This is a genomic window from Flavobacterium piscis, from assembly GCF_001686925.1.
Lineage (GTDB): Bacteria > Bacteroidota > Bacteroidia > Flavobacteriales > Flavobacteriaceae > Flavobacterium > Flavobacterium piscis.
In genome coordinates this window covers 173,015-230,685 of record NZ_LVEN01000044.1, presented here as the reverse complement: position 1 = coordinate 230,685, position 57,671 = coordinate 173,015, and the positions used below count along the sequence as shown (strand labels likewise).

Genomic DNA, 57,671 nt, shown 5'->3' with positions numbered 1-57,671 from the left:
TGTGGATTTATCAAGGAAATGAACATTAAAAAGCAGTATTCAGTGTTCAGAGTTTTTAGTATTCAGTCACAGTTTTCAGTCGCAGAATTAACTTGAAACCTGAAACCTGAAACAAAAACTTAGAACCTTAGTATCTCAGAATCTTAGCAACTTAAAAAAAAAATGAAAACTATATTAAATAAATTAATCAACCACGAAGTGCTTTCTAAAGAAGAAGCCAAAGACGTATTGATTAATATCTCAAGTGGAAATTATAATTCAAGTCAGATTTCGGCATTTTTGACCGTATTTATGATGCGCAGTATTACTATTGATGAGCTTTCAGGCTTTCGCGAAGCATTATTAGAATTATGCATTCGTGTTGATTTATCAGCTTACAATACTATCGATTTATGCGGAACGGGTGGCGATGGAAAAGATACTTTCAACATCTCAACTTTAGCTTCTTTTATATCAGCAGGAGCTGGAATTAAAGTTGCCAAACACGGAAATTACGGCGTATCCTCTATTTCAGGATCAAGCAACGTGATGGAAAAAATGGGAATTAAATTCAGCAATGACGCTTCGTTTTTAGAAAAATGCATCGACAAAGCCGGAATTTGCGTTTTACATGCTCCCCTATTTCACCCGGCAATGAAAAATGTTGGGCCAATCAGAAAAGAACTGGCAGTAAAAACGTTCTTCAATATGTTGGGACCAATGGTAAATCCGTCGTTTCCACAGAATCAATTAGTTGGTGTTTTCAATTTGGAATTAGCCAGAATGTATGCTTATTTATATCAAAATACGGATATCAATTTTACCATTTTACATTCCCTTGATGGATATGACGAAATTTCCTTAACAGGTCCAACCAAAACAATAACATCACACATGGAAGGAATGTTGAAACCAGAAGATTTTGGAGTTAGGCTTTTATCTCAAACCGAAATTGAAGGTGGAAAAACGATTGAAGAATCAGCAGAAATGTTCACTAACATTATTTCAGGAAAAGGAACAGAAGCACAGAATAATGTCGTTATGGCCAACGCTGCAATGGCAATTGCAACCGTTACAAAATGTTCTCCGTTAGAAGGATTTGAATTGGCAAAAGAAAGTCTTTTTTCAGGAAAAGGCTTAAAGGCACTACAAACATTACAGGAATTAAGTAAGTAATTTAGTTTCAAGTTTTCTTTGTTTCAGGTTTCAAGTTGTTGGGATCTGAAACTTGAAACCTGAAACCTGAAACAAAGAAATATGAATATTTTAGATAGAATCATAGTTGACAAACAAAGGGAAGTCGTTCTTAAGAAATCAATCATTCCGGTTTCACAATTGGAAAGTTCAGTGTTTTTTGAAAGGGAAACGATTTCATTGAGTCAGAAATTGAGAACAAGTTCAACAGGAATAATTGCAGAACACAAACGCCGTTCTCCTTCAAAATCAGTGATCAATCATAGTTTTACGGTTGAAGAAGTGGTGAAAGGATATGAAACTGCAGGTGCTTGCGGAATTTCGGTTTTAACTGACGGGAAATATTTCGGAGGTTCTTTAGACGATTTACTTTTGGCAAGAGCGAGTGTGAATATTCCGCTTTTGCGAAAAGAATTTATTGTTGATGAATACCAAATCCTAGAAGCCAAAGCTTTTGGAGCCGATTTAATTTTATTAATCGCCGCGGTTTTAACTCGTGAAGAAATCAAATCATTATCTCAATTTGCAAAGAAATTAGGTTTAGAAGTTTTATTGGAAGTTCACAATCAGGAAGAATTAGAAAAATCGATTATGCCGAGTTTAGACATGATTGGCGTGAACAACAGAAACCTAAAAACTTTTGAAGTAAGTTTAGATTTCAGCAAACAGCTGGCATCGCAAATTCCAGATGAATTCGTCAAAGTTTCAGAAAGCGGCATCTCATCAATCGAAGCCATTTCAGAATTAAGACCTTACGGCTACAGCGGATTCTTAATTGGAGAAAACTTCATGAAAACCGATAACGCAGGCGAGGCCGCAACAGAATTTATTAAAAATTTGAGCGTATAAAAAAATAGCCACGAATTCACGAATTTATTTATTATCATTCGTGAATTGCATCGCCTGTTCACTATCGTTCGGGTCGTGGCGAAAAAACTTTGCGCCATTGAACCTTCGTGGCAAAAAACAAAAAAACTTAGTGTCTTAGCGCCTTCGTGGCAAAAACAACAACAAAATGAAACTCAAAATATGCGGAATGAAATATCCTGAAAACATACTCGAAGTAGGCGCACTCCTACCCGATTATATGGGATTTATTTTCTGGGAAAAATCCGCAAGATACTTTAACGGAGAAATTCCGGAACTGATAGCAACTGTCAAAAAAGTGGGCGTTTTTGTAAATCAGTCTCAGGAAGAAATTCTGGAGAAAGTGGCAAAATATAATTTACAAGCCGTTCAATTACACGGAAATGAATCTGTTGAATTTTTATCAGAATTAAAAAAAGAATTACCAAAGAAAGTCCAAATCATAAAAGCATTTTCTGCAGATAATGATTTTGATTTTGAAACCATAAAACCTTTCGAAGCAGTTTCCGATTTTTTCCTTTTTGATACAAAAGGAAAACTGCCAGGCGGCAACGGAACCACATTTGACTGGACGATATTAAAAAAATACAAGTCTGAAAAACCATTCTTTTTGAGTGGCGGCATCGGAATAAACGAATTAAAAGCCATTGAAGAGATATCAAAAACCAATTTACCTATTTATGCTATCGATGTAAATAGTAAATTTGAAATCGAACCGGGGCTGAAAAACAAAAATCTATTTAGCAATTTCAAACGAAAATTTGATGTTGCCAACTTTTAAACATAAACGAAATGAACTTTAACGTTAACGAAAAAGGATATTATGGAGAATTTGGAGGCGCTTTCATTCCCGAAATGCTGTATCCGAATGTAGAAGAATTGCGTCAGAATTATTTAAAAATAACGAGCGAACCCGATTTTAAAGCGGAGTTTGACCAGTTATTAAAGGATTACGTTGGACGCCCTAGTCCACTTTATTTTGCTAAGCGTTTATCTGAAAAATACAATACCAAAGTCTATCTAAAAAGAGAAGACTTAAATCATACCGGCGCACATAAAGTCAACAATACAATCGGGCAAATATTAGTTGCAAAAAAATTAGGCAAAAAAAGAATTATTGCTGAAACCGGAGCTGGACAACACGGAGTTGCAACGGCCACAGTTTGCGCTTTAATGGGAATGGAATGTATCGTTTATATGGGCGAGATCGACATTGCACGTCAGGCTCCAAATGTTGCCCGTATGAAAATGTTAGGAGCTGAAGTTCGTCCGGCACTTTCAGGTTCAAAAACGTTGAAGGATGCTACCAACGAAGCAATTCGCGACTGGATCAATAATCCGGTTGACACCCATTATATTATTGGATCAGCTATTGGACCACATCCTTACCCGGATATGGTGACACGTTTTCAAAGTGTAATTTCCGAAGAAATAAAATGGCAGCTAAAAGAAAAAGAAGGGCGTGAAAATCCCGATTATGTTGTAGCTTGCATCGGTGGTGGAAGTAACGCTGCCGGAACTTATTATCACTTTTTGCATGAGCCAGAAGTTGGAATTATAGCAGTCGAAGCAGCCGGAAGAGGTGTCGACAGCGGTCATAGTGCGGCAACAAGCAAATTAGGAAAAGTAGGCGTTATTCACGGTTGTAAAACCCTTTTGATGCAGACGCCAGACGGACAGATTACAGAACCGTATTCGATTTCTGCAGGTTTAGATTATCCGGGAGTTGGCCCAATGCACGCGCATTTGGCACAAACAGGACGCGGGGAATTTTTCTCTGTTACTGATGATGATGCGATGAATGCAGGCTTACAATTAACAAAATTAGAAGGAATTATTCCGGCGATCGAAAGTGCGCATGCTTTTGCCGTTTTAGATCAAAAGAAATTTAAACCGACAGATGTTGTAGTTATAAGTCTTTCAGGGCGTGGCGATAAAGATTTAGACAATTATATTGAATATTTTAAGTTGTAAAATAAAACGAGAAAATCATAATTATGACAAAGTTATTCTCATACGGAACATTAAGATCGAAACAAATTCAGATGCAGCTTTTTAATAAAGTTTTAAATGGCACTAAAGATCAGCTTTTGGGCCACAAACTGAAAAGTCTTCAGATAGAAGAAGAATTTGGAATGGCGGATTATGTCGTGGCCGTACCAACAGAAGATGCTTCAGATCCTATTCATGGTGTTGCTTTTAATATTTCGGCTTCGGATTTAGCGAAAGTTGACATATTCGAATCTAATGCTTACAAAAGAGTTCAGGTCACGTTGAAGTCCGGAACAGCTGCCTGGGTTTATATAGAAAATAAATAAAATTCGATATGATTTTAGCAGCAGCACAAACAAAACCAACACGAGGAGATATCGGAGCTAATTTATTAGATCACTATCGTCTTATCGATTTGGTTGTGCAAAACGGAGCGCAATTAATCGCATTTCCTGAATTATCAATTACAGGTTATGAAAGAGAACATGCTCAAAAACTGGCTTTCAAAAAAGACGATTCCCGATTGGATCATTTGCAACAACTGGCTGTTGAAAATAATATTATTATTGTTGCCGGCGCGCCAATTAAGGTAGAATCTCAATTATTTATAGGAGAATTTGTTATTTCTCCGGACAATTCGGTTGCAGTTTATACGAAGCAGTTTTTGCACGAAGGTGAGGATGAGTTCTTTCAATCTTCTTTCGATTATAATCCGATGATTACAATTGAGAATCAAAAGATTTCATTTGCCATTTGTGCTGATATTGATAATCCGCTGCATCCTGAAAACGCTTGTAAGAGAGCAACTGATATTTACATTGCCAGTATTTTCTTTACACCAAACGGAATTCCAAATGCATATCGAGATTTGCAAAGCTATGCTGAGAAACATAAAATGAATGTTTTGATGTCTAATTTTAGTGGAGAATCCTGGGGTTATCCATCGGCAGGACAAAGTGCTTTTTGGAATAAAAAAGGTGAATTGGCTGGACAAATGAATGACTCGGATTCAGGAATTTTATTAGCAGAGAATAATAATGATAATTGGACAACTCGAGTTGTGACGATTTAGATATAATGCCACAGATTGCACAGATTAACGATTTTATTTCACGCAGATTTGGCAGATTAGAGCAGATTTAAAAAAGATCTGCGCAAATCAGCTTAAATCTATTTAAAATCTGCGTGAAATAAATTTCCAGCAATCAGTGAGAATCTTTTATCCCGATAGCTATCGGGAGTGGCAAAAAAATAACTTAATAAATACCTACAAGGTTTTGAAACCTTGCAGGAGAAAAACATATAAGAAATGAACAGAATAACTCAAAAATTACAAGAAGATAAAAAGATACTTTCTATTTACTTTTCTGCCGGATATCCTAACTTAAATGACACCGTTCAGATTATTCAGGATTTAGAAAAAAATGGCGTTGACTTAATCGAAATTGGTTTGCCTTTTAGTGATCCTTTGGCTGATGGACCAACGATTCAGGCGAGTTCTACAACCGCGCTTCATAACGGAATGACGACTCAAATTCTTTTCGATCAGCTGAAGAACATCCGCGAAAGCGTGAAAATTCCGTTGATTATTATGGGTTATTTTAATCCTATGCTACAATATGGCGTTGAAGCATTCTGTAAAAAATGTTCGGAAATAGGCATTGACGGATTAATTATTCCGGATTTACCGGTTGATGTTTATGCGGATGAATACAAAGCGATTTTCGAAAAATACGGCTTAATCAATGTGTTTTTAATTACGCCTCAAACATCTGACGAACGTATTCGTTTTATCGACAGCGTTTCAAACGGATTTATTTATATGGTAAGTTCTGCAAGTGTAACAGGATCTCAATCTGGTTTTGGAAACGTTCAGGAAGATTATTTCGAAAGAATTTCAAATATGAACCTTAAAAACCCACAAATTATTGGTTTCGGAATTTCGAATAAAGAAACGTTTACTCAGGCAACGAAATATGCAAAAGGCGCTATTATTGGAAGTGCTTTTATTAAGCATTTGAGTGAAAGTGGTAGTGGAAAGATTAATGAATTTGTTGGCGAGATTCGATAAAAATCCCTTTTCTTAAAACAATCCGTGACATAGTTTGTCATTTCGACAGATGAGAAATCTCCGCGAGAAACTCGACAATGATTGGATTATCTTTACGGAGTTACTTACGAAGATTCCTCCTCCGTCGGAATGACAAGATTGTATAAAACACGTAGCTGAAATAATATCCTTTATAATATTATTTCAGCTTTTTTTGTAAATAAACACTAGCTTTAAAGCATAATATTAGCCTAAAATCACTACAAGGTTTTCTGTTAATATTATGTTAAAATAAAATTAAACGACTGTTTAATTTAAACGCTTGTTTAATTTTGTACCCGATTTAGAAACAATACCATGTCACACATCGAATTAAACGATAAAAAAATTCAAATTCTTGAGGTTGCTGAGAAGTTATTCTCTGAAAAAGGATTCGAAGGGACTTCTATACGAGACATCTCAAAACATGCAAAAATAAATATTGCGATGGTTTCGTATTATTTTGGTTCTAAAGAAAGACTGCTTGAAGCTTTAATTATCTACAAAACTTCTGATTTAAAATTACAACTCGAAAATTTATTACAGGAAAATCTCGAACCTATCGAAAAAGTCAATAAATTAATCGAAATTTACATTAACAGAATAAGTTGTAACAAAGGGATTTTCAGAGTGTTGCATTTTGAAATCAACGCAAAAAAAAGAGAAAAAAGTTTTATTGCTTTTACAGAATTAAAAAAAGGAAATCTAAAATCTGTTGAGAGTATTATTGCTCAGGGTCAGGCTAAAGGAGTTTTCAGGAAAGATGTTATTATCCCGCTTATCACTCCAACAATTATTGGAACCTTTTTTCACTTTCATATGAATAAACCTTTCTTCGAAGATTTACTCAATTTAAAAACAGAGGAAATGTATAATGATTACATTAAAACCAGTCTTACAAAGCACATTCAACAAACTATAAAAGCGCTACTTGTTTATGAAAATTAATCCATTATTGCTCTTTGGTGTTTTCTTCATCGGAATCTCATCAATAGAAGCACAAGAAAAAACAAGTTTAACCTTAGACGAAGCCGTGAAGTTGGCTTGGGAAAAAAGTAACGAAGTTACGCTTGCCAGTACTAAGGTAAACACAAAAAAGTACGAATTACAAGAGGTTAAAAACAATCAGTATCCTGATATTAAAGTTTCCGGTCAATACCAACGCCTTACAAAAGCGTCGATAGATATGCCAAATCAGGGCGAAAGTGCCTCTTTGGCCTCTCCTGACAGAGCAATGATTGGAATGGCAAATTTAAGCTTGCCTCTTTTTGCAGGATTTAAAATTCAAAATAGCATTAACGCATATGATAATTTATATGAAGCTGAAAATGCAAATGCTGCTAAAACAAAAGAAGATGTTGCGTTAAGAGTGATTACTTACTATACAGCGCTATACAAAGCTCAAAAAACCCTGGATGTTTTAAATGAAAATCAAAAAAGCGCTAAACAGCGTGTTACTGATTTTACAGAATTAGAGAAAAACGGAATCATCCCGAGAAATGATTTATTAAAGTCACAATTATTAGTTTCAAAAACGCAATTATCGATTGATGAAGCTACTAACAACCTTAATAACATCAACTTTTATCTTACTACTTTACTTAAGTTAGATCCTGCTACAAAACTTCAGGTTAATGAAGCTGATTTCTTTAATTTAAAAACGAGTAATGCACCAACATCTGACGTTTTAGCACTAGAAAACAGAAAAGATTTAGAAGCTATTCGTTTTCAGCAAAAAGCTTCGGAAGCCAATATTAAAGTAGCAAGAGCAGCATACTATCCTACATTAGCATTACTTGGTGGTTACACTGCCTTAGATCTAAAAGATATTATTACTGTAAAATATGCAATGAACTTTGGTTTGGGTTTAACGTACGACATCTCTGGAATTTACAAAAACAGTGCTCATGTAAGAGAAGCTGAAAGCAGAGCCATGGAAGTTAAAAACACAGAAGCTGTAATGACAGACCGTATTAAAGTTGAAGTTCAAAAATCTATTGAAGATTATGACCTGGCTATTAATCAAAGTGTAGTTTATGACGAAGCGCTTCAACAGGCATCTGAAAATTACAGACTTGTAAAAGATAAGTTCGACAATGGTTTAGCAGATACCAATGATTTGGTTGAAGCCGATGTTGAACAATTAAGCGCTAAGATCAATACAGCTGTATCTAAAGCAACAATTATTCAAAAATATTACGAATTACTTTCAGTATCAGGACAATTATCACAATCATTCAATCTTTCTAAAATATAATCGATAGCTCTCATGGAAAAGAAAAAAACAAATACTAAATTCATCATTATACTAACCGTGTTGGTTTTAGTGGGCGGAACTTACGGAATAACAAAATACATGCACTCCTTAGCCCACGAAGAAACTGATGATGCTCAGATCGAGAAAAAAATGAATCCAATTATTCCTAGAGTATCTGGATATATTAGTAAAGTGTATGTAAAAGATAATGACTTTGTAAAAAAAGGAGATACTTTATTTACTATTGACAAAAGAGATTACCAATTAAAAATCGATGAAGCAAATGCTGCATTATTAGGTGCTGAAGGTCAATACGAAGCTGCAAAAGCAGATATTGGAAGTGCTAATGCAAATATTTCAGTTTCTGATGCTCAAATGAGATCTGCAACTGGTTCTATCGAAAGTGCTAAAATTAGATTGAGACAAATTACTAACGATTATAACCGTTACAATAATTTATACAAAACGCACACGATTACAAAACAACAATATGAGCAAGCGTTATCTGCAAAAGATGAAGCTGAAAATCAGGTTCGTGTTTTAGAGCAACAACAAAGAGCAAGTTCTTACCAAAAATCAGTAATTCAGTCAAAGTCTAAAGTTTCTGACAAACAAACTGAAGTTGCTGCTGCAAATATAAAAAGAGCTAAAACAATGTTGGATGTTGCTCATTTAAACTTAACGTATACTGTTGTAACTGCAGCAATTGACGGTCAGGTTTCTAAAGTAGATATTCAGCCAGGACAATTGGTTCAACCGGGACAATCTTTATTTTATATCATCAATAATAATGAAGCTTGGGTTGTAGCAAACTTTAAAGAAACACAATTAAACAAAATGGTTGTGGGACAAAAAGTAAGCTTAAAAGTAGATGCTTATCCTAACTACGAATTCAAAGGTACCTTAACTTCATTTTCTCCTGCAACAGGATCACGTTTTTCATTATTACCTCCTGATAACGCAACAGGTAACTTCGTAAAAACAATTCAGAGATTACCGGTAAAAATTAATTTGGATGCATCAAACGATCCTGAAAAAGTAAAATTACTAAGACCGGGAATGAATGTTGACGTAGATGTACATTTAAAATAAAATAATGACAGCAGTACAAGGAGACGACGATTTAGTAGAATACGGTTACAGACGTGTAATTATTACGATTACTGCAGTACTTTGTGCACTGCTGGAAATTGTAGATACCACGATTGTAAACGTAGCACTAACAGACATGCGAGGTAGCCTTGGTGCTACTTTGACTGATGTGGCTTGGGTAATTACAGCATACGCAATTGCGAATGTTATTGTAATTCCGATGACGAGTTGGCTTTCGCAGCAATTTGGAAGACGTAACTATTTTGTGGCTTCTATCATAATATTTACAGTCTGCTCCTTTTTGTGCGGTAATGCCAGTAATATTTGGGAACTTGTAGCTTTTAGGTTTGTACAAGGTATGGGTGGTGGTGCCTTACTGGTAACAGCCCAAACCATTATAACCGAAAGTTACCCCGTAGCAAAACGTGGTATGGCGCAAGCTATTTACGGTATGGGTGTAATTGTTGGTCCAACTTTAGGTCCGCCTTTAGGAGGATATTTAGTAGATAATTATTCCTGGCCTTATATATTTTATATCAATATTCCGTTGGGTATTATTGCTACTATTCTGGCGATTACTTTCGTAAGAAGTCCAAAATACGGAGAGAAATTAAAAGCAAATCAGGTTGACTGGTGGGGAATTATATTATTAGCCGCTTTTATTGGTTCATTACAATTCGTTCTGGAACACGGACAACAAGATGATTGGTTTAATGATTCGCTAATTGTAACTTTAAGTGTGGTTACTGTTCTTGGATTGGTATTGTTTATCTGGAGAGAGCTTACTTATAAACATCCAATTGTAAATTTAAGTGTTTTAAAAGATGGAAATTTAAGAATTGGAACCGTAATGTGTTTTATTCTTGGCTTCGGTTTATACGGATCTACTTTGATCATCCCGATTTATACGCAATCTATTTTAGGATGGACCGCAACTGATGCCGGATTATTATTGATTCCGGGTTCGATTACAACAGCGATCATGATGCCATTTGTTGGTAATATGATTCAAAAAGGTGTTCCGCAAGGATATATGGTGGGAGTAGGATTTTTAATTTTCTTCTTTTTTACCTTTATGATGCGCAACCGTCTTACACCTGATACAGGAGTTGAACATATGTACTGGCCTTTGATTTTAAGAGGAGTTGGTTTAGGATTACTTTTTGTACCTATTACAACACTTTCCCTTTCTACATTAAAAGGAAAACATATTGGTGAAGGAGCTGCTTTTACCGGAATGATGAGACAATTAGGAGGTTCATTTGGTATTGCAATCATTACTACTTTTATCACTCGTTTAAGCCAGGAACACAGGGTTAATTTATTAACAAATTTAGATCCTGCCAATTACCAAGTTCAACAACGTATAATAGGAATGCAGAGAGCTTTTGAAGCAAAAGGTTATAGTGCGGATGTTGCTCTTAAAAAAGCCTATCAGGCAATAGATTACGCCGTTTTAAAACAAAGCACAGTAATGTCGTACATGGATATATTCATGTATTTGGGAATCATGTTCTTATTCTGTATACCAATTATTCTTTTCATTAAAAAAGGAAAAAACAAAATTAATCCTGCTGATGCAATGCATTAATAATAATTGATTTATAATACGAAAAAGCCGGGCTACTTATTTAGTCCGGCTTTTTTTATTTAATAATAACAATGGCATAATCCAAAGGGATTAAAATCCCTCCCTACAATATAGCTCGAGTCTCCGACTCTCTACTAAAAATCTTAGAACCTCAGCATCTTAGAATCTTAGAACCTCCTCAAAAAAACCTACCTTGTAAACACCAAATGATTTCCATCAGAAAGATTGGCATCAAAACCATATCCATCATAATCGAAACCTTTAAGATCATCAATAGTTTCGGCATTCGTATCGATAATATAACGTACCATCATACCTCTCGCCTTTTTTGCGAAAAAGCTGATGATTTTTAATTTTCCATCCTTATAATCTTTAAAATCCGGAGTAATTACAGGAACTTTTAAAGCCTTAACATCAACTGCAGAGAAATATTCGTTACTCGCTAAATTCACAAACAATTCTCCTTTTTCTAATTCTTTGTTTAAAGCTTTTGTAACAGTTGGTTTCCAGAATTCATGCAGATTTTTATATTCACCAATTGGTAATTTTGTCCCCATTTCTAAACGGTACGCCTGCATTAAATCTAATGGTTTTAAAACGCCATAAAGACCGGATAAAATTCTAAGCTTATTTTGTAAAACCTCTATTTTCTCTAACGGAATTGTATAAGCATCCAATCCCGTATATACATCTCCATCAAAAGTATAAATGGCCGGACGTGCGTTTTCAGGTGTAAAAGGAGTTTTCCAATCCTGATTTCTTTTCCAGTTTAAATCTGATAATTTATCTGAAATCGACATTAAGTCTGATAATTCAGCTGGCTTTTTTTCTTTTAAAACTTTATGAACCTGACGCGCTTCCTTTAAAAAAGCAGGTTCTGTATATTGAGGAGTTGGTAATTCTTTTTCGAAATTTAATGACTTCGCCGGCGATATAACAATTTTCATGTGTGCATTTTTATAGGATTCAAAAATACAAATTGAAATTTTAAAAATATGTTATTACAATTGATTTGTTTGATAGGTATATAAATCAACCAGACGGATGTTTTTTTTTCGCCACGAATTCACGAATTTCTTTTTTTATTGATTATGATTCGTGAAATTCAGCGTGAAGTCTTTTGTTTTAATAAAATTTGATACCTGAAACTATGAATTTGTTCAAAAAAGTAAACGATAGATTGTAATAGGCATTTTCTATGTTGTAAATTTGCGGCTATAAAATTCCAAATAACATTTCAATATAAAATTGAAAGTTGCATTCTAAATATTAGCCACGAATTCACGAATTAACTTTTTAATCATTAATTTAAAAAAATTCGTGAATTCGTGGCGAAAAAAAAATTAGAGTATGACAAAAATATTATATCAACTGGAAAGTTATCAGATAATGGGAATTTTATTTGATGTTCATAGAAATTTAGGTGGAGGTTTTTCTGAAATCGTTTATAAAGATGCTTTAGAATATGAATTTAGAAAAGCAAACATTCCATTTGAAAGAGAAAAAGAATATTTAGTAAATTATAAAGACACAATATTGAATCATAGATTCTATGCTGATTTTGTTTTGTTTGATAAAATTATACTTGAAATAAAATCAAGTGATTTTTTACATCCCAAACATATTTCGCAATGTCTAAATTATTTAAAGGTTTCAAAAACCCATTTGGCAATTTTAGCAAACTTTAATTCTGTCTCACTTGAACACAAACGTATTATTTTATAAAAAATTAGTGAATTCGTGGCTATACAAACAAACTATAAAACAGCTTTACAAAATAAAATCTTCGAAATAATTTCGAAAGCATCCCAGGAACTTAATGTCGACAGTTATGTAATTGGCGGCTTTGTTAGGGATTTGCTTTTAAATCGGGGTTCAAAAAAAGACATTGATGTGGTTGCTGTTGGCAGTGGTATCGAATTGGCTTTGAGGGTTTCTGAATTACTTCCAAAAAAACCAAAAGTACAGGTTTTTAAAACTTACGGAACCGCAATGTTGCGTTTTGAAGATACTGATATTGAATTTGTTGGTGCCCGAAAAGAATCTTACAATTTTGACAGCAGAAATCCAATTGTCGAGAACGGAACGCTTGAAGACGATCAAAACCGTCGTGATTTTACCATAAATGCATTGGCTTTATCACTAAACGAAAAAACATTTGGTGAGCTTTCTGATCCTTTTAATGGTTTGGCTGATTTAGAAAACAAAACGATAAAAACGCCTTTAAACCCTGATATAACTTATTCTGATGATCCGTTGAGAATGTTGCGTGCGATTCGTTTTGCAACGCAATTGAATTTCGAAATCGAAGAAAACTCACTAAATGCTATCACTAAAAATGCAGATCGTATTAAAATTATCTCCGGTGAAAGAATTGTAGACGAATTAAACAAAATTCTATCTACTCCAAAACCTTCAACAGGATTTTTACTTTTATACAAAACCGGACTTTTAGATATTATTTTACCTGAGTTAACAGCTTTAAATCAAGTAGAGGAAATTGAAGGTCATACGCATAAAAACAACTTTTATCACACACTTGAAGTTGTAGATAATATTTGCCCTAATACAGATGATGTTTGGTTACGTTGGTCGGCTTTGTTGCATGATATTGGAAAAGCGCCAACAAAGCGTTTTAATAAAAAACAAGGATGGACTTTTCATGGTCATGAATTTTTAGGTGGAAAAATGGCCAAGAAAATATTCGAACGTTTGCATATGCCATTAAACCATAAAATGAAATTTGTGCAGAAAATGGTTATTATGAGTTCGCGTCCAATTGTTTTGGCGCAGGATATTGTAACCGACAGCGCAGTCCGCCGTTTGGTTTTTGATGCCGGTGAAGATGTTGAGGATTTAATGACATTGTGCGAAGCGGATATTACAACCAAGAATCCGTCGAAGTTTAAGAAATACCACAAAAACTTTGAAATCGTTCGCAAGAAAATTGTCGAAGTAGAAGAACGCGATCATGTTCGTAATTTTCAACCTCCAATTTCAGGTGAAGAAATTATGGAAATATTTGATTTAAAACCTTCGCGCGAAATTGGAGTTTTGAAAGAAGCGGTGAAAGAAGCTATTTTGGAAGGTGATATCCCGAATGAATATCAGGCTGCATATGATTTTATAATTAAAAGAGCTGTAAAATTAAATTTAACGCCTAAGAAATAATGGATGCTTTAGGTGCTGTCTTTCTTGTTTTACTTTTATTGGTATTCATAATATCAAATATTATGTTTTCAAAAAAACTAAAAGACACAAACACTAACCATTTTAAACTTAAAATTATATTTTTCTTTAGCTGCATAATTGCAATTGCAATAGTTTTTATTGCATTCTTTATTTTTGAATCCTCTATTCTTATAGATGTTTTAAAATTAGAAATCAATGATACGTATGCCGAGAGAATTGGGAAGCTTTCGATAATACTTCCATTAAATATTATTGCAAATTATTTTTTGGCAAAATTTTACTTAAAGAAAAAACGAACAAACGAAATAGAATTAATTGGAAAAGAATGAAAAAAGAGAATAAATCAGTAATCATTTGGTTACTATCAGGATGTGTTTTATTGTTTTTAATGGTTGTTGTTGGCGGAATTACCCGTCTGACAAATTCAGGTTTATCCATGACCGACTGGCATTTGGTAACTGATACCTTCCCGCCTCTTACGGATGCAAAATGGAATGAAGCTTTCGAGCAATACAAGAAATTTCCTGAGTATCAAAAAATCAATATTCACAACGATTTTCAATTAGCTGATTATAAATTTATTTACTTCTGGGAATGGTTTCACCGCTTTATTGGTCGAATCATCGGGCTAGTTTTCTTTGTTCCTTTTGTTTATTTTTTAATGAAAAAGAAACTGGATCGTTCTACTATCAAAAAATGTATCGTTCTTTTGGCAATGGGAGGTTTTCAAGGTTTCCTTGGATGGTTTATGGTTCGCAGCGGATTAATCGACAATCCTGATGTAAGCCATTTTAGACTTTCTTTACACCTTACTTTTGCTTTCATCACTTTCGCTTACACTTTATGGGTAGCATTAGATTTAATTTATCCTGAAAGAACGATTACTAAAGTAATTCCGCTTCGCAATATTGCGCGATTTGCTTTGGTGGCGCTATTAATTCAAATTATTTATGGCGGTTTTGTGGCAGGATTAAATGCAGGATTAATACACAATCACTGGCCATTAATGAGTGATGGAGAATTTATACACGATTCTGTTTTTATTGAACAACCAACTTTGGTCAAAAATTTAATCGAAGGTAAAAGCGGTGTACAGTTTGTACACAGAACTTTTGCTTATGTTGTAGTGGCTCTTATTTTGTTTTTATACTATAAAAGCACTCAATTTTCGCTTTCAAGAACGCAGGTAAATAGCATTAAAACTTTAGTAGCTTTTGTATTTATTCAATTTGCATTGGGTGTATTTACGCTATTATATAGTGTTCCATTGGCTTTAGGATTAATTCACCAAATTATGGCATTCTTCCTTTTGAGTGCAATGACTTTTACCTTGCATCGATTGAGCAAATAGACAAACATAAAAACAAAAAAGATCCTTCGTTTTAAGGATCTTTTTTGTTTTTTATCTATTTTGAACTAAACCGCATTGAACCTAAACCAGATTAAAATCCGGCCCTACAAAATTGATCGAGCCGATGGCTCTTTAATTTCGGGTTGAATTCTGCTTGGAATAAATTTATCCCAGCCATGCTTTAAAATCCTGTACTTTTTCGCGGCTTACAATTACTTCGTCTTCTTTATAAGACGGTAAAATTACTTTTAAGCGAGAATTGGTATACACCTGAATTTCTTTTATTGCTGTAAGCGGAACAATAAATTTTCTGCTTACGCGAAAGAAATCCTTCATGTCTAATTCCTGTTCCAAAATTTCTAAAGTAGAATCGATCAGATAGTTTCTATTTTCGAAAGTATGAATATAAGTTCCTTTGTTTTCACTAAAAAAACATTCGATTTCATCAGTCGTAATTACTTTTAAATATTGGCCTATTTTTACGGTGAATCGTTTTTTGTAACTCTTCTCGAAAGGATTGGACAACATTTGGCGAATTTGCTCAAAATCAAGCTGAAGATTTTGATTTCCTGAATCTGCTTTTGGAATTCGGTTTTTAAATTTTGTGACAGCAATTTCTAAATCATCCTCGTCAATAGGTTTCAAAAGATAATCGATACTATTTAATTTGAATGCCTTTAAAGCATATTCATCATAAGCCGTAGTAAAAATAATCGCGCTTTGAATGTTTACTTTTTCGAAGATTTCAAACGACAAACCATCTGATAACTGAATATCAAGAAAAATTAAATCAGGATGTTGATTATTAGTAAACCAATGAACTGATTCTTCTACAGAGTGCAGCATGGTTTCTACTGCAATATCTAACTTTTCGAGCTTACGCTGCAATAATCTTGCTGCAGGCTTTTCGTCTTCTATAATTAATGTGGTCATTTAGTACAATGCAAAAATTGAAAAATTCAGTTTAAAATTACTCCCATTTATTTTTATTCTGAGCATCTTTATCAATATATTTTTGAATTTTCTTTTGCTCCCAGTCTTTGCTAAAAAAAACGTCCGGTCCAAATACCGTAAAGGCATGAATTAAAATAGCAATGCCCCAAAATACAGCAGTTGAATACGTATGCCATTCAAATAAACCACTTTCATTAAACGCTTTCCCAAAAAAATCTCTGTTTAGACTCGAGAAAATAATGATCAAATTAACGATTATATACACTTTTAAATGCGAATAGAATCCTTTAATTTTTTTGACTTTTTTATATGCTGCCTTATAATTTTCGTCCCCGCTGTGTTTTCCATAATGCTTTTGGTATTCTTCACCTAATTCATCATAAAATTGTCTTCTAAAACTTCCCATTTTATTATAACTTTAAAATTATTGCCATTTGTTTTTATTCTCTTTTTCCTTGTCCATAAATTCTTTGATTTTTCTTTCTTCCCAGCCTTTTCCTAAAACCGGAAATACTTCAAAAACTTTTAACCCATGAAAAACAACTCCAAATCCCCACCACATCAAAGGCCAGTAAAACCATAAATGATTGGGTGATGTATACAAATTAATAAAAATCAAAACTGCGTTTACTAGTAAAAAAGAAGTCAGGTTTCCGTAAAATGCTTTAATGTTTTCTACTTTCTTTCTAGCTGCGAAATATTTATCCTCTTCATTATAATTTACTTCCATGATTACTCCCATTTTTGTTTTTTTGTTTTTTTCTCTAAGATACTTTTCACTTTACGCTCTTCCCATTCTTCGCCAAAAATTTTAAAAGAAGCAAATATGTCAATTGCAGAAACTACGAAGAAAACCGTCCAGATTCCCATTACAAAAAGATTGATATGTTTTAAAGGGAAAAAATTAAACGGAACTCCGAAATATTCCTTCAAAATAAAAAAGATCACTCCTATAACGTAGACAAACATGTGCGAATAAAAAGCTTTCAATTTTACTACTTTTTTATTTGCCATTTTTTGAAGTTCGAATTCTTCCTGATCATTATTAAGATGATTTTCCATAATTATTTCCAGGTTGGTTTATTTTCTTTCTCTAAAATTTCCTGAATCTTTCTTTCTTCCCATTCTTTATTGAAAAACGGTGAAAATTCGAAAGCTTTCAATCCGTGCGCAATCAATCCTATTCCCCATCCCATCACGCACCAAATAAACCATAAATATCCTGGCGATGTCATAAGATTTACCACTATTACAATTGGGTTACAAAGAATATAAACCATTAAGTGCTCGTAAAATCCTCTTATTTCTTTTACTTTTTTCTGAGCTTCATAATAGCGCTCTGCTTCGTTATAATTTGGTTTCATTATTTCCAGGTTTGTTTGTTATTTTCTTTCTCTAATATCTGCCTGATTTTTCGTTCTTCCCAATCTGAACTGTAACCAAAAACTTTAAAAGCATGCATTACAACTCCAAATCCCCAGCCCAAAGCCGAAAACCAAAACCACTGAAATCCAGGAGAATACCTCAAATTTATAAAAATCAAGAATGGAATCACACAAACATATGAAATAACATTCCCGTAAAAACCTTTCAATTCTTCTACTCTTTTTTTAGCTCTGAAATAAGCCTTATTTTCATCGCTATATTCTGCACTTGTTTCCATAACTGTAATTTGTTTGGTCAAAATTGGAATTTTGACTGTAAAATTTTTCTCATTTTGTTCAATCAATACTTTTCTGTTGGTTACAATTCCGTATCGATTTACGATATTCTGCAACCCCACTCCTTGCCTGTCCTGCAAAACTTCTTTCTTTTGAAAATCATTCTGAATGGCTAAATATTCTCCATCAACAAAAATTCTGATATGGAGTGGTTTTTGCTCACTCACTACATTGTGTTTTACTGTATTTTCCAGCAAAAGCTGCAACGATAACGGAACTACTTTTGCATCCGGATTGATATTTGTTGCAGGCAATTCGTAAAACAAACTATTTTCGAAACGCATTTTGAGCAAATTCATATACGTTTTTGCGAATGACAATTCATCCTCGACCGATACCAGTTCTTTGTCTTTTTGCTCTAAAACGTAACGGTAAATTTTAGATAATGAAGTGGTAAAACGTTGCGCATTATCCGGATTTTCTTCAATTAATGAACTTAAAACATTTAAACTATTAAAAAGAAAGTGCGGGTCGATCTGATTTTTTAAACTTTCGAATTTAGCATTTGCCGTTCCTGCGATAATTTTTTGCTGCGTTATCTCGAACTTTGATGCCTGTTTCCATTTTACCATAAAGCTTCTCGCCTGCATGAAAATAGAAACTCCAAGAGATAAAACGATATAAAAAAAGTGGTTCCAAATCATTCTGTCGCTAAAAAACTTCTCTACAGGAAGATTTTGAACTAATACATAAATGATATAATTAATTCCTAAAACGGCTGGAACAGTGTATAAAACCGTAACCAAAATTCCGTAATACACTCTTAAATTAGTCTGTTCCAGCCAATCCCATTTTCTATCCAGGAGAACACTTAAAAAACCATTTCCAAAACCCAATCCAAAAGAATAAAGAGAGCTTAAAAGAAATGTTAGCAATACGTTTTGAATGGTGAGATCAGCGCCTAAAAAAGCAGAGAATATTACTGTAAAGACCATAGAAATCTTGAAACAAATGATTGTTCCACTTTTTAAATCAGCAAATGAACTTCTATAGTCTTTCATTATAATATCAACTTAAATTTATTTTATTTTTTGCAATTTTTTTGAGCTTCTAAAGCTCTTTCTAATCCCCATTTTGGCGAAAAAGAAGTTTCTGGTTTAAATGTAGCAAAAAGTTCAACAGCTTTATCAACTTGTACACAAAGTGGTTTTGTGTCAACTCCTGTCCATTTTGCGCCGCCTAACTGATAATCAGCTTCTCCAAAAACAATTCTGGGATTGTTAGGATCGATTGCTTTTCCTTTTGCGTAAGCTTCCATTACCTTGGCTGAATATTTCATTCCGTTTGTCATTGGGTCTGCTACTACCCAAGCCGTATAAATCAAAGCCTGCAGGGCATATAATTCGGCATTGTTTTGATCTTTTATCAATTCAACATCCAATGCATCTTGAGCTTTTGTCAATAACAAATCTATTTTTGTTTTATCTTTTTCAGAAAATGCAGTTGTAGTGTTGATTAGAGCAACATAATAATTAGGCAAATAACTTGTTTTTTCTGCTGCAGCGATTCTTTCAAACAAAGCCGAAGCTTCTGTGTTTTTTCCCTCTTTCCAAAGCCCGAACGCTTTTCCCATTCCTTGTTCAAATTGTGTTTGGGCAGAACTTATTAAGACTGCGAATAATGCGACTAAAGTGATGATTTTTTTCATTTTACAGGTAATTAAAATGGTTGTTTTTAAATTATTTTGTTAGTTACTATTTTATAAGGTAATTTCAATTTTTGAATCTTTAGCAATGACAAATTTAGCATCTTTATAGGCCGGCGGTCCCATAAATCCTTTTGCATTGTTTGAAGCTGCATAATCTTCAGAAGGAATTCCCATCATATTTTTATCCAGTTTTCCGTTATTGTTTTCATCGTGATATGCTGAAATTGCATATTCTCCTGCCGGAAGATTTTCGAATGTTACCATTGCTTTGTTGTCTTTAATTTTAGAAGCAACGCTTTTATAAGTTGTTTTAAGAAATGTACCATCTGAATTGTACAAACCTACTTTAACAGTTCCTTCATTATTCTTTAAACCCGAAACAGAAACAGTTAGTTTTACATTTTGAGCAGACATCAGACTGCAGATAAATAAGGTTATTAATGTAATAATTTTGATCATGGCTTTTTTTTTTTAAAGTTACTAAGATGCTAAGGTTCTGAGATTCTAAGTTTTGTTGATGATTAAAACTCTTCTTTATTTTTAGTTTCTAAGTTTTGATTCTTAGAACCTTAGCAACTTAGTCGCTTATTATTTTATACTTCAAAAATACTTTGGTTTTTGTTCTCTTAAAATTAAATAATACTGAGTTGTTGATTTTGATGACTGAATTGTTTTTTTTTAAAGGTTCTGAGATTCTGAGTTGCTAAGGATCTAAGTTTTTATCTTAGCAACTCAGAACCTTAGCAACTTAGAGACTATAAATTTTTCAACTGATTCTCATTTTTATTATCACTAATCGTCCAGAAGAAACCTACGAAAAAGAATCTGTCTGCGGTTGGTACAACGGGCTGTCTGTTATAAACTCCGTTTGGGTCCGGTAATTTTGCGTAATCGTAACCAAAAACATTTTGAGTTCCTAATACATTCGAAACTGAGAAATACAGAATTTTTTGTGTCGTTAATAAATACGCCCAGTTAAAACTCAAACTATTATATGACTTTGTTTTTCCGTTCATAAATTGAGTTTGATTTGGATCGTTGTAAGGTCGGCCTGAACTATAACTGTTGGTGAAACCTATTTGCGATTTCCAATCGGTGATAAAATATTTGGTTACGATAGATAAACTGTGATTCGCAACAAAATTAGGAGTTGCCATAGTTGGAAAATTCTTGTATTGTCTTTCTGAATCGATATAAGAATATGAAATCCAATATTCTAAGTTTTTTAATAAATTACTGTCTCTCCAAAACAAATCTAATCCTTTTGCATAACCTGAACCGTTATTATTGAAAACCGAATTGTACTGAATATCTCTCGTATTGTACTGAACCAAATTGCTGTAATCTTTATAATAAGCCTCAGCTCTAAAGGTTTGTCCTGGTTTTGTAAACTGATAATTTAAAATATAATGTCTCGCTTTTTCACTTTCGAACTGATGGTATTTTGAGTATTTAATATAATCAACAACAGGAGTTTGGCTAAAATCTCCGTAAGCAAACGAAAACTGACTGTTTTTAGAAACTTTATAAGCGATTGAAGCTCTTGGTGCAATATTCGTTTCGTCAAGTAAACTATTATTCGAAAGCCTCAAACCTACTTTCATTGCCAGGTTTTTCGAGAATAAAATATCTCCTTCGGTATAAAATGCAGCGATGTTCGAATCGTAACCATTTGCTGTTTTTATTGAAATATTGTCATCAAAGTTTTCATTGTATCTGGTCATAAAATAATCGGCTCCAAAAGACAATTTAAAATAGTTTGAGATGTTTTTTCGCAATTTCAATTTCAGTTGTGCTGCATTTTCGTTGCTGTCAACATCATTACTATCGAATTTGATTTTGTTTTTGCTGTAACCGTAACTAATTCCTGAAGTAAGCTGCCAGCCAGTTCCAAAATCTCCTTTATAAGAGGCATTCAAATAAAAATTATTATTGTTTAAATCGGTTCTGATTGGATCAGCGAAATTTACATTCTTCTGGTTTAAATCGAATTTTTCGGCATCAAAAGCAGCGTATAATTTAAAAATACCTCTTTCAAAATGATATCGATATACTGCCTCACCTCCTAAAGATTGATACGGATTATTCCAGTCTACATTTTGAGGAATTACAGCCTGATAAGGCGCCAGATTGATATAATTGGTATTGATGCTAAAAGAGCTTTTTTTCCATTTTTGCGTGTTTCCAACTCCTAAACCTACAGTCATCAAGGCAATATCTGTTTTATTCTGGTCCGGCTCGTCTTGCGTATTCAATAACAAAACACTGGACAAAGCTTCACCATATTCAGCAGAATAACCTCCGGTAGAAAAAGCAATTCCGCTGAACAAAAATGGCGAAAATCTGCTGCGGGTTGGCAAATTATTAGTTGTCGCGCCATAAGGCTGCGCTACACGAAGTCCGTCTACAAAAGTCTGGGTTTCGCTGGCTTCACCTCCACGAACAAACAAACGTCCGTCTTCGCCAACGGTTTGTGTTCCCGGCAAGGTTTGCAGAGCCGCAATAATATTTCCGGCAGATCCTGCAGTGGTTACAATGTCTAAAGGTTTTAAAACTGAAACTCTGGCTTTATCTCCGGATTCTAATGTTCCGGCGGTAATTACAACGGCATCCAGTGCGTTTACATTCTCTCTTAATTTTACAATTTGGTCTTTATAGTTGGCAACATCAATTTCTTTTTTGAAAGTATCATAAAGTAAAAAACTGATCACTAATGTCTTACTTCCGGTTTCTGTTGTTTCAAACGAAAAATCTCCTGTTTCAGAACTTGTCGCTCCGTCGTATGTTCCATCTATATAAATATTAGCGCCCGGAACAGGCTTGCCTTTTTGATCTAATACTTTACCGGAAATGGTATTTTGGGCAAAAATGAAAGTCGTAAAAAATAAAAAGGTAATTGTAAAAAGTAATTTGGCTGTCATGGTTTTTGATTTTGATAGAGCAAATATATTTTAACATTTTTTGTTAAAAAATATAAAATAACCCAATTGTAGAATTTTAGGGATGAGTTGTAAATTAGTTTTATTTGTATCTTAGCTTTTAGTTCAAAGTATTTAATAAAACATCTAATGAACATAGCAATTGCACAGATAAAACCTTTAAAAGGAGATATTTCAGCCAATATTGAAAAGCATATAAAATTTATTGAACTTGCAGTTTCATTAAATGCGAATGCTGTCTTTTTCCCTGAACTTTCGTTAACAGCTTATGAACCAGAGTTGGCTAAAGCTATTGCAACTCATAAAGATGACAAGCGATTTGATGTCTTTCAGGAAATTAGTGATCTTAAAAACATTACTATTGGAGTTGGATTTCCGCTAAAAACTGAAAGCGACATACAAATTAGTATGATTATTTTTCAACCCAATAAAGAAAGTATTTCTTATTCTAAACAGCTACTTCACGAAGACGAATTGCCGTATTTTGAAAATGGAAAAGGCCAGGAAATAATCGAAATTGATAATCAAAAAATTGTTCCGGCTATATGTTATGAAAGCCTGCAAATAGAACATGCCGAAAAAGCAAGTGAACTTGGAGGTGAAATCTATCTCGCCAGTGTTGCAAAATCTCAAAACGGAATAGAAAAAGCGTTTGCGCATTATCCTAACATTGCTAAAAAATACATTATGCCGGTTCTAATGGCTAATTGTATTGGGGAATGCGATAATTTTGTAAGTGCTGGCCGCAGTGCTGTCTGGACAAAAGAAGGAAAATTAGCCTACCAGCTTGACAACAAAAACGAAGGTATAATCGTTTTTAATACTGAGACTGAAAAAGTTGTAAAACAGTTTATCTAGAAATTGATTTTATATCTTTGATAATCACTAAAACCGAAAATTTAATTTTTAGAAATCACAAATAATCCATCGCAGTTATGTCAGAAAGCAAAAGAGTTTCGAATTTATATCAGTCCATTTATAATGGAAATCCATGGCTGGAGGTTACTTTGGCACATACTTTAGAAAATATAACGGCTGAGCAGGCTTACAGAAAAATAAATCCAAATTTAAACACGATTTGGGAAATTGTCAATCATTTAATTCAATGGAGAAGGAATATTTTAAGACGTATGCAGGGAGAAACCGTTACTACTCCTGACCATAATTATTTTGTACCAATTCTGGATTCGTCTGAAGCTTCATGGGAACAATCGTTGCAAAGCCTGGGGAAATCACAAGAATTATGGGATGCCTTTTTTGAAGATTTTGACGATCAGGATTTCGAAAAAATTTATGTGAATAATGGTCATACGTATTACGAGCATATTCATGGCATTATTCAGCACGATGTTTATCATTTAGGACAGATTGTTATTTTGAAGAAGTTGCTTTAATTATATAGTAATAATATAAAAATTGATCCTTTCAAGGATTAAAATCCGTTGCTACAATATAAACCATTCCTCCGGAATTTTTTTGAGGAGTTCCGTAGGAACAAAATATAGTGTAGGGATGGATTTTAATCCATCATTCGCAATAGTAACCCAATCTTTTCATTTCGAGGAACGAGGAATCTCCGTAAGAAACTCCGCAAAGAAAGTGCAGATCTGTGTCGATTCTGCAACGAGGATTCCTCGTTCCTCGGAATGACAAGATTGGGTTCTGATCGCGAACGACAAGCTTATAAATAAGCAAACTAAATTTTAAATTCTTATGAATACCGAAAAAGAAAAAATGATTGCGGGAGAATATTATGTTGCAGGAGACCCTGTTTTAGTAAAGGACCGACGAAAAGCTAAAAATTTATTACACCGATTAAACGTAACCGAATATCGCTTAACCAAAAAAGCAAAAGAAATTTTAGCTGAATTAATTCCTAATACGGGCAAGAGTTTTTATATCGAGCCTCCTTTTCATTGCGATTACGGTTATAATATTTTTTGTGGCGACAACGTTTATTTTAATGTCAATTGTGTTGTTCTGGATTGCGCGCCCGTAAATATTGGATCGAATGTGTTTTTCGCTCCAAATGTTCAAATCTATACTGCCACGCATCCGCTTGACGCCGAATTAAGAAGATCACTCGAAAATGCATTGCCTATTTCTATTGGAGACGATTGCTGGATTGGCGGAAACTCTGTTATTTGTCCAGGTGTAACTATTGGCAAAGGCTGTGTTATTGGCGCAGGATCTGTGGTTACAAAAGATATTCCGGACAACTCATTAGCTGTTGGAAATCCGGCCAAAGTTATTAGAAAATTAAATCAAGAACCTGAATCGAAATAAATGCTTACCTTAAATAAAGTCCATCATATTGCCATCTTATGTTCTGATTATCAAAAATCGAAAACTTTTTATACCGAAGTTTTAGGATTAACGATTATTAGGGAAATCTACCGCGAAGAGCGCCAATCTTACAAATTAGATTTGGCTTTAAACGGAACTTACATCGTCGAATTATTTTCATTTCCAAATCCGCCGCAACGTCCTTCACGACCCGAAGCGGTTGGATTACGTCATCTAGCATTCGAAGTAATTAATCTGGAAGAAACAATTGCTTTCCTGAATACTAAAAATATCGAGTCAGAACCCATCAGAATTGACGAAACGACCGAAAAGCGATTTACTTTTATCGCTGATCCTGATTTATTGCCTATTGAGTTTTATGAGAGATAAGTGATTTTCTTGCCACAAAGACGCTAAGACGCAAAGTTTTTTTTTTAAGATTAAGTGATAAAACATATTGTTTGTCATTCTGAGGAACGAAGAATCACAATCGTAACGCCGCAAACAAAATCGCCAATCTTTGCCAAGTTTCTTATGATATTTCTCTTTCGTAAACATGACATAAAATGAGGAAAAACTTTGTGCCTTGGTGTCTTTGCGGCAAAGTAAAGAATTTTCTTTCTTTTACAACTTTAACACAATATAATGAGTGATTTGTATTAAAAAACGAATTTGATTCTCTAATTTTGTAATCCGCATAAAAATATTGCGATTTTATAAATCCACATCTGATGAACAAAACGGCGAAAATCAAAAAAAATCATCAATTTATTGTCCTTCAAAAATTAGTTATCGTTTCTGTTTTAATTGGCTTTCTTTCTGCCTTTTTAGGAATTTCACTAAAAAAAATTACTGAATATTACGAAGAAATCTTCTTTCATGAAGTCTCGGTCAACCCCATTTTTTATATTATTTTTCCGGTTTTCGGATTGTCTGTAATTTATTTTCTAAGACAATATTTATTCAAGAAAAAAGAAAACAAAGGCATCAAAGAAGTTTTTGAAAGTACCAAATCAACTTCAAAAAATTTACCTTCTTATAAAATTCCATCCCACTTTATAAACGGCTTACTAACCGTTGCTTTTGGAGGTTCAACCGGAATAGAAGTTTCTACAGTTGTTGCCACCGCCACAATAGGATCTGTTGCACAGCAAAAAGAGAATGTATTTCGTAAATACAAAACTGAGTTAATTTGTGCCGGAGTTGCTGCAGGTGTTACAGCATTATTCAGCAGCCCAATTGCAGGAATTTTATTTGCACTCGAAGTAATTTCCAGAAAAGTAACCCGTGCTTTTGTGATTTCGAACATCATTGCAGTTTCAGTTGCTTTTGGATTACTTACTATACTAAAGGAAGAGCCATTGTTTGCTGTTTCTATTACAACCTGGCACCTAAAAGCGATTCCGTATTTTGTTCTTTTAGGAATTTTAGCCGGAATAAATTCGGTTTATTTAACCCGTTGCGTTTTATTCTTTAAATCTCAATTTGGAAAAATTGATACACATTATTATAAAATCTTAATTGGTTCTGTTGTTTTAAGTGTTTCGTTATTTGTTTTCCCTCAATTATATGGCGAAGGCTATCATGCTATAAAAGGGATTTTTGGCAACTCAGCCGAAATTCCGTTAACATTAACTTTAGCGTTTACTTTTGTTGGGGTTTTACTTTTAAAACCTATCGTAACCTCGATAACATTAGCTTCGGGAGGAGACGGAGGCGTTTTTGCTCCTAGTCTTTTCATAGGTGCATTTTTGGGATTATTATTGGCCTCTATTTTAAACACGTTTTTTCATGTTCACGTACTTCCGGTTAACTTTATGATTATCGGAATGGCAGCTGTTTTAAGTGCCAGTATTCATGCACCCTTTACAGCCATATTTTTAGTTTGCGGATTAACAAATGACTACACTTTATTTTTACCCATTTTGGTCGTTTGTTTAATATCAAAATATACCGCAAAAATGATTTATCCGTTTACAGTATATAGTTATGCACCAAGCTTAACCAAATAATAGCACAAATTAAGTATAACCTTAACTCTTTTCAAGTAAAATACCACATTTATGCCCACTCCTAAAATTAAAAGAAGCTACCGCAAAACACGATATATTCTTTATAAGGAAACTTTAATTGACACGAAAGAACATTTTTGGTCCTTTATCGGTTCATTTATCGGGATTGGAATTTTGGCTTACGTACAGTCAATTCACTTTTCAGGAAATGATGCCGTTTATTTAATTGGTTCTTTTGGTGCTTCGAGTGTATTGGTGTACGGCATTATTCAAAGTCCGTTTTCACAACCGCGAAATTTAGTTGGCGGACATGTAATATCAGCTTTTATAGGTGTTACAGTTCATAAACTGGCACCGGATATTATCTGGATTGCGGCGCCATTGGCCGTTTCGCTGGCCATAATCGCTATGCAGATTACAAAAACACTTCACCCTCCAGGAGGCGCAACCGCTTTGATTGCCGTTATCGGAACCGAAAAAGTAAAAGCTTTGGGATATATGTACGTGATTTCTCCGGTTTTAGTGGGAACATTAATTTTACTTTTTACTGCTTTGATTTTTAATAATATGACTTCAGGCAGAAGTTATCCTAGTCATAGCTCTTATCACAAACGTTATCATAAAATTAGAAAACGATTGGTTGGGAGATAGTTTAAAATTTCCTATTATTTCGACGTAAGGAGATAAATGCTAAAAATCGCCACGAATTCACGAATGATGATTTACAACGAATAGCAACAAATTCGTGAATTCGCGGCTTAAAATTTTCAAAGGGCAATAATATCCCATTCAAACTGGACATTTACTCTATGAATGTGATTTCTTATTAGTCAAAAACGATACACTAATGAATAATTTTTCGATAAGGAAAATCTTTTCAACAAATCGCGATTCCTGATTCGTATTTCATTTTTTATATTTTACCTTTGACCTCTCAATAAAAACAAAGATTATGGTTTATAAATTTAGAGTAATTCTAGACGCCGAAGAAGATATTTTTAGAGACATTGCAATTCTTGAAGACGATACGCTTGAGGATTTACACAATGCAATCTTCAACGCTTTTGGTTTTGACGGAATGGAAGTAGCTTCGTTTTATACCTGCGATGAAACTTGGAATCAGGAAGATGAAATTGCACTTTTTGATACTGGCGATGTTCCCGGAGAACAAAGAACCATGAGCGATTATAAATTATCTGACCTCTTAGATGAGCAAAATACTAAAATCATTTATGTATATGATTTTATCAACATGTGGACTTTCTTAGTTGAATTGGCCGCTATTGAAGATCAGATTGCAGGAGTTCCTTACCCGGAAACATTATTCTCTCACGGAGAAATGCCTGATGAAGCCACAGAAAAAAGCTTTGAAGCCGATATGCACGACGATATCTACGGAGAATTTGAAGATGATCTTGACGAAGACGATCTTGACATGTTCGAAGGCGACGACAGCTTTGAAGATTTTGGATTTGAGGAGAATTGGAATTAAACTAAGTTTCTGAGATACTAAGTCTCTAAGATTCTAAGCTTTTTTTTATTGAAGGAATTTTCTTATTTTTAAAAATTAATTTAAAAATAAAAAAATGAGTCATTTTAGAAAGATTTTAGTTTGGCAGAAATCAATTACCTTAGTTACCAAAATTTACAAAGCAACAAGTACATTTCCAAAAGAAGAAATGTTTGGATTAACTTCTCAAATACGTCGAAGTTCAGTTTCTATTCCTAGCAATATTGCAGAAGGATCTGGAAGAGAAAGTAATAAAGATTTTTTACGATTTTTATATATTTCTCTTGGCTCTATATTTGAAATGCAGACCCAGCTTGAAATTGCAAAAAATATAATTTATTTAAAAGAAGAAGAATTTAACAATTTATACGAGGACAGTCGAGAGATCGAAAGAATGTTAGCTTCATTAATTCGAAAATTAAAAGACACTAACTAAAAAACTTAGAATCTTAGAGACTTAGAATCTCAGTAACTCTAAATATGATCAACCTTTTCAACACCCACATCGAGACGCTTGCGATACACCGCGTAGGAAACAAAAGCAGAAACGAAGCGATTTTTTTATCGGAACAGCCTTTTAATTTGAATGATGAAATTGTGCCTTTGATAAAAGAGTACTTTTTTAAGCCTTTTAGAGAGAAAGAAGAAAACTATTATCAGTTTGCGCACGAAGTCGATTTGGATTACAACGACATGTTTAAATATGCAACGGAGATTTTTGATAATCCAAATAATTTGCAGGAGATTTCTAAAAGAATCACTACACATTTATTTGAGCAATCGAATCACCCGCACATTAAAAACGGAGAGGTTTATGTAACGTATTTAACCAATTTAAGTATCGACAATAATGTTGTTGATGCAATCGGAATTTTTAAAAGTGAGTTACAAGCCGACTTTTTACAGTTTGAAGAAAAAAACAGTAACCTTGAAATGATTTTGCAACAAGGCATCAACCTGAGCAAATTAGATAAAGGTTGTTTGATTTTTAATTATAAAAAAGATGAGGGTTATAAAATTCTAACTGTTGATAGTAACCGTTATGACGCACGTTACTGGTTAGAGCACTTTTTATCTGTTGATGCTTTTGAAGATGAAAACTTCATCACAAAAAAATACTTGAAATTTTGCCAAAACTTCGCAAAAGACGTTGTTTTGCCAGCTGAAGACAAAAAAGAAGAGGTAATGTTTATGAACAGATCTGTGAATTATTTCGCAAAAAATGATCAGTTTGAGGAACAAAACTTCCTAAACGAAGTATTAGACAATCCTGACTTGATTCCTGAATTCAAAAACTATAAAGTGGATAAAGGAGAAAAATACAGCATCGAAGATGTAACCTCATTCCCTATTGCCAACGCAGCAGTTTCTGACGCCAGAAAATCGATTAAAAACGTTATTAACCTGGATACACATATTCAGATTAAAATGGATTTTATCAATCCTGAAAGCGCTGAAAAATTTGTAGAAAAAGGCTGGGATGAAGAAAAACAAATGTATTACTACTTAGTTTATTTCAATAAAGAAGAAAAAAGCTAGTAGTTGATTCATTTTCTATTACTTACTTAAAACAAAAAACGGCAATTACAATAGTACTTGCCGTTTTTTTATTCATTGTATTTCCTTTCAATAAAATAAAACCAATTTAAAATGGATCAATCCCAAAAGCTATTGCGAGAGAAAAAAATTTAACACGGAGAACGCAAAGTTTTTCAATATACTAAGTTCAATAAAAACACAAAGTTCACAAAGCTTTGTGGCCTCAGATTGTGTAAACACAACTTAAATCTTAGTGAACTTTGCGAATCCCGATAGCTATTGGGATTGTATACTCTGCGTTAAAAATAGGAGTATGAAATTTTCAATGTTTCTCCACAAATTTTAGTATTATCCCTTTAAAATTTGCTAGATTTGGTAATCGGTCTAAATTAAAATCAAAAATAATGGCAGATTTTAAAAAAACAGAATTAGAAGAACTTGCCTTTAAAACTGCGAAAACATTACTTGCAAAATATCAAAATCCGCACGATCTTAAACTTGAAGAAAATTCATCTTTAGAGGATTCGTATACTATTTTAATTACGCTTTTATATACTGAAAAGTTAAATCCTGAAGACCAATTAGCCATTGTCTCTATCATAGACGAAATGAAACGAATTGACGGCAACCTATAATTCAATAAAAAACGGCAACTACTCTGGTAATTGCCGTTTTTTATTTTTACTAATTTTATACATTATAATATAGAAAATACCGCTTTTACTATATCGTCGTAAACTTGTTTATCTCTTTCTCCGGTTCGGGCCAAAACACGAATTCCGGAATAATTATTAAAGATGAAGCGAGCCAAAACCCTTGCATCTTGTTGTTTCGAAATATGTCCGGACTCCTGCCCTTTCTTTACTGCTTTGGTAAAAACCTGTTCCATAGTCTGGCTGTTGCTTTTTACGATTTTTGCAATGTCTTCATCGTGCATGGCAAGTTCTACAGACGAGTTGACCATAAAACAGCCTTTTGTAATTCTGTCTTCCAAACTTTCAATAACGGCTTGTTTAAAAATATCGTGCAGTGTTTCTTTTACATTTTCAGATTCATCCAAAAGCTTTATAACCTGATCTTGCGACTGTTTTAGATAACGCAGCAATGATTGCGCAAAAAGTTTCTGTTTGTCTCCAAAAGTGTCATACAAACTCGAACGGCTTATACCTAAATGCGTAACCAAATCCTGAGCCGAAGTTCCGTTATAACCTTTGTGCCAAAAAATTTCAATTGCTTTGTCTAAAGCTTTTTCTTCATTAAATTCTTTTGTTCTAGCCATGATCGAAAATTTAAATTTCTATACAAAGATACTGATTATACGGAACAATCGTTCCTGAATTTGTGTAAAAAAAATTAAACTACAGCGTTTACTGTAAGTCCGCCATCGACAACAATTTCTGTTCCTGTAATGAATGAAGCATCATCTGAAGCTAAGAAACCAACGGTTTTTGCAATTTCAGAAGATTGTCCAAAACGTTTCAATAAAATTTTCTCTGACAAAACTGTTCCAAAACCTTCTACTTCTTCTTTTTGCAATCCTAATTTTCCGTACAATGGAGTTTCAACAGGACCAGGAGAAACAGCATTTACCCTGATTTTTCTTGGTGCCAATTCTGTTGCAAAAACTTTATTTAAAGATAAAACTGCAGCCTTACTTGAAGCATAAACACTAGAATTTGGCATACCAACATGTGCATTGATTGAAGTATTGAAAATTATAGAACCACCGTCATTTAAAATAGGCAATACTTTTTGCACTGTAAAGTAAACTCCTTTTACATTTACATTCATGATACTGTCATAGTGTTCTTCTGAAGCTGACTCTACCGGAGCAAATGAAGCAATTCCTGCGTTTAAGAATAAAATATCAACTTTTCCGAATTGTGCTTTTACCTGTTCAACCAAACTATCAATTGATTTTAAATCAGATTGATCTGAAACAATTCCGGTTACTTTCAATTCAGTTTCGGCTTTTGCCAAGGCTTCTTTGTTTCTTCCTGTTACAATTACTGTTGCACCTTTCCCAACCAATTCAGCTGCAGCTGCATATCCAATTCCACTATTTCCACCTGTTACAATAGCCACTTTGTTTTCTAAATTTTTCATTTTATTTAATTTTAAGTTATTGATTATTCAATTATTATGGTACAAAGATATAATAACGGAACGATCGTTCCGTTATTAGACGTGTTAATATTTAGTTAAAATAATGATCCGTTTTTTAAAGCCCCACTTTATAAGGAGTTATCTCTATTGAACCATAAAGGAAAGAAATGGTAAAATGTCGGTGATTCTTAATTTATGCTTAATTTTGTACTCTAAAAACAAAAAAAAATGGATCGTCTTTTACACAACGAAAGTCCTTTCGAAACGATAATCTCATTTCATAAACTAATTGAGTCTTTTGAACAAATTGCTTTATCAGATGTTGACTACCGATCTAATTACGCCAAAGCCATTCTTAAAGAAGTTGAAGCATATCCGGAATTCAGAACCGGAATTCGCGAATACAGCACCATTAAAAACAATGAAGCTTTAATTAAGAATTTGGTTGCCGATTTATTCCCAACGGCTTTGACTTATAATGAAATAAAGGCAATTACAATTCCTTTTCAGAATATATCCTTCAACTACACAGAACGTTTCAAGAAAATTTTACGCAATGCAGGTGACGAATTTTATATGGAAATTCGCGATTTTGATGAACATCAGTTCTATATTAATAATTGTTGTTTGATTTTAAGCAATTATTATAACGAACATATTGATTTCAACAAACCTTTTTTCTATGATATTCCGGACGAAAGCGGCGTAGAAAAACATTACCGCATTTTGTACAATGCCGATTTTATGGAAATTTCTCCAACAGAAAAATCTATAGCTTTGACTCAAAGTGATATTGATCTCTTAATAGATAACTATAATGATATCGAATTATGGAAATCTAAATTTCCTCCGGGAAGCTGGCAGTTAAAAGGTTTCGGAATTGTTTCTTTGTTTGATGCCACGACAGAAAGTGCTATTTCGACATTGAAAAGTAATTTATTGAAACCTGGTGTAAAAACAGTTACAACAGATCATGAAGTATCGAATATTTTTCAGTCTATTTTTAATCTTCCTAACTTAAAAGTTGGATTTATTATTTATAATCCTGAGGAAGAAAAATTCATAAGACCTGCAAAGTACGAAACGCAGCTGAAGAGTTTTTTACTTGCTGCAGATCAGGAAGTCGATTGTAAAAATGCTTTTTTTGGATGTTCGTTCGAAAACTTACTCGACAAAAAAGAACCGTTTGTTATTTCCAATGTTGCTAAATTTACAGAAGAATCGACCAACAAAAGACTTGGCGAACATTTATTAAAACAAAATATCAACAGCTGTATTTTTGCACCGGTTATCAAAGCCGGACATTTATTGGGTGTTGTTGAATTGGTTTCTGAAAATGCGCGGGATTTAAATAGTGTGAATGCGACAAAACTGGAATTGGTTTTACCGTATTTGACAGATACGATTGATCGTTACAATACAGATATGCAACATCAGATTGAAGCGATTATTCAGCGTGAATACACTACAATTCATCCGAGTGTTTACTGGAAATTTAAAAAAGAATCTCAGAATTATTTTCAAAACACCAATCATACAAAGGATTATATTTTTAAGGAAATTGTGTTTAAAAATGTATTTCCGTTATACGGACAAATCGATATAAAAGGTTCGTCTGAACATCGAAATGAAACGGTAAAAATTGATTTAAAAAATCAGCTTTCTGCTTTATTGGAAATTTTTGACAATCAAAAACCAAACTCCAATCTGGTACTTTTGGAACAAAGAAAATTTGAATTGGAATCGATGCGAACCGAATTGGATTTTCCGCTAAAAGCAGATACAGAGCAACATATTCAGCGTTATATTGAAGAAGAAATTCATCCAATATTAAAAAATACAAAAGACAACGCTACGAATCAAAAATTAGAAGAATTCTATTTTTCTACACTGGATGAAAAAACAGGAATGTTTTATCAGGAAAGAAAGAAATTTGATAATGCGATGTCAATCATCAATAAAAGACTGGCTTCTGTTCTGGACAAAAAACAAATTGAGGCACAGCAAATTTATCCGCACTATTACGAGCGCTTTAAAACAGATGGTGTCGAGCATAATTTATACATTGGAGCTTCGATTTCGCCCACTAAGCCGTTTGATATTATGTATTTGCACAATTTGCGCTTATGGCAATTGCAGACTTTATGTGAAATGGAATTAGAACATCATCAACTTAAAGAATCTCTGCCTTACGAGTTGGATGTTACTTCGTTGATTTTGGTATTTAGCCAACCGCTTTCTATTCGTTTTAGAATGGATGAAAAACGTTTTGATGTTGATGGAACTTACAATGCAAGATATGAAGTCGTTAAAAAACGAATCGACAAATCGAATATTAAAGGAACCAAAGAACGTATTACAGAGAAAGAAAAAATTACAATTGTGTATTCGCAAAACAGCGAAGAAGCCGAATATTTAAAATACATTAAATACTTACAGCACAAGAAAATTCTTGAACCGTCAATTGAACAATTTGAAGTTGAAGATCTTCAGGGAGTTTCAGGTTTGAGAGCGATTCGTGTAAAAGTGATTAACAATACCGCAAGTCCAACAGCGAACAAAATTACGTATCAGGATTTATTAGATGAGCTTAATTAATTATTAAGTCGTTAATATGCCAATTTTTTGATTGAATAACTAAAGCTTTGTCAAAGTTTGAAACTTTGACAAAGCTACTTTAGTAATCAAAACTTTAAATCGATTTAAATGCGATTACAAAAGCAACGACCGTAATAATGATTCCTATCATGAAAAAGTTGTAGGCAATTCGCAATAAGTTGTATTTACGCTGTAACACCAATCCCAGGTAATACAAATCTTTAATCATATTCGAATAGAGATAGTCACGATCTTTCATCATTTCATTCATTGCCCAATCATATTCTTCTAAAGGCATCTTGTAGAAGTTTCCAAAAAACAATAAATTAATTTTTTTGTTTTCTATGTCTTCTCTGGTAAAAACTCCTGAAGTAACTTTTGGTCTTGTAGATAGAATTGCAAAAATTATCGTAACAACACTTGACATTAACATTATAAAAGTTGGTATCACCAAATGTGCATTTTTAGGACTGTCTAATTTTGGAATAATAGACGAAAGTGCAATCGAAATAATAATTGCATTTACAGACAATAAAATATTGGCTTTGCTATCGGCAATTCCGCTTAATCGCGTATGATTTCCTAAAGTAACGCGAAACAAAGTATCGACACCACGATCCGGTTTTTCGATTTTTTCTTTCTTTTTTAGTTCGTCCTCCAGTTTATCCGCTTCTTTCTTTTTTTGTTTTTCAATTTTCTTCTGAACAAGCATTAAATTCTTCTCTTTTAAAGGCTGCCATTTTCTCAGCGCATAATCAGTGTAAAAACGATGTTTGTTCATTAAAAAATTCAAATTTTCTTTTGCCCATTCGGCATTAGAAAAATCCAGATTCCAGGTATTTTTTAGTTCAATTCGCAACAATTCGCAGGTTGTTTCGTATTCTGTTCCAACAAGATGTGCAAAATCAGCATCTTTAATTATTTTTTCTAAATGTGTTTTAGGAATGTATTCTTTTACGGTAGCCATAATCAAATTGGAAACTGCCGTTATAAATTCATCCGATTGTTCTTTTTCTTTTAAAAAACTTGTAGCAATTTTCACACTCTCCTGCTCATGATTTTCATAACCATCAACATATCCTGTATCGTGAAACCAGGCAGCAACTAAAAGCATTTCCTTTTCATTTTCTTTAACATTTTCTTTTTTACAAAGCACTTTTACTGCATTTACTACCGTTAAAGTATGGTTAAAATTATGATAAGAATATAAATTAGAAAGTTTATCTTTGAGTAAATTACTGACGAAATCTTCGGATTGTTCTATTAGATTCATGGAGAATTGTTTTTATACCACTAAATTATGAAATTGTTTTTGGATAATCATTTTATTACTAAAATTAAAAACCGGTCTTTGGCATTAGTTGTATTGCTGCTGGTTTATTCCTGCGCTACGCATAAAGCGCAATACGGAAAAAATGTTAGTGCTTACGAAACGGAAAACGCAACTGATACTATAAAAATTGCACATACAATTTATTTAGTTGGAGATGCCGGAAATGCAGATGAAAAACAGGCACAGCAAACGCTTGAACTGCTGCATCAGAAATTAAAAAAATCAAACAAAAAAGCGACCTTACTTTTTTTAGGAGACAATATTTATCCTAAGGGTTTTCCCAGTGATGATAATGCTGCAGCAATATCTTTGGCTGAAACAAAACTAACCAACCAATTGAAACTTACTAAAGGTTTTAAAGGAAAAACAATTGTGATTCCCGGTAATCATGATTGGTATAATGGTATAAAAGGGCTGGAACGCCAAGCCGATTTTGTAACAAAATATCTGAACGACAAAAAAGCTTTTTTACCTCGAAAAAGTTGTGCTATCGAAGATGTTAAGATTGACAGTACTGCTACGCTAATTACTGTTGATAGCGAATGGTTCTTAGAAGATTGGGATAATCACCCCACAATGAATGATAATTGTGACATTAAAACAAGAGAAGATTTCTTTGATCAGTTAGAAAATCTATTAAATAAAAATCAGGAAAAGACAGTTGTTCTTGCTATTCACCATCCTTTGATGAGCAACGGAACTCACGGAGGACAGTTTTCTTTAGAAAAACAATTATTTCCTTTAGAACAAAAAATACCATTGCCGATAATTGGTTCTTTTATCAATTTACTACGAAAAACATCTGGTGTAAGTCCGCAGGATATTCAGAACAAGCAATATACTATCTATGCAAAACGTATTAAAACCCTTTTGCAAAAGCAAAAAAATGTAATTGTTGTTTCCGGACATGATCACAATCTTCAATATGTAAACAAAGAAAACATTCAGCAAATTATTAGTGGTGCCGGATCAAAATCTGAAGCGGCAAGAGCTATAAACCCTACTGAATTCTCCTATGGAGGAAATGGTTATGCGACCTTAACTTTGTTTAAAAGCGGTGATGCAAAAGTTGCCTTTTTTGGAAATGAAAACAATAAAGAAAAATTACTTTTTGAACATGAAATCATTAAGGCAAAAGAAATTAATTGGGCTGCAACTGTAGACAGTAAATTTCCTGCCACTATGACTACTTCTATTTACTCAGCAAAAATGACCAAAAAAAGTGTTTTTCATAAATTCTTATTTGGGAATCATTACAGGAAGTACTACAGTTTGCCAATAGAAGCTAAAACGGCCACTTTAGACACCTTAATGGGCGGTCTTAAACCTATTCGCGAAGGCGGAGGACATCAATCTGTATCGTTACGAGTTTCAGATCCTAAAGGAAGAGAATATGTTATGCGCGCCATGAAAAAAAGTGCTACTGTATTCCTGCAATCAGTAGCTTTTAAAGATCAGTATGTTGTTAATGATTTTGAAGATACATATGCTGAGAACTTTTTATTCGATTTCTATACTACTTCACACCCTTATACTTCATTTGCCATTGGCAGTATGGCAGACCAAATTGGTTTACCTCACACCAATCCTGTTTTGTATTACATACCCAAACAAAATGGTTTAAAAGAATTTAACTCCAATTTTGGAGATCAGCTTTATATGGTCGAAGAAAGACCTGCTGATAATCATTTGGACGGCAAAAATTTTGGCAATCCAACGGATATTATTAGTACTGAAGATATGATGAAAAATCTTCATAAAGACGAAAAATACAGCGTTGATGAAGATGCTTACATGAAAGCACGTTTATTTGATATGCTTATTGGCGATTGGGACAGACATAGCGACCAGTGGCGTTGGGCAGAACATAAAAAAGGCAGTAAAGTGCTTTACGAACCAATTCCCCGTGACCGCGATCAGGCTTTTGTAAAATATGATGGAACTTTACTTTCGATTTTAATGAATATTCCGGCGCTGCGCCACATGAGAACTTTCAAAAACAAAATTGATAATGTAAAATGGCTTAACAGAGAACCTTATCCTATGGATTTAGCCTTTTTAAAGACTGCCGAAGAGAAAGACTGGATTGCTCAGGCTAAATACATTCAGGAAAATTTATCAGATAGTGATATTGATAAAGCTTTTAAAAACTTACCAAAAGAAGTTCAGGATGCCACGATTGAAGACATCAAGAAAAAATTAAAAAACAGAAAGAAAGATCTTCAAAAATATGCTTCAGATTATTTTGATGTTCTAAGCCATACCGTAATGATTGCCGGAACTGATAAAAAAGATAAATTTATCATTAACCATAATGCTAAAAAAAATATTGAAATTCAGGTTTTTAGAGTTAAAAAAGAAGGTGATGAATTAATTTACACCAAAACGGTAACGGATGCTAAAACGAAAAATCTTTGGATTTATGGTTTAGATGATAATGATGTTTTTGAAGTAAAAGGAAATCAGAAATCAAACATTAAAATTCGTTTGATTGGTGGTCAAAACAATGATACGTACAATATCGAAAACGGAAAAAAAGTAATTGTCTACGATTTTAAATCTAAAGAAAACACCTATAATCTCGATTCTAAAACTAAAACACAACTAACAGATGATTATGATGTGAACCTGTACAATTACGAAAAACCTAAATATAATGTGGTATCAGGACTTCCTAACATTGGTTATAATCCTGATGACGGTGTAAAAGTAGGGATCAATTTAAATTATACGGTTAATAATTTCAAACAAAATCCTTACACGCAAAGACACGTTTTAAACGCATTTTACTATTTTGCAACCGGAGGTTTAGAGTTTAATTATGTAGCGCATTTTCCTGGTTTGTTAGGTAAATGGGTGATTGATGTTGAATCGCAATATACGACTCCAAACTTTGCCATGAATTATTTTGGCTACGGAAACGAAACTAAATACGATGCTGACGAAGTCGATATGGATTATAATCGCGTACGTATTAGAAAATTTAATGTTTCGGGCGCTATAAGACACGTTGGCCGTTATGGAAGCGAATTTAGCGTACTTCCACTTTTTCAAAGAATGACTGTTGAAGAAACTGAAAACAGATTTATTGACACGCCAAATATTGTAAATCCAAATGTTTTTGATAATCAGAATTATGGTGGTTTAAAAGTAAAATATCTTTTCAAAAATTCTGATTTTGCAGCAAAACCAACCTTAGGAGTTGCTTTTATGGCTTCTGCAACATGGCTGACTAATTTAGATAATACAAAACAAAACTTTCCTACGATTGAAAGCATTTTGGGGTTTACGCACAAAATTGACCATAACGGTAAATTAGTTCTGGCGACCTACTTAAAAGGAAAAGCTGTTTTAAATAATAATTTTGATTTTTATCATGGAGCTTCTCTGGGCGGAGATACTGATTTAAGAGGCTACAGAAATGAACGCTTTTTAGGAAGTTCTTATTTTTCTCAAAGCAGTGATTTACGATTCAGCATTGGTAAGATTCAAAAAACAATTGCTCCGTTAACATACGGGATTCTGGGTGGTTTTGACTACGGAAGAGTTTGGCTGGATGGTGAAGACTCTAAAAAATGGCACCAGGATTATGGTGGAGGAGTTTGGATTAATGCAATTAATGTTTTAACAGCAAGAGTCTCTTATTTTAAATCTCCTGATGAAATAGGAAGAGTTATTTTTGGAGCGGCATATAGCTTTTAGTATAAGATGCTAAGATTCTGAGATGCTAAGGTTCTAAGTTTTTTTTTCTTTGGTTCAAAGTTATAGAGGCTCAAAGGGACAAAGTTTTTAGCCACGAATTCACGAATTATTTTTAATATGATTCGTGAATTCGTGGCTATTTTTTTACTATTACCTGAAATGATTTTGAGGGGCTTCTTCGTTCTACTTTAACTTAGAAACTTAGCACCTTCCTTATTTAATTTTACATTCGTAAACGTTCCCTCCTGTTTTATTTGCTTTTTCATCTGCAATCAGTAAGGTATTATTGTCTTTGAAAACTATAGCTTCTTTTTGCGAAAAGTGATTTAGTTTTATTTCGGTTTGAGATCCTTTATGAAATAAATCGCCTTTAAAACCTTTAAATAAAACAATTTTATCATGACTTAACAAAACAACTTTTTTTCCGTCAGGGCTAATTGTGGCGCTTGTCAACACACAATGATTGTAATTATCACAAGTTTTAAATTCACCAATTTTAGTCGCTTTTTGAGTTCCCGGAGCGTTTAGAATTTTATAAATAAAAGCTGTTCCGTCAAAACCTTTACTTCTGTTTTTGGTAAAAAGATAAAAGTAATTTCCGTGTTCAAAAAAACCTTCTACATCATAAAATAATTCCTTTTTCTTTGGAGGAAATTCAGTTTGTTCAGGATACGAAAAAGAAACTTTATATTCGGCTACAGCCGCATCTTTATTTAACTGATTTTTATTGACTTTGTAAATGCACAAGTCTCTGCGTTCATTATCATTATTTCCAAAATCACCAATATAAATATTACCGCTTTTATCTTTTGTAATATCTTCCCAATCTACATTTGTTGCATTTGTAATGGTAATTGTTTTAGCCAATTTACCTTGTGAATTTATTGCGTAAATGGCATTTTTGTTGCCGCTGTCTTCTAAAGTATAAAGTAAGTTTGTTTCAGGAAAATAAGTAATTCCAGAAACTTCTTTTAACTTTTTAGGAAGCGAATAAAGCGTCTTAAATTCAGGAGTTGATTGTTGCTGACAAGCCAGTAAAGCAATAGAAATTCCAAGTAAAAAAAACTTTTTCATAATATTATTTTTTATTTTTTAAGCCACAGATTAAATGATTAAAAATGATTTTTATCAAAATTCCATTTCTAAAAATAAATCGTTTTAATCTGTGGCTAAAAACTAGATTAAATTCGTGTTTTTAAAATTACGTGTAATAAACTCAAATGCCGCAAACATAATGTGTCCCATCGATTTGGCATTTTTAAACTTCATATCATTAGTATAACGGTACAATTCCATTTTTAGTTGATTTAAATGATCTACTGTCGAAATGGTATCGTGACACATAATATTCAATAATTTTGTAATTCTGGCTTCGGCAGAATGAATTCGTTTTGCCAAAATTGCCCTTTCTTCATCCTTATACTGAATAACGGAACGGTCCTCTAATTTTTCCTTTATGAGTTTCATCATTTGATAGTTTTCCCTAAAAAACTGCGGACGATAAACTTTAAAATTACCTTCATAACATTGCTGGTCAAAATCTATGGCACGAATTCTATAGACTACCTGGTCAAAATCATGAATTGGAACAATTACATAATTATACGAACGCATGTCACCCAGAAGCCTAATCATACAGCGTTCGTTAAATTTCACAAACTCTTTTGCTATTTGAGATTTTTCTGTTTCAGTAGAAGTATGCAGCAAAGTTTCCATAAAAATATCACCCGGAATTCCTACGATATGTTCTTCTATCAGAGTGTCACCAAAAACCAGAAAATTTATTTTATCGGGTGATAAAATGTCTTCAAGTTCTAATCCGTAAATTCGGGAAGCATCGGCTTTCTTTATGTAAAAATGTACGTAATTATCATTGAGAATATTACGCACTTTTACCCTGAAAGGTTTTGAGTTTCCAAAGGTGCAAAAATCGATCGCATCAACATTTAAGTATTGAATAATATCATTATTTCCATCTGAATGCAAAAGCGAATAAATCTTTTTTAAATTCAAATCAATTTCTTCGCGGTCAAACTCTCCATAATAAACACGGGTCCACAAAGTATCTACACCGTTTTTATCGTATAAATTTATGGCTCCTGCAAATCGCAATAAATCATCATAAAATACAGATACTTTTGAAATACGCTCGTATTTATCTAAATAACTTAAAAGAGCTGGAGTTAAAGGGTACGATGGTTTTTTTAAAACCATTAAAGGTTCGCTCATTTTGAATATCTTTATTACAAATTTACATTAAATAAAATTTAGCGTAACAATAAACAAGTTGAATCGTCATACTTAAAACTAAAACCGAAATAAATTTGGAAACCATACTTACTATTGAGAATCTGCATAAAAGATACGGGCGCATTCAAGCCTTAAAAAATGTTTCTTTTGAAATACAAAAAGGCCGTGTCTACGGTATTTTAGGCCCTAACGGAAGTGGAAAATCAACTACTCTGGGAATTGTACTAAATGTTGTAAACCGTACATCCGGAACCTACAGCTGGTTTGGAGGAAAGGTCGAGACTCATGAAGCCTTAAAAAAAGTAGGCGCAATTATAGAAAGACCTAACTTTTACCCGTACATGACTGCGGAAGAAAACCTGAAATTGGTTTGTAAAATAAAAAGCATTAATTATGCTAAAATCAATGAAAAGCTTGATTTAGTAGGTTTAACGGAAAGAAAAGACAGTAAATTTAGTACTTTTTCTTTAGGGATGAAGCAGCGTTTAGCTATTGCATCGGCACTATTGAATGATCCTGAAATTTTAATTTTAGATGAACCAACGAATGGCTTAGATCCGCAGGGAATTCACCAGATTCGTGATATTATCAAAAAAATTGCTTCGCAGGGAACTACTATTTTACTGGCATCGCACTTATTAGATGAAGTCGAAAAAGTGTGTTCGCATGTAATTGTTTTACGAAAAGGAGAAATTTTATATTCAGGTTCTGTTGATGAAATGTCGGCAAACGAAGGTTTCTTTGAAATTATGGCCGATGATAATGCAACGCTAAAAAATGTCCTTGCAACACATTCTTCAATAGACCGAATAACAGAAGAAGACGGAAAACTTTTGGTTTATTTAAAATCAGATTTATCAGCAGCAGCACTGAATCAGTTTTTATTTTCTAAAAACATTACGTTAAGCCATTTGGTAAAACGTAAAAACAGTCTTGAAGCTCAATTTTTAGAATTAACCAAAAATGCCATTACTCAAAACAACTAAACCATGAACAGACTTATCTCTATAGAATTACAAAAAATCTGGAAAAACAAAGCCAGTCGTATCCTTACTTTAACTTATTTCATTTTACTTTCATTCATTGCATTAATTGCTTCTATAAAATTTGATTTGGGTCCCATACATATTGATCCGTCAGAAATGGGGATTTTTAATTTTCCGTTTATATGGCATTTTAATACTTATTTTGCAGCCTTGCTTAAATTTTTCATGGCCATTGTTATTGTATCTATGATGGCAAATGAATACAGTTACGGAACTTTAAAACAAAATTTAATTGATGGTTTGAGTAAAAAAGAATTTATTTTGTCCAAATTCTTAACCGTTGTGCTTTTCGCCTTAGGTTCTACTATTTTTGTTTTTATAATGACTTTAATCCTTGGATATTCGTTTTCATCTTATACTGAATTTGGTATCGTTTTTAGTGATTTAGAATATTTGTTGGCCTTTTTCGTAAAATTATTAGGATTCTTTTCTTTTTGTCTATTTTTGGGTATCTTAGTAAAACGATCTGCCTTTGCTTTGGGATTTTTATTGGTATGGATTTTTATTGAATCAATCATAAAAGGTCTTTTAGTATTTCAAATATTCCCGGAAAGCAATATAGGTTATAGGATTACGCAGTTTTTACCTTTAGAAGCAATGTCAAATTTAATTATTGAACCCATTTCAAGATTATCGGTTATAAAAAGTATCGGAACACAAATTGGGGTCGAAAATACTAAAGATTATGGTGTACATTCTTTTTCAATTTTGATCGTTTTGGCATGGACTTTTTTGTTTATATATTTTTCTTACAAATTACTAAAAAATAGAGATTTGTAGTATACTTTTCAGGCTATGAATTATTTTAAAATTTGTTTTTTTTCTTTAGTTATTTGCTTACTATCTGCGAAGATAGAAGCGCAGAATATTACTGTAGATGACACAAAAACGCCTGAATCACTGGTGAAAAATGTATTAATAAATAGTTCTTGCATAAATATAGCCACTGTTCAGGCTTCTGGAAATCCAGCAAGTAATGGAGCTAGTTACGCTTCATTCGATTCAGGAACTAGTGATTTTCCTTTTTCGAATGGTATAGTTTTAAGTACATCAGCCAGTAAAAATGCTAAGGGACCTTACATAGAAGCCAATTCAAAAGGTATTCAAACTAGTGGGTGGCCTGGTGATGATGATTTAGAAAAGGCACTAAATATTAACCAAAGTACTCAATCTACTGTTTTAGAATTTGACTTTGTAGCATTAACTAACTCCATAAGTTTTAATTATATTTTCGCTTCAAATGAGTACCAAACTTATTATCCCTGTATATATTCTGATGGCTTCGCTTTTTTAATAAAAGAAGCGGAAAGTACAGAGGACTACAAAAATTTAGCGGTATTACCCAATAGTACAACACCTGTTTCTTCTACAACTGTACATAATGAGATAGAGCCTTATTCAGATGGTACAATATCTTCTCCAGGTTGTCCAGCAGAAAACAAAGATTTTTTTGAGAGATATAATACTGTTACTAGTTCTATAAATTATGCCGGACAAACCAAAGTAATGAATGCCAGAACCCAGGTAATTCCCAATAAAAAATACCATCTAAAATTGGTCATTGCTGATGATGCAACCAGAGAATATAACTCAGCCGTTTTCATACAAGGAGGAAGTTTTCTTTCTCTAGTTGATTTTGGAACAGACAGAACTGTCGCCAACAATAATCCAGCATGCTTTGGAGAAACTGTTGCGTTAAACACTCAATTAGACAATACCCAATATGACTTTAAATGGCTTAAAGAAGATGCAACGAATAATTATATAGAAATTCCTGGAGAGGTAAACTCTATATACAATGTTAAATCGGCAGGAAACTATAAAGTCGAGGCTACTTTAAAAGGTACAACTTGTGTATCGACAGGAGGAATTAAGATTGAATATGCTCCGGAAATTCTTTCAGCCAATACTTCTTTATTACAATGTGATGATGATACTGACGCAATTACCGTTTTCAACCTCACAAAAGTTAATGACATTGTAAAAAATAATGTTCCAGAAATAGTAAATAAAGGATATTATGAATCATTGGCAGATGCAAAAGCTAAAACAAATCCTATTGTAAATCCTGAGCAATACACGAACAAAATCGTTGATCAAATTGTTTATGCAAGAATTGAAAATGAATACGGATGTTTTGCAATTGCCGAAGTAACATTAAAAATTTCGAGCACTACAATTCCAGATCAAGCCCCTATTGAAACTTGTGATGGAGATGACAACCAGGACGGATTGTATCAGTTTGATCTTGCTGAAGAAGTTACTCCCCAAGTTTCAACAGGCTTACCTACTACATTATTATTTAATTATTATCTAAATACTAACGATGCGTTGAATGAAACCAATAAATTACCTAATATATTTAAAAACAATGTCGCTTTCAGCCAAATTATTTATGCTAAAGCTACAAACGGGGCTGACTGTTTTGATATTGTACCTATTGAGCTTATTGTAAATACTTTTGATCCTCCTAATTTTGAGGAGGAAACAAAAATTTTGTGTAAAGGAGAAGAAATTACTTTAGATGTGACCACTGGTTTTGCGAGTTATTTATGGAATACCGGAAGTACCAATACCTCTATTGAAGTGAACACTGCGGGAGATTACTCTGTAGTCGTTACAGATGTAAATGGCTGCCAAAAAACAAAGAAGTTCAAAGTGGTTTTATCAGAGCCTGCTTTAATAACTGAAGCTATTGTTAAAGATTTTTCAGGAATCGATAATTCAGTTTTAATACAATATACAGGAGTTGGTAATTACGAATTCTCATTAGAAGGAAATATTTTTCAAGACAATCCATTATTCACTGGTGTTAAGCCGGGAATTTACAATGCAATTGCAAAAGATAAAAATGGCTGTGGATTATCTAATTCATTTTTATTATATGTTCTGGATTACCCTAGATTCTTTACCCCAAACGGAGATGGATATAATGATTTATGGTTTATTACCAACTTTGATCCACTTCCGGATTACAAGATTTTCATCTTTGATCGTTATGGAAAATTACTAAAACAAATGAATCAAAACAGTGCAGGATGGACCGGAATTTATAATGGTCAACAATTACCCGCAGATGATTATTGGTTTACACTGCAATTTGTTGATGGTAAAATTGTAAAAGGTCACTTTAGTTTAAAGAGATAAAAAATAAAGCAAATTACAATCTGAAAATTCCCAATTCCAATACTTGAAAATTCTAAGAAATTTAAACCTCAACTAAAAATTATAAATTCCAGTTAGAATAAAAAAATCCCAAACTCCTTAATTGGAATTTGGGATTTTTTATATTGAAATTTAAATCTTTTAGAATTTAAATCTTTTTCTATCAGTTTCTGTCAAATAGATTTTTCTCAAACGAATAGATTTTGGTGTAACCTCTACATATTCATCTTTTTGAATGTACTCTAAAGCTTCTTCAAGAGAGAAAATAATTGGCGGGATGATTCTTGCTTTTTCATCATTTCCAGAAGAACGAACGTTAGATTGTTTTTTCTCTTTCGTTACGTTAACACACATATCATCAGCACGAGAGTTTTCTCCAATTACCTGACCTTCATAAATTTCAGCATTTGGTTCAACAAAAAACTTACCACGATCTTGCAATTTATCGATAGAATAAGGAATAGCTTTTCCTTTTTCCATAGAAATCAATGAACCTTTGTTACGTCCGGCAATTTCTCCTTTGTAAGGCTCATATCCAATAAAACGGTGTGCCATAATAGCCTCACCAGCTGTTGCAGTAAGCAATTGGTTACGTAATCCAATAATTCCACGAGATGGAATATTAAATTTTACAATCATACGTTCCCCTTTAGTTTCCATAGAAAGCATTTCTCCTTTACGCATTGTAACGAATTCTACTGCTCTACCTGAAAGGTTTTCTGGTAAGTCGATTGTCAATTCCTCAATTGGCTCACATTTTTTACCATCAATTTCTTTGATGATAACTTGTGGCTGACCGATTTGCAACTCATACCCTTCTCTTCTCATTGTTTCAATAAGAACAGATAAGTGAAGTACACCACGACCAAAAACCATGAATTTATCAGCAGAATCAGTTTCACCTAACTTCATCGCTAAGTTTTTCTCTAATTCTTTTGTCAATCTTTCTCTAATATGACGAGATGTTACAAATTTACCTTCTTTACCAAAGAAAGGTGAATCGTTAATTGTAAACAACATACTCATTGTTGGCTCATCAATTGCGATAGTTTGTAAAGCTTCAGGATTATCGATATCAGCAATAGTATCACCAATTTCAAAACCTTCAACTCCAATAATAGCACAAATATCTCCAGCAATTACTTCTGTCACTTTTTTACGGCCTAAACCTTCAAAAGTATGTAATTCTTTAATACGTGATTTTATAACTTTACCATCTCTTTTTACCAAAGAAATTGGCATACCTTCTGTCAATACACCTCTTTCAAGACGACCAATAGCGATACGACCTGTAAATGCAGAGAAATCTAAAGATGTAATCAACATTTGCGGAGTTCCTTCAGAAACTTTAGGAGCCGGTACATTTTTGATTACCATGTCTAATAAAGGCTCAATGTTGTCAGTTTGGTTTCTGAAATCTTCAGACATCCAGTTGTTTTTAGCAGAACCATAAACAGTTGGAAAATCTAATTGCTCTTCAGAAGCACCTAATTCAAACATTAAGTCAAAAACTTTCTCATGAACTTCTTCAGGAGTACAGTTTTCTTTATCAACTTTATTGATAACTACACAAGGTTTTAAACCAAGGTCAATCGCTTTTTGCAATACAAAACGCGTTTGTGGCATTGGACCTTCAAAAGCATCAACTAGCAAACATACACCATCGGCCATGTTTAATACACGTTCTACTTCTCCTCCAAAATCGGCGTGGCCAGGAGTATCGATAATATTGATTTTTGTTCCTTTATATTGAACTGATACGTTTTTTGAAGTAATAGTAATACCTCTCTCACGCTCTAAATCGTTATTATCAAGAATTAAATCACCTGTGTTTTCGTTGTCACGAAATAATTGACAGTGATACATAATTTTATCAACCAAAGTGGTTTTACCGTGATCGACGTGGGCAATAATTGCAATGTTTCTAATAGATTCCATCTGTGATTTTTAATGGGTGCAAAGGTACACTTTATTTTGATATAAAAAACGTTTCTGCGATAGTTTGCGTATAGACAAGTAATTAGTTCGTTAAAACAATGTAAATTTAAGCCCCAAAATGAACTTTCGTTGTTGTTTAATTATAGTTAATTTAACTATATTTGAGTAATGAAAAGTAAAACTCTCCAAATTACTCTAGTTTACGTTATCATATCGCTAATTATGGCAATTCTCTGTCATAAAATACTTACTTCGTACTTTTCTAAAATAGAATATTTTTATTTATTCTTTGTAAAAGACATCATTTTTATATTAGCTACGGGGTTTATTTTCAGGTATATATTAGCAAAAAATGAAAAGAAAAATATTTCTGTTTTCGAAAAATTAAAGAGAACAAACGAAGAAATCAAAGAATCGAACGAAAAATATGACATTGTTGCAAAAGCGACAAGCGACACTATTTGGGATTGGAAAATTCAGGAAGACAGCATTAACTGGAACAAAGGAATTGAAAGTGTTTTTGGATACAATCCGGCAGAAGTGGGAAAAACATCAAAATGGTGGTTTGACAAAATACATCCTGAAGACAGCATACGAATGTCTATTAAATTATACTCGTTTATCGAACAAAAAACCGAAAAATGGCAAGATCAATACCGATTTAAATGCGCAGACGGAACTTATAAATATGTTCTTGACAGAGGTTTTTTGTTGAAAGATGAAAACGGAAGAGCCATAAGAATGATTGGGGCAATCCAGGATATCACCAAACAAAAAGAAGAAGAACAACGACTAAAACTGTTAGAAACCGTAATCACGCAATCCAAAGATTCTATTCTAATTACAGAAGCCAACTCAGGAGATCGCAGAATTCCTAAAATAGTATATGTCAATCCTGCATTTTCGCAAATGTCCGGATACCTTTCTCATGAAATAATTGGCAAATCGCCAAACATCTTCAAAGGACCAAAATCAGATTCAGAAGAATTAAAAAAATTATTAACAGCCATAAAAAACAAAGAAGAGTGCCTAATAGAAACTATTAGTTATACTAAGAAAAAAGAAGAGTATTGGGTCCGCTTTTCAATGATTCCAATTTTCAACAGTGAAGAAAACATCTCACACTGGATCTCTATTCAAAGAGATATCACCGATGAGAAAAAATTAGAAACAGAAAAAGAACATCTTATTCGTGAATTAACTCAAAACAACAAAGACCTAAAACAATTCTCCTATATTACGTCGCACAACCTCCGAGCCCCATTATCTAATTTAATAGGACTTCTTAACCTAATAGAAGATACCCCTGTAGAAAATCCTGAACTCAGGGAAATTCTTTCCGGTTTTACAAAATCAACTCATTTATTAAACGAAACCATCAATGATTTAGTAAAAGTTATTATCATCAAAGACAATCCTTCAATGCAAAAAGAAGAAGTCTCCTTAAAAGAAGTTTTCGAAAACGTCTTTAGCCAATTGTCTTTTCAAATCGAATTACACAAACCTATTATCAAACTCAAATTCGAAAGAGTTCCGTTATTAAATACAAACAAAGCTTACATTGAAAGTATTTTACTTAATTTGCTGACGAATTCGATAAAATACAAATCAGAAAACAGAAAGCTGAAGATTTCCATCACTGCCGAACAAGTAGACAATAAAGCAGTTTTAACTTTTAAAGACAACGGAATTGGAATTGATCTGGAAAGAAATGGCGACAAAGTCTTCGGATTGTATCAGAGATTCCACAATTATCCCGACAGCAAAGGTTTGGGGCTTTACTTAGTAAAATCGCAGGTAGAAACAATGGGAGGAACAATAAGCATCGAAAGCGAAGTTAATAAAGGAACATCATTTACAATAACATTTAAAAATTAAATCATATGCTCGAGCAAATTTTATGCATCGACGACGATCCGATCACGTTAATGCTATGCAAAAAAGTAATTTCAAAATCTTCATTTTCAAAAGAAATTATCACTGCTCAAAACGGCGAGGAAGCATTGCATCATTTTAATACTTTAAAATACAACAAAAACAAAGCAAGCAAACCTGAATTAATTTTTTTAGACTTAAACATGCCTGTAATGGGCGGATGGGAATTTCTGGATTATTTTACCTCTTCAGATTATACCGAATTCAATAGCGCACGTGTCATTGTACTTTCTTCTACAATTGACCCCGAAGATTTGGCCAAAGCAAAAAAATACCCCATCATTATCGATTTCCTTTCAAAACCTATTACACAGCCAATGCTGGAATATCTTAAAAAGAAAATGGATCTTTAAAATAAATTTCCAATATTTAAAATCCCAGATTCCAACAGGCAGAACTAAATTCTAACTAAAAAATTCCAAATCCCAACTTATATAGCTATTGGGATTTGGAATTTATTTTTTTTGAATTTTCCATTTTTGTACAAACAAAAAAAGTCCTCTAAAGAGGACTTTTATATATTTTAGGAAATTGTAATTAATTACAATTTAGCAACATGCTTAGTTAATTTAGACTTCAAGTTAGAAGCTTTATTATCATGAATAATGTTCTTTTTCGCTAATTTATCAATCATAGAGATTACAGTTGATAATTTTGAAGTAGCGTCAGCTTTATCCGTAGCTATTCTTAATGCTTTAATCGCGTTACGAGTAGTTTTGTGTTGGTATCTGTTAAGAACTCTTCTTTTTTCGTTACTTCTGATTCTTTTTAATGCTGACTTATGATTTGCCATTTTGTTTTAATTTTAGATGTAATAATTATTATAAATACTAGCTAAAAAAGAAAAACCTCCCACAATTGCAAAACAATCACTTTGGTTTTAACTAATAAAATAAAAATCGAGACACCAATCCTTATTTTACAAAACTTATTCACAACTAATTTTAGTAGTCTGTAAGGGAATCGAACCCCTGTTACCAGGACGAAAGCCTGGAGTCCTAACCCCTAGACGAACAGACCAGTATTCTTCTAAGTTTTTCTATATTTAAATAGAGGTATTATTGTAGCCCGTAGCGGAATCGAACCGCTCTTACATGGATGAAAACCATGCGTCCTAACCGATAGACGAACGGGCCATTTTAATTCTCAGTATTTCAAGAACAATTCGCGAAAAAAGTAGTAGCCCGTAGCGGAATCGAACCGCTCTTACATGGATGAAAACCATGCGTCCTAACCGATAGACGAACGGGCCTGCTTCTCTAATGCGGATGCAAAAATACAACTATTTTTAAGATGTACAATACCTGATGCGAAAAAAATTAAAAAAAATTAATACGCCTTGGCAAACAGCACTCTTTTTGAAGAAGGATTACCAGTAAACACACAGGTTCCCGCCTCTTCTTTGCTATCCAAAGGAATACAACGAATTGTCGCTTTTGTCAAATCTTTTATCTTCTCTTCGGTGGCAGCAGTTCCGTCCCAATGTGCAGATACAAACCCACCTTTACCGTCTAAAATTTCTTTAAATTCCTCAAAACTATTTACTTCCGTAATATGAGTATCACGATACTCTAATGCCTTGTTAAATAAATCTGCCTGAATTTGCTCCAATAAGTCATTTATATAAGTAACAATTCCTTCTCCGGAAACCGTCTCTTTTGTCAATGTATCACGTCTTGCTACCTCAAAAGTTCCGTTTTCTAAATCTTTTGGTCCAACAGCAATTCGAACAGGAACACCTTTTAATTCCCATTCAGCAAATTTGAATCCTGGTTTTTGAGTTGTTCTGTCATCGTATTTAACTGAAATTTTCAACTTTTTCAATTTAGCAGTTAAATCATTAACCGCAGTTGTAATTTCAGCCAATTGCTCATCGGTTTTATAAATAGGAACAATTACAACTTGTATTGGTGCTAAATTAGGAGGCAATACTAATCCCTGATCATCTGAGTGCGTCATTACCAACGCTCCCATTAAACGAGTTGAAACCCCCCACGAAGTTCCCCATACATGTTCCTGTTTTCCTTCGGCGTTAGCAAACTTTACATCAAAAGCTTTTGCGAAATTTTGTCCTAAAAAGTGCGATGTTCCAGCCTGTAATGCTTTTCCGTCCTGCATTAAAGCTTCAATACAATACGTTTCATCTGCACCTGCAAAACGTTCCGTTTCGGTTTTTATACCTTTTACAACCGGAATTGCCATAAAACCTTCAGCAAAGTCAGCATACACATTCATCATCTTTTCAGACTCTTCTAATGCTTCTGCCTTTGTAGCATGTGCCGTATGCCCTTCCTGCCATAAAAATTCAGCAGTTCTCAAAAACAAACGTGTACGCATTTCCCAACGTACCACATTTGCCCATTGGTTAATTAATAAAGGTAAATCTCTATACGATTGTACCCATCCTTTATAAGTAGACCAAATAATAGCTTCACTGGTAGGACGAACAATAAGTTCTTCTTCTAATTTAGCATTTGGATCTACCATTAGTTTTCCGGGTCTATCCGGATCATTTTTCAATCTGTAATGTGTTACAATAGCACACTCTTTTGCAAATCCTTCTGCATTTTTTTCTTCAGCCTCAAACATGCTTTTAGGCACGAATAAAGGGAAGTACGCATTTTGATGTCCTGTTTCTTTAAACATTCGATCTAACTCAGCCTGCATTTTTTCCCAAATAGCATATCCGTAAGGTTTGATAACCATACATCCTCTAACGCCTGAATTTTCGGCTAGATCTGCTTTAACAACCAGCTCGTTATACCATTTCGAATAATCTTCTGATCTTGTAGTGAGGTTCTTACTCATATTGAATAGTTTGGCACAAATTTTGTTTTAATAATTTTAACTAAATAGTTTGACAAAACTAACTATTTTTGTAATGTGCAACAATAAAAAACACCACAGATATGAAAACTTCTACATCTCTCCGCCAAAACTCAAGTCATTTTTACTTAATTGGAATATTGAGTTTTCTACTAGCATCGTGTGGTTCTTACCAAAACGCTTCATATAATGATAATGATGGAGTATATGGCGGTTCCACAAGAACGTATGCTCAAACAACTACCACAAGCACTAATAATCAATATAAAGATTACTTTAGATCACTACAAGACGAAAATCAGCCAACTGAAATTTTTACAGATGTTGATACCTATGGCAATTATGCCGATAATGACAGTACACAGACTGTTGCGACCGCTTACCCTGCCTGGGGAAGTGCAAATACTGATGTTTCTGTAAATGTTTATTCTGACCCTACATGGTCAATGGGATTCGGACTTGGTTTCGGATATCCATATTATGGATGGGGTTACGGAGGAGGCTACTGGGGTTACCCTAGCTATTGGGGACCAGGATGGGGATATCCGGGATGGGGATACCCAGGATACTGGGGACCTGGTTACGGCTACAGATACAACAACTACTCATATAGCTACGGAAGAAGAGGTTCAGCTGCTTATTATGGAGGAAGAAACTACGCTTCTAACAGAAATTTCACCACAAACAGAAGTTACAACAGTAACAGAAATTACACCAACAGAAACTATACTACCAACAGAGGTAATTATACAACAAACAGACAAAACGGATACTCTGATTTTAGAAGAAGCTCTACAAACGGAAGAACTTACAATTCGTCAAGCCCAAATTTCACAAACAGAAGAAGTGCTGCTCAGGGACAAAGTAATAGTTACGACTATTCTAACAGAAGATCAAGCAGCAATACAACAACCAGAAATTACAATAGCGGTAATAACAACGCCCCAACAAGAAGCTACTCTCCTAGCCCATCACGTTCTATGAACAGTGGCGGAGGAAGCATGAGATCATCTGGCGGCGGTGGCGGTGGCGGAAGATCATACGGAGGAGGCGGAGGCGGAAGAAGATAATACCTTCTTTTGCAAATCGAAAAATCACATTAAAAACTTATCCCAATGAAAAAAATATTATTCCTACTTATTACAGGACTAACTGTCAGCGTCTCACATTCACAAGAAGTATCTGACGCCGTTCGTTATTCACAAGATAACTTAACCGGAACTGCACGTTTTAGAGCCATGAGCGGTGCATTTGGAGCTGTTGGTGGAGATTTATCATCAATAAGCATTAACCCTGCAGGATCTGCTGTTTTCTTAAACAATCAGACCGGAATAACTTTTAGCAACCAGAATATTAAGAATAATTCTAATTATTTTGGAACTCAAACAAGTGATAAAGAAAATTCTTTCATACTAAACCAAGCAGGCGCTGTTTTCGTTTTTAACGATCATAATCCTAGCAATAACTGGAAAAAAATTGCGATTGGAGCCAATTATGAAAACACCAACAATTTTAATAATTCTGTTTTCTCTGCAGGAACCAATCCAACAAATTCTATTGACGGATATTTTTTAGCTTATGCTAATAATGGCAACGGAGGATCTCCTATTCCTCAAGAATTTGTTCACGTAGGCAACAATGAAACAATAAGTAGCTTATATAGTTATCTAGGCTCAAACCTACCTAATAACCAATATCCAAATCTATCTGGGTTTTCAGCACAACAAGCTCTATTAGGCTACGAAGGAATAATACTAAATTCCGTAGACGAAAGCAACCCGAATAGCCCTTACGTTACAAATGTACCTACTGGAGGTAAATATTACCAAGAAAATAATATCTACACAAGCGGATACAACAGCAAATTAAGTTTCAATATTGCCACTTCTTATAAAGACAGACTTTATCTTGGAGCAAACTTAAACGTACACATAACTGACTACAGAAGATCTAGCAGTTTTTACGAAAGCAACAATAATCCTTTAGTACCACAAGAAACAATATCCAATTTAAGTTTCAATAACGACTTATATACGTACGGAAACGGATTCTCTTTTCAACTTGGAGCTATTGCTAAAGTTACAGAATCTTTCAGACTTGGATTAGCATACGAATCTAATACCTGGTATGAACTATATGATGAATTATCACAAAGTTTATACACTACTACAGAAACTAGTGGCGGACAATCATTTGACAATCCCGTTAATCCAAAAGTTGTAAATATCTACGAATCATACACCTTGCAAACTCCGGGAAAAACAACTTTTAGTGCCGCATATGTATTTGGAAAATCAGGATTGATTAGTGTTGATTATGCTATTAAAGATTACGGAAACACTAAATACAAACCAAATGATTCAGGATTTAAAGGATTAAACAATGACATCAGCAATCAATTGACTACCGCAGGCGAATTAAGGGTTGGTGCTGAATACAAAATAAAACAATTGAGTTTACGCGGTGGATATCGTTTTGAAGGCAGTCCTTATAAAAACGGAACTACAATTGGAGACTTAAATAGTTACTCTGGAGGTTTAGGATATAATTTTGGAGGAACAAGAGTAGATTTAGCTTACTCTTATTTAGAAAGAAAATCGAATCAGGGATTTTTCGCAACCGGATTTACTGATGGTGCGAACATTACATCGAAACTAAACAATGTTTCTTTGACTTTATTATTTGAATTGTAATTAAGAATAAATAGATGAATGGAAATTTCCGTCAGGTGTTGCTTGACGGATTTTTTTTACTCAAAAACAACAAAATTAAAATAATTTACTACAAAAAATAAAACAAATAGATATATTTTCGTACTTTAGTTTTATTATAAAACACTAAATATCAAAACCATGATTACATTAAAAAACTACATTCTTTATTTATTTCTATTTCAGTTCACCCTCTACTCACAAGTAACAGTAAAAACCAACGAACTAAAAGCAGACAACAAATCAATCACAGATAACACAATTGCATTCAACAGCAATCCAACGATCAATGTATCACTAAATGTACATCTAGAAACATCAAACGGATCAGTAGACAATACTTTTGGAAACTTATATGTATATTATAAGAAAAACGAAACTGATATTCCGATGCAGGTAGGATTTCATTCCGTAACATTTTACCTCAAAACATATTATACAAGTGACATACTTTTCAACACTGTAACACTACACAAAAACGAGTTCTACAATACAGGAGGTATTCTTTATGCAGAATACAAAAACAATAAAAACCAAACATATCAGTCAACCAAAATAGCAATAACCGGAGGTTCTTTAGCTACAGCTCCTCCGACACCTACAAATCAAAAAATAGCAATTCAGAATCTAAAATATAGCGAAGATCTACCTATAATCAACTCAAAAATATTTGTGCCACATTATTCTTCAACTTCTTTCGATTTAGAAATTTACAGATCACAAAGTGACGGACAAACTACAGCAATTAACATTTACGCTTACGAAGAATTTGGCAAAAAAGAAATTCTTTTGAAAAGTGTCGGGATTGGAGGATTCTTCGATTCATATTTTTTAATAAAAAACATTAAAATAAACTACGATGCTTTAGACTTTACAAAATACACTTGCAAAATAAGAATCGAAATAAGAGATTATTCAAAAGATTTATCAACATATAAATCAAACATAGATATATTATCTCAAAATACTCAACCTATATCTATAATTTTAGCTAAAACAATCTATGGCAATGTAATAGAAGGGAATCAAACCCTTAATCTTGGAGAGATACCGAAACCTTTTACATATCAAAGTCCATATATTGATTACACAATTCGAGACCCAAAATATAGAGTTAGTAGAGCGGTTTACGACCATAGACCAATAACAATTTTTAAATGGCAAACAAAAACCGAAAATAGTAATTGGACAGATATTATAAATCAAACATCTATTGGATGCAATCCTAATATAATTTTTAAAGAAAACGTTTACTATCGAAGAATCGCTTTTTATGACGAGCAATTCAACGTGAGTAATATTATTTCAATCACTCGAAATTTACTAAACTCTAGCAATAAAAGTGAAATTAACATATATCCAAATCCCATCACAAATTATTTTAACATTGATGGAGCGGTAAACATAAACGACATTGCAATTTATGATTCTTTTGGGCAAAAAATAAATGTCGTTAAACAACAAAAATCCACCAATCAAATAGAAATTAACACAACTAATCTACAATCTGGTATCTTTATTTTAAAAATAGACAATACTACTTTTTCAAAGACATTGATAAAAAATTAAACATAATTAAACAATTTTAAATTTCCGTCAGGTCTTGCCTGGCGGATTTTTTTTTAGTCCCGATGGAAGCGAGATCCTTTTGTGTCCGTCGCGAAAGACACAAAAAGATATGGCAGACAGCGGGAATAGCTTCATAAAAAACACGTAAAAGAAAAGGAAACAAGCGGTGTTTGAATAAAAAAAGTGTAATTTTGCACTCCAATTTATAAAAGTATGAGAACCAAGTCTTTAAAAAAGAACAAAATTAACGTAATCACTCTTGGGTGTTCGAAAAATGTA

The 57,671-nt window shown here is 33.4% G+C and carries 55 protein-coding genes and 3 tRNA genes (2 of these 58 running past the window's edge); 37 read left to right on the top strand and 21 right to left on the bottom strand.

What is annotated here, in order from left to right; genetic code table 11:
* The 12 genes from FLP_RS20735 to FLP_RS20680 all read left to right on the top strand — a co-directional run.
* Positions 1–29, top strand: the final stretch of a protein-coding gene (locus FLP_RS20735; RefSeq protein WP_065451413.1) for a GNAT family N-acetyltransferase. It extends 376 nt beyond the left edge of the window; 29 of the gene's 405 nt are visible here — the last part of the coding sequence; the start codon falls outside the window, past its left edge; the stop codon is at positions 27–29.
* 133 nt (positions 30–162) lie between these two features.
* The gene (gene trpD, locus FLP_RS20730; RefSeq protein WP_065451412.1) at positions 163–1,155 is read left to right on the top strand and encodes an anthranilate phosphoribosyltransferase; all 993 of its coding nucleotides are present in this window, start codon (positions 163–165) and stop codon (positions 1,153–1,155) included.
* An 81-nt stretch (positions 1,156–1,236) separates the two neighbouring features.
* On the top strand, positions 1,237–2,022 hold the full coding sequence (gene trpC / locus FLP_RS20725) for an indole-3-glycerol phosphate synthase TrpC (protein WP_065451411.1): 786 nt from the start codon (positions 1,237–1,239) through the stop codon (positions 2,020–2,022).
* A 166-nt stretch (positions 2,023–2,188) separates the two neighbouring features.
* Positions 2,189–2,821 (top strand): phosphoribosylanthranilate isomerase, encoded by a 633-nt coding sequence (locus FLP_RS20720; RefSeq protein WP_065451410.1) that lies wholly within the window; start codon positions 2,189–2,191, stop codon positions 2,819–2,821.
* 11 nt (positions 2,822–2,832) lie between these two features.
* Positions 2,833–4,014: a tryptophan synthase subunit beta gene (trpB, locus tag FLP_RS20715; RefSeq protein WP_065451409.1), complete on the top strand. Its 1,182-nt coding sequence runs from the start codon at positions 2,833–2,835 to the stop codon at positions 4,012–4,014.
* 23 nt (positions 4,015–4,037) lie between these two features.
* The gene (locus FLP_RS20710) at positions 4,038–4,358 is read left to right on the top strand and encodes a gamma-glutamylcyclotransferase family protein (RefSeq protein ID WP_065451408.1); all 321 of its coding nucleotides are present in this window, start codon (positions 4,038–4,040) and stop codon (positions 4,356–4,358) included.
* 8 nt (positions 4,359–4,366) lie between these two features.
* A complete protein-coding gene (locus FLP_RS20705; protein WP_065451407.1) occupies positions 4,367–5,104 on the top strand; it encodes a carbon-nitrogen hydrolase family protein in 738 nt (245 codons plus the stop codon).
* Between the two features lie 237 nt (positions 5,105–5,341).
* A complete protein-coding gene (gene trpA, locus FLP_RS20700) occupies positions 5,342–6,103 on the top strand; it encodes a tryptophan synthase subunit alpha (RefSeq protein ID WP_065451406.1) in 762 nt (253 codons plus the stop codon).
* A gap of 336 nt (positions 6,104–6,439) precedes the next feature.
* The gene (locus tag FLP_RS20695; RefSeq protein WP_065451405.1) at positions 6,440–7,069 is read left to right on the top strand and encodes a TetR/AcrR family transcriptional regulator; all 630 of its coding nucleotides are present in this window, start codon (positions 6,440–6,442) and stop codon (positions 7,067–7,069) included.
* Positions 7,059–8,378, top strand: a complete 1,320-nt coding sequence (locus FLP_RS20690) for a TolC family protein (protein WP_065451404.1) — start codon at positions 7,059–7,061, stop codon at positions 8,376–8,378. Before FLP_RS20695 ends, FLP_RS20690 begins: the two co-directional genes overlap by 11 nt.
* A 12-nt stretch (positions 8,379–8,390) precedes the next feature.
* Positions 8,391–9,470: an HlyD family secretion protein gene (locus tag FLP_RS20685; protein WP_065451403.1), complete on the top strand. Its 1,080-nt coding sequence runs from the start codon at positions 8,391–8,393 to the stop codon at positions 9,468–9,470.
* A gap of 4 nt (positions 9,471–9,474) precedes the next feature.
* Positions 9,475–11,061 (top strand): DHA2 family efflux MFS transporter permease subunit, encoded by a 1,587-nt coding sequence (locus tag FLP_RS20680; RefSeq protein WP_065451402.1) that lies wholly within the window; start codon positions 9,475–9,477, stop codon positions 11,059–11,061.
* A gap of 188 nt (positions 11,062–11,249) precedes the next feature.
* Here FLP_RS20680 and yaaA read toward each other — a convergent pair whose 3' ends face one another.
* Positions 11,250–12,008: a peroxide stress protein YaaA gene (gene yaaA, locus FLP_RS20675; RefSeq protein WP_065451401.1), complete on the bottom strand. Its 759-nt coding sequence runs from the start codon at positions 12,006–12,008 to the stop codon at positions 11,250–11,252.
* Positions 12,009–12,411: 403 nt separating this feature from the next.
* Between yaaA and FLP_RS20670 the strand changes: the two genes are divergently transcribed.
* The 4 genes from FLP_RS20670 to FLP_RS20655 are packed head-to-tail and all read left to right on the top strand — an operon-like array spanning position 12,412 to position 15,604.
* Positions 12,412–12,786: a GxxExxY protein gene (locus FLP_RS20670; RefSeq protein WP_065451400.1), complete on the top strand. Its 375-nt coding sequence runs from the start codon at positions 12,412–12,414 to the stop codon at positions 12,784–12,786.
* 15 nt (positions 12,787–12,801) lie between these two features.
* A complete protein-coding gene (locus FLP_RS20665; protein WP_065451399.1) occupies positions 12,802–14,232 on the top strand; it encodes a CCA tRNA nucleotidyltransferase in 1,431 nt (476 codons plus the stop codon).
* Positions 14,232–14,582 (top strand): hypothetical protein, encoded by a 351-nt coding sequence (locus FLP_RS20660; protein ID WP_065451398.1) that lies wholly within the window; start codon positions 14,232–14,234, stop codon positions 14,580–14,582. The genes FLP_RS20665 and FLP_RS20660 overlap by 1 nt, the downstream gene beginning before the upstream one ends.
* On the top strand, positions 14,579–15,604 hold the full coding sequence (locus FLP_RS20655) for a COX15/CtaA family protein (RefSeq protein WP_065451397.1): 1,026 nt from the start codon (positions 14,579–14,581) through the stop codon (positions 15,602–15,604). The genes FLP_RS20660 and FLP_RS20655 overlap by 4 nt, the downstream gene beginning before the upstream one ends.
* A gap of 165 nt (positions 15,605–15,769) precedes the next feature.
* Here FLP_RS20655 and FLP_RS20650 read toward each other — a convergent pair whose 3' ends face one another.
* The 9 genes from FLP_RS20650 to FLP_RS20610 form a co-directional block, all read right to left on the bottom strand.
* Positions 15,770–16,537 (bottom strand): LytR/AlgR family response regulator transcription factor, encoded by a 768-nt coding sequence (locus tag FLP_RS20650; RefSeq protein WP_065451396.1) that lies wholly within the window; start codon positions 16,535–16,537, stop codon positions 15,770–15,772.
* A gap of 37 nt (positions 16,538–16,574) precedes the next feature.
* A complete protein-coding gene (locus FLP_RS20645; protein ID WP_065451395.1) occupies positions 16,575–16,964 on the bottom strand; it encodes a 2TM domain-containing protein in 390 nt (129 codons plus the stop codon).
* A gap of 18 nt (positions 16,965–16,982) precedes the next feature.
* Positions 16,983–17,300 carry a 2TM domain-containing protein gene (locus tag FLP_RS20640; protein WP_065451394.1) on the bottom strand — a complete coding sequence of 106 codons (318 nt, stop codon included), beginning with the start codon at positions 17,298–17,300 and terminating at the stop codon, positions 16,983–16,985.
* Positions 17,291–17,620: a 2TM domain-containing protein gene (locus tag FLP_RS20635; protein WP_065451393.1), complete on the bottom strand. Its 330-nt coding sequence runs from the start codon at positions 17,618–17,620 to the stop codon at positions 17,291–17,293. Before FLP_RS20635 ends, FLP_RS20640 begins: the two co-directional genes overlap by 10 nt.
* Positions 17,621–17,622: 2 nt before the next feature.
* A complete protein-coding gene (locus FLP_RS20630; protein ID WP_065451392.1) occupies positions 17,623–17,922 on the bottom strand; it encodes a 2TM domain-containing protein in 300 nt (99 codons plus the stop codon).
* Positions 17,922–19,280 carry a 2TM domain-containing protein gene (locus tag FLP_RS20625; RefSeq protein ID WP_065451391.1) on the bottom strand — a complete coding sequence of 453 codons (1,359 nt, stop codon included), beginning with the start codon at positions 19,278–19,280 and terminating at the stop codon, positions 17,922–17,924. Before FLP_RS20625 ends, FLP_RS20630 begins: the two co-directional genes overlap by 1 nt.
* A 23-nt stretch (positions 19,281–19,303) precedes the next feature.
* Positions 19,304–19,927: a hypothetical protein gene (locus FLP_RS20620; protein ID WP_065451390.1), complete on the bottom strand. Its 624-nt coding sequence runs from the start codon at positions 19,925–19,927 to the stop codon at positions 19,304–19,306.
* Between the two features lie 51 nt (positions 19,928–19,978).
* A complete protein-coding gene (locus FLP_RS20615) occupies positions 19,979–20,386 on the bottom strand; it encodes a DUF2141 domain-containing protein (RefSeq protein ID WP_083195918.1) in 408 nt (135 codons plus the stop codon).
* 296 nt (positions 20,387–20,682) lie between these two features.
* On the bottom strand, positions 20,683–22,848 hold the full coding sequence (locus FLP_RS20610; RefSeq protein WP_065451388.1) for a TonB-dependent receptor: 2,166 nt from the start codon (positions 22,846–22,848) through the stop codon (positions 20,683–20,685).
* 147 nt (positions 22,849–22,995) lie between these two features.
* Here FLP_RS20610 and FLP_RS20605 point away from each other — a divergent pair, with 147 nt between their 5' ends.
* From FLP_RS20605 to FLP_RS20560, 10 genes are all read left to right on the top strand, one after another.
* Positions 22,996–23,724, top strand: coding sequence for a carbon-nitrogen hydrolase family protein (locus FLP_RS20605; protein ID WP_065451387.1), 729 nt, complete (start codon positions 22,996–22,998; stop codon positions 23,722–23,724).
* A 77-nt stretch (positions 23,725–23,801) separates the two neighbouring features.
* A complete protein-coding gene (locus FLP_RS20600) occupies positions 23,802–24,260 on the top strand; it encodes a DinB family protein (protein ID WP_065451386.1) in 459 nt (152 codons plus the stop codon).
* Between the two features lie 319 nt (positions 24,261–24,579).
* On the top strand, positions 24,580–25,152 hold the full coding sequence (locus FLP_RS20595) for a sugar O-acetyltransferase (protein ID WP_065451385.1): 573 nt from the start codon (positions 24,580–24,582) through the stop codon (positions 25,150–25,152).
* Positions 25,153–25,542, top strand: a complete 390-nt coding sequence (gene gloA2 / locus FLP_RS20590) for an SMU1112c/YaeR family gloxylase I-like metalloprotein (RefSeq protein WP_065451384.1) — start codon at positions 25,153–25,155, stop codon at positions 25,540–25,542. It begins immediately after the preceding gene.
* A gap of 341 nt (positions 25,543–25,883) precedes the next feature.
* Positions 25,884–27,164: a chloride channel protein gene (locus FLP_RS20585; RefSeq protein WP_065451383.1), complete on the top strand. Its 1,281-nt coding sequence runs from the start codon at positions 25,884–25,886 to the stop codon at positions 27,162–27,164.
* 51 nt (positions 27,165–27,215) lie between these two features.
* The gene (locus FLP_RS20580; RefSeq protein ID WP_065451382.1) at positions 27,216–27,815 is read left to right on the top strand and encodes an HPP family protein; all 600 of its coding nucleotides are present in this window, start codon (positions 27,216–27,218) and stop codon (positions 27,813–27,815) included.
* A 301-nt stretch (positions 27,816–28,116) separates the two neighbouring features.
* A complete protein-coding gene (locus FLP_RS20575) occupies positions 28,117–28,656 on the top strand; it encodes an IS1096 element passenger TnpR family protein (RefSeq protein ID WP_065451381.1) in 540 nt (179 codons plus the stop codon).
* Between the two features lie 94 nt (positions 28,657–28,750).
* The gene (locus FLP_RS20570) at positions 28,751–29,110 is read left to right on the top strand and encodes a four helix bundle protein (protein WP_065451380.1); all 360 of its coding nucleotides are present in this window, start codon (positions 28,751–28,753) and stop codon (positions 29,108–29,110) included.
* Between the two features lie 44 nt (positions 29,111–29,154).
* Positions 29,155–30,213 (top strand): nucleoid-associated protein, encoded by a 1,059-nt coding sequence (locus tag FLP_RS20565; protein ID WP_056252487.1) that lies wholly within the window; start codon positions 29,155–29,157, stop codon positions 30,211–30,213.
* Between the two features lie 404 nt (positions 30,214–30,617).
* Positions 30,618–30,848: a hypothetical protein gene (locus FLP_RS20560; protein WP_065451379.1), complete on the top strand. Its 231-nt coding sequence runs from the start codon at positions 30,618–30,620 to the stop codon at positions 30,846–30,848.
* A gap of 62 nt (positions 30,849–30,910) precedes the next feature.
* Here FLP_RS20560 and FLP_RS20555 read toward each other — a convergent pair whose 3' ends face one another.
* Together FLP_RS20555 and FLP_RS20550 are read right to left on the bottom strand one after the other, a co-directional pair.
* Positions 30,911–31,492 (bottom strand): TetR/AcrR family transcriptional regulator, encoded by a 582-nt coding sequence (locus FLP_RS20555; protein ID WP_065451378.1) that lies wholly within the window; start codon positions 31,490–31,492, stop codon positions 30,911–30,913.
* A 74-nt stretch (positions 31,493–31,566) separates the two neighbouring features.
* Positions 31,567–32,319 carry a glucose 1-dehydrogenase gene (locus FLP_RS20550; RefSeq protein WP_065451377.1) on the bottom strand — a complete coding sequence of 251 codons (753 nt, stop codon included), beginning with the start codon at positions 32,317–32,319 and terminating at the stop codon, positions 31,567–31,569.
* Positions 32,320–32,547: 228 nt separating this feature from the next.
* Here FLP_RS20550 and FLP_RS20545 point away from each other — a divergent pair, with 228 nt between their 5' ends.
* Positions 32,548–34,917, top strand: coding sequence for a GAF domain-containing protein (locus FLP_RS20545; RefSeq protein WP_065451376.1), 2,370 nt, complete (start codon positions 32,548–32,550; stop codon positions 34,915–34,917).
* A gap of 94 nt (positions 34,918–35,011) precedes the next feature.
* Here FLP_RS20545 and FLP_RS20540 read toward each other — a convergent pair whose 3' ends face one another.
* The gene (locus FLP_RS20540) at positions 35,012–36,190 is read right to left on the bottom strand and encodes a Pycsar system effector family protein (protein WP_065451375.1); all 1,179 of its coding nucleotides are present in this window, start codon (positions 36,188–36,190) and stop codon (positions 35,012–35,014) included.
* Between the two features lie 27 nt (positions 36,191–36,217).
* Between FLP_RS20540 and FLP_RS20535 the strand changes: the two genes are divergently transcribed.
* On the top strand, positions 36,218–39,952 hold the full coding sequence (locus FLP_RS20535; protein ID WP_065451374.1) for a metallophosphoesterase: 3,735 nt from the start codon (positions 36,218–36,220) through the stop codon (positions 39,950–39,952).
* Positions 39,953–40,165: 213 nt separating this feature from the next.
* On the opposite strand, the gene FLP_RS20530 is transcribed toward FLP_RS20535, so the two are convergent.
* Positions 40,166–41,026 (bottom strand): SdiA-regulated/phytase-like domain-containing protein, encoded by an 861-nt coding sequence (locus FLP_RS20530; RefSeq protein ID WP_065451373.1) that lies wholly within the window; start codon positions 41,024–41,026, stop codon positions 40,166–40,168.
* A gap of 102 nt (positions 41,027–41,128) precedes the next feature.
* Positions 41,129–42,181, bottom strand: coding sequence for a hypothetical protein (locus FLP_RS20525; RefSeq protein ID WP_065451372.1), 1,053 nt, complete (start codon positions 42,179–42,181; stop codon positions 41,129–41,131).
* 95 nt (positions 42,182–42,276) lie between these two features.
* On the opposite strand from FLP_RS20525, the gene FLP_RS20520 reads away from it, so the two are divergent.
* From FLP_RS20520 to FLP_RS20510, 3 genes are all read left to right on the top strand, one after another.
* Entirely contained in the window at positions 42,277–43,188 is a 912-nt protein-coding gene (locus FLP_RS20520; protein WP_065451371.1) for an ABC transporter ATP-binding protein, read from the top strand.
* A gap of 3 nt (positions 43,189–43,191) precedes the next feature.
* Complete coding sequence (locus tag FLP_RS20515; protein ID WP_065451370.1) at positions 43,192–44,028, top strand: ABC transporter permease; 837 nt, start codon at positions 43,192–43,194, stop codon at positions 44,026–44,028.
* Between the two features lie 123 nt (positions 44,029–44,151).
* The gene (locus tag FLP_RS20510; protein WP_243397504.1) at positions 44,152–46,395 is read left to right on the top strand and encodes a T9SS type B sorting domain-containing protein; all 2,244 of its coding nucleotides are present in this window, start codon (positions 44,152–44,154) and stop codon (positions 46,393–46,395) included.
* Positions 46,396–46,554: 159 nt separating this feature from the next.
* Here FLP_RS20510 and typA read toward each other — a convergent pair whose 3' ends face one another.
* Positions 46,555–48,351, bottom strand: a complete 1,797-nt coding sequence (typA, locus tag FLP_RS20505) for a translational GTPase TypA (protein ID WP_065451368.1) — start codon at positions 48,349–48,351, stop codon at positions 46,555–46,557.
* A 222-nt stretch (positions 48,352–48,573) separates the two neighbouring features.
* On the opposite strand from typA, the gene FLP_RS20500 reads away from it, so the two are divergent.
* Together FLP_RS20500 and FLP_RS20495 are read left to right on the top strand one after the other, a co-directional pair.
* The gene (locus FLP_RS20500; RefSeq protein WP_243397505.1) at positions 48,574–50,229 is read left to right on the top strand and encodes a PAS domain-containing sensor histidine kinase; all 1,656 of its coding nucleotides are present in this window, start codon (positions 48,574–48,576) and stop codon (positions 50,227–50,229) included.
* 5 nt (positions 50,230–50,234) lie between these two features.
* On the top strand, positions 50,235–50,639 hold the full coding sequence (locus FLP_RS20495) for a response regulator (RefSeq protein WP_065451366.1): 405 nt from the start codon (positions 50,235–50,237) through the stop codon (positions 50,637–50,639).
* A 188-nt stretch (positions 50,640–50,827) separates the two neighbouring features.
* Here the strand turns inward: FLP_RS20495 and rpsT are convergent, their stop codons facing one another.
* The 5 genes from rpsT to proS form a co-directional block, all read right to left on the bottom strand.
* The gene (gene rpsT / locus FLP_RS20490; protein WP_055095632.1) at positions 50,828–51,079 is read right to left on the bottom strand and encodes a 30S ribosomal protein S20; all 252 of its coding nucleotides are present in this window, start codon (positions 51,077–51,079) and stop codon (positions 50,828–50,830) included.
* 155 nt (positions 51,080–51,234) lie between these two features.
* A tRNA-Glu gene (locus FLP_RS20485) sits at positions 51,235–51,306 on the bottom strand.
* 44 nt (positions 51,307–51,350) lie between these two features.
* Positions 51,351–51,422: transfer RNA gene (locus tag FLP_RS20480), tRNA-Glu, on the bottom strand.
* 44 nt (positions 51,423–51,466) lie between these two features.
* Positions 51,467–51,538, bottom strand: a tRNA-Glu gene (locus FLP_RS20475).
* Between the two features lie 77 nt (positions 51,539–51,615).
* Positions 51,616–53,094 (bottom strand): proline--tRNA ligase, encoded by a 1,479-nt coding sequence (proS, locus tag FLP_RS20470; RefSeq protein WP_065451365.1) that lies wholly within the window; start codon positions 53,092–53,094, stop codon positions 51,616–51,618.
* A gap of 101 nt (positions 53,095–53,195) precedes the next feature.
* On the opposite strand from proS, the gene FLP_RS20465 reads away from it, so the two are divergent.
* The 4 genes from FLP_RS20465 to rimO all read left to right on the top strand — a co-directional run.
* The gene (locus tag FLP_RS20465) at positions 53,196–54,182 is read left to right on the top strand and encodes a hypothetical protein (RefSeq protein WP_065451363.1); all 987 of its coding nucleotides are present in this window, start codon (positions 53,196–53,198) and stop codon (positions 54,180–54,182) included.
* Between the two features lie 45 nt (positions 54,183–54,227).
* Positions 54,228–55,805, top strand: a complete 1,578-nt coding sequence (locus FLP_RS20460) for an OmpP1/FadL family transporter (RefSeq protein WP_065451361.1) — start codon at positions 54,228–54,230, stop codon at positions 55,803–55,805.
* Positions 55,806–55,964: 159 nt separating this feature from the next.
* On the top strand, positions 55,965–57,392 hold the full coding sequence (locus tag FLP_RS20455) for a T9SS type A sorting domain-containing protein (protein ID WP_065451360.1): 1,428 nt from the start codon (positions 55,965–55,967) through the stop codon (positions 57,390–57,392).
* Between the two features lie 213 nt (positions 57,393–57,605).
* A protein-coding gene (rimO, locus tag FLP_RS20450) for a 30S ribosomal protein S12 methylthiotransferase RimO (RefSeq protein WP_065451358.1) crosses the window boundary here: on the top strand, positions 57,606–57,671 show its beginning. Its footprint extends 1,248 nt past the window's final position; only the first 66 of its 1,314 coding nucleotides appear in the window; it begins with the start codon at positions 57,606–57,608; the stop codon falls past the right edge of the window.

Bases quoted from the DNA above. Each gene is read 5' to 3' on its own strand.
- trpD (WP_065451412.1), top strand. From the start codon at position 163: ATGAAAACTATATTAAATAAATTAATCAACCACGAAGTGCTTTCTAAA.
- trpC (WP_065451411.1), top strand. From the start codon at position 1,237: ATGAATATTTTAGATAGAATCATAGTTGACAAACAAAGGGAAGTCGTT.
- FLP_RS20720 (WP_065451410.1), top strand. From the start codon at position 2,189: ATGAAACTCAAAATATGCGGAATGAAATATCCTGAAAACATACTCGAA.
- trpB (WP_065451409.1), top strand. From the start codon at position 2,833: ATGAACTTTAACGTTAACGAAAAAGGATATTATGGAGAATTTGGAGGC.
- FLP_RS20710 (WP_065451408.1), top strand. From the start codon at position 4,038: ATGACAAAGTTATTCTCATACGGAACATTAAGATCGAAACAAATTCAG.
- FLP_RS20705 (WP_065451407.1), top strand. From the start codon at position 4,367: ATGATTTTAGCAGCAGCACAAACAAAACCAACACGAGGAGATATCGGA.
- trpA (WP_065451406.1), top strand. From the start codon at position 5,342: ATGAACAGAATAACTCAAAAATTACAAGAAGATAAAAAGATACTTTCT.
- FLP_RS20695 (WP_065451405.1), top strand. From the start codon at position 6,440: ATGTCACACATCGAATTAAACGATAAAAAAATTCAAATTCTTGAGGTT.
- FLP_RS20690 (WP_065451404.1), top strand. From the start codon at position 7,059: ATGAAAATTAATCCATTATTGCTCTTTGGTGTTTTCTTCATCGGAATC.
- FLP_RS20685 (WP_065451403.1), top strand. From the start codon at position 8,391: ATGGAAAAGAAAAAAACAAATACTAAATTCATCATTATACTAACCGTG.
- FLP_RS20680 (WP_065451402.1), top strand. From the start codon at position 9,475: ATGACAGCAGTACAAGGAGACGACGATTTAGTAGAATACGGTTACAGA.
- yaaA (WP_065451401.1), bottom strand. From the start codon at position 12,008: ATGAAAATTGTTATATCGCCGGCGAAGTCATTAAATTTCGAAAAAGAA.
- FLP_RS20670 (WP_065451400.1), top strand. From the start codon at position 12,412: ATGACAAAAATATTATATCAACTGGAAAGTTATCAGATAATGGGAATT.
- FLP_RS20660 (WP_065451398.1), top strand. From the start codon at position 14,232: ATGGATGCTTTAGGTGCTGTCTTTCTTGTTTTACTTTTATTGGTATTC.
- FLP_RS20655 (WP_065451397.1), top strand. From the start codon at position 14,579: ATGAAAAAAGAGAATAAATCAGTAATCATTTGGTTACTATCAGGATGT.
- FLP_RS20650 (WP_065451396.1), bottom strand. From the start codon at position 16,537: ATGACCACATTAATTATAGAAGACGAAAAGCCTGCAGCAAGATTATTG.
- FLP_RS20645 (WP_065451395.1), bottom strand. From the start codon at position 16,964: ATGGGAAGTTTTAGAAGACAATTTTATGATGAATTAGGTGAAGAATAC.
- FLP_RS20640 (WP_065451394.1), bottom strand. From the start codon at position 17,300: ATGGGAGTAATCATGGAAGTAAATTATAATGAAGAGGATAAATATTTC.
- FLP_RS20635 (WP_065451393.1), bottom strand. From the start codon at position 17,620: ATGGAAAATCATCTTAATAATGATCAGGAAGAATTCGAACTTCAAAAA.
- FLP_RS20630 (WP_065451392.1), bottom strand. From the start codon at position 17,922: ATGAAACCAAATTATAACGAAGCAGAGCGCTATTATGAAGCTCAGAAA.
- FLP_RS20625 (WP_065451391.1), bottom strand. From the start codon at position 19,280: ATGAAAGACTATAGAAGTTCATTTGCTGATTTAAAAAGTGGAACAATC.
- FLP_RS20620 (WP_065451390.1), bottom strand. From the start codon at position 19,927: ATGAAAAAAATCATCACTTTAGTCGCATTATTCGCAGTCTTAATAAGT.
- FLP_RS20615 (WP_083195918.1), bottom strand. From the start codon at position 20,386: ATGATCAAAATTATTACATTAATAACCTTATTTATCTGCAGTCTGATG.
- FLP_RS20610 (WP_065451388.1), bottom strand. From the start codon at position 22,848: ATGACAGCCAAATTACTTTTTACAATTACCTTTTTATTTTTTACGACT.
- FLP_RS20605 (WP_065451387.1), top strand. From the start codon at position 22,996: ATGAACATAGCAATTGCACAGATAAAACCTTTAAAAGGAGATATTTCA.
- FLP_RS20600 (WP_065451386.1), top strand. From the start codon at position 23,802: ATGTCAGAAAGCAAAAGAGTTTCGAATTTATATCAGTCCATTTATAAT.
- FLP_RS20595 (WP_065451385.1), top strand. From the start codon at position 24,580: ATGAATACCGAAAAAGAAAAAATGATTGCGGGAGAATATTATGTTGCA.
- gloA2 (WP_065451384.1), top strand. From the start codon at position 25,153: ATGCTTACCTTAAATAAAGTCCATCATATTGCCATCTTATGTTCTGAT.
- FLP_RS20585 (WP_065451383.1), top strand. From the start codon at position 25,884: ATGAACAAAACGGCGAAAATCAAAAAAAATCATCAATTTATTGTCCTT.
- FLP_RS20580 (WP_065451382.1), top strand. From the start codon at position 27,216: ATGCCCACTCCTAAAATTAAAAGAAGCTACCGCAAAACACGATATATT.
- FLP_RS20575 (WP_065451381.1), top strand. From the start codon at position 28,117: ATGGTTTATAAATTTAGAGTAATTCTAGACGCCGAAGAAGATATTTTT.
- FLP_RS20570 (WP_065451380.1), top strand. From the start codon at position 28,751: ATGAGTCATTTTAGAAAGATTTTAGTTTGGCAGAAATCAATTACCTTA.
- FLP_RS20565 (WP_056252487.1), top strand. From the start codon at position 29,155: ATGATCAACCTTTTCAACACCCACATCGAGACGCTTGCGATACACCGC.
- FLP_RS20560 (WP_065451379.1), top strand. From the start codon at position 30,618: ATGGCAGATTTTAAAAAAACAGAATTAGAAGAACTTGCCTTTAAAACT.
- FLP_RS20555 (WP_065451378.1), bottom strand. From the start codon at position 31,492: ATGGCTAGAACAAAAGAATTTAATGAAGAAAAAGCTTTAGACAAAGCA.
- FLP_RS20550 (WP_065451377.1), bottom strand. From the start codon at position 32,319: ATGAAAAATTTAGAAAACAAAGTGGCTATTGTAACAGGTGGAAATAGT.
- FLP_RS20545 (WP_065451376.1), top strand. From the start codon at position 32,548: ATGGATCGTCTTTTACACAACGAAAGTCCTTTCGAAACGATAATCTCA.
- FLP_RS20540 (WP_065451375.1), bottom strand. From the start codon at position 36,190: ATGAATCTAATAGAACAATCCGAAGATTTCGTCAGTAATTTACTCAAA.
- FLP_RS20535 (WP_065451374.1), top strand. From the start codon at position 36,218: ATGAAATTGTTTTTGGATAATCATTTTATTACTAAAATTAAAAACCGG.
- FLP_RS20530 (WP_065451373.1), bottom strand. From the start codon at position 41,026: ATGAAAAAGTTTTTTTTACTTGGAATTTCTATTGCTTTACTGGCTTGT.
- FLP_RS20525 (WP_065451372.1), bottom strand. From the start codon at position 42,181: ATGAGCGAACCTTTAATGGTTTTAAAAAAACCATCGTACCCTTTAACT.
- FLP_RS20515 (WP_065451370.1), top strand. From the start codon at position 43,192: ATGAACAGACTTATCTCTATAGAATTACAAAAAATCTGGAAAAACAAA.
- typA (WP_065451368.1), bottom strand. From the start codon at position 48,351: ATGGAATCTATTAGAAACATTGCAATTATTGCCCACGTCGATCACGGT.
- FLP_RS20500 (WP_243397505.1), top strand. From the start codon at position 48,574: ATGGCAATTCTCTGTCATAAAATACTTACTTCGTACTTTTCTAAAATA.
- FLP_RS20495 (WP_065451366.1), top strand. From the start codon at position 50,235: ATGCTCGAGCAAATTTTATGCATCGACGACGATCCGATCACGTTAATG.
- rpsT (WP_055095632.1), bottom strand. From the start codon at position 51,079: ATGGCAAATCATAAGTCAGCATTAAAAAGAATCAGAAGTAACGAAAAA.
- proS (WP_065451365.1), bottom strand. From the start codon at position 53,094: ATGAGTAAGAACCTCACTACAAGATCAGAAGATTATTCGAAATGGTAT.
- FLP_RS20465 (WP_065451363.1), top strand. From the start codon at position 53,196: ATGAAAACTTCTACATCTCTCCGCCAAAACTCAAGTCATTTTTACTTA.
- FLP_RS20460 (WP_065451361.1), top strand. From the start codon at position 54,228: ATGAAAAAAATATTATTCCTACTTATTACAGGACTAACTGTCAGCGTC.
- FLP_RS20455 (WP_065451360.1), top strand. From the start codon at position 55,965: ATGATTACATTAAAAAACTACATTCTTTATTTATTTCTATTTCAGTTC.